The organism is Actinomyces faecalis, assembly GCF_013184985.2.
GTDB classification, from domain to species: domain Bacteria; phylum Actinomycetota; class Actinomycetes; order Actinomycetales; family Actinomycetaceae; genus Actinomyces; species Actinomyces faecalis.
Window position 1 is genome coordinate 576164 of the sequence record NZ_CP063418.1, and the last position, 57671, is coordinate 633834.

The window sequence follows — 57671 nt, forward strand, 5'->3', positions numbered from 1 at the left end:
GTGGTCTGAGCAGGCCAGTCGGGCACGCTCACGCGTCCTCCGGACACGAGCGCGGCAGCCAGGAAGGGGCCGGCGTTGGACAGGTCCGGCTCGATCGCCACCTCGCCCCCGCGGGGGCGGCCGGGCGCGACCAGCCAGCTCCGCTCGCCGTCGGGTGCCTGCGGCTCAGGCTCGACGACGCCGATGCCACGCTCACGCAGGCTGGCCACCGTCATGGCCACGTGCGGCAGCGAGGGCACGGGGCCGGTGGGGGTGACGCTCAGGCCACCGGGCAGGAGCGGGCCGACCAGGAGAAGGGCAGAGAGGAACTGGGAGGAGCCTGAGGCGTCCACGTCCACGTGCGTGGTGAGGACGCCTGGAACCGACTCCGCCGGTGCCTGCCCCACGGGTGCGGTTGCGGCCGCTGAGTGCGGGCGGACGGGGGCCGGGGTGACGACCACGGGCAGGTGCCCCTGCCGGCCGAGGTAGGTCAGGCCCGCACCGAGCTGGGTCAGTGAGTCCAGCAGCGGACCGAGCGGGCGCAGCCGGGCGCCGTCGTCGCCGTCGAAGAGGACCGGGGCGTCTGCCAGGGCTGCCAGTGGCGGGACGAAGCGCATGACGGTTCCTGCCAGGCCGCAGTCGATCCGAGCGGAAGGGATGGGGCGCCCCGGGACCGGGGACTGGCTAGCGGCACCAGGGCTGACAGAGGCCGCGGAGGCCGTGGTGCGCACGCGCAAGGGCACAGGGGCTGGGACGACGCGCACCGCGGTGGCGTCCTCACTGAGGGACTCGAAACGGGCGCCGAAGGTCTCCAGGGCGGCTCGCATGAGGTCGGTGTCGCGAGAGCGCAGCACGCCTGTCAGGGTCGTCGGCGAGTCGGCGAGGGCGGCCAGCAGGAGGGCACGAGCGGTCAGCGACTTCGAGCCGGGCAGGCGGACGACGGCGTCGAGCTCTCCGGCTGCGGCGGGGGCGAGCCAGGGCACGGGCGTGTCGACCCGGGTGGGCGAGGCCTCAACGGACGTGCTGACGGGGTCTTTCACAGGTGCATTGTCGCAGGCGACGAGGAAGGTTCTCTCCCTGGCACTGTGGCTGCCTCCTCGCGTTACTCACTCCTCTCCCCACGCAGCTGCGAGTGGCATCCGGTCAGGAGGGGAGGTGAAGGCGTCCGGAGGCGAGGCTCCGCAGTGCTCAGACAGCCTCGATCACGGCGTTGAACGTGGCGCTCGGACGCATGACGGCGTCGGTACGGGCCGGGTCAGGCCGGTAGTAGCCGCCGATCTCGGCCGGCTTGCCCTGCACGGCTACCAGCTCGGCCTGGATCTCCTCGATCGACTCCTCCAGCCGGGCGGCCACAGGGGCGAAGCGCTCGGCCAGGGCCTTGTCCGCTGACTGCGCCGCCAGCTCGGCGGCCCAGTACAGGGCCAGCCAGGCGTGCGAGCCGCGGTTGTCCACGCCCCCCAGACGGCGCGAGGGCGAGCGGTCCTCCTCCAGCAGGCGCGTCGTGGCGGCGTCCAGGGCGTCAGCGAGCACAGCGGCCTGGTTGTTGCCACTGACCTCAGCCACGTGGCGCAGTGCCTCGGCCAGGGCCAGGAACTCTCCCAGGGAGTCCCACCGCAGGTAGTTCTCCTCAAGCAGCTGCCGCACGTGCTTGGGGGCAGAGCCTCCGGCGCCGGTCTCGTACAGGCCTCCGCCGTTCATCAGGGGCACCACCGAGAGCATCTTGGCGCTCGTGCCTACCTCCAGGATGGGGAAGAGGTCGGTGTTGTAGTCACGCAGCACGTTCCCGGTCACGGAGATCGTGTCCTGCCCGTCACGAGCCCGCTCCAGCGAGAGCCTCGTCGCCGACACCGGGTCCATGACCCGCACGTCCAGGCCCTCGGTGTCCTCCTCGGCCAGGTAACGCTTGACCAGCGAGGCGATGACGCGGTCGTGGCCGCGCTCCGGGTCCAGCCAGAAGACGGCCGGGGCACCGGTGGCCCGGGCCCGGCGCACCGCCAGCGCCACCCAGTCGCGCACCGGGGCGTCCTGGGTCTGGCAGGCCCGCCAGATGTCACCGGCCTCGACGTCGTGGGACAGCAGCACCGTGCCGGCAGGCGAGCCGGCGCCCTCGGTGACGACCACCTCGACGCGCCCGGCGGTGGGGACGAGGAAGGTCTTGTCGTGCGAGCCGTACTCCTCAGCCTTGCGGGCCATGAGCCCGACGTTGGGGACCGAGCCCATCGTCGTGGGGTCCAGGGCCCCGTTGGCCTTGCAGTCCTCGATGACGGCCTGGTAGACGCCGGCGTAGGAGGAGTCGGGGACGACGGCGAGGGTGTCCTGGGTCTGGCCCTGGGCGTTCCACATCTTGCCCCCGGCGCGGATCATCGCCGGCATGGAGGCGTCGATGATGACGTCGCTGGGCACGTGGAGGTTGGTGACGCCTCGGTCCGAGTCCACCATCGCCAGGCCCGGACCAGCCTCCAGCTCCTCTCGGATCGCCTGACGGATCTCCTCGCCCTGGTCCAGCCGCTCAAGCCCGGCCAGGACCGAGGCCAGGCCGTCCTCGGCACGCAGGCCCGCCTGGGCCAGCACCTCCCCGTAGGTCGCGAAGACCCCGGGCAGGACGGCACGCACGGCGTGGCCGAAGATGAGCGGGTCGGAGACCTTCATCATCGTGGCCTTGAGGTGCACCGACAGCAGCACGTCCTGGCTCCTGGCCTCCTCCACCTGCTGGGCCAGGAAGGTGTCCAGCGCGGCGGCGGACATGAAGGTGGCGTCCACGACCTCCCCTGCCGTGACGGGAAGCGAGTCGCGCAGCGTGAGGGGGGCGGCGCCGTCAGCAGGAACGAGCCGGATCTGGAGGGTCCCGGCCTCAGGGACGACGACGGACCGCTCGTTGTGCCGGAAGTCACCGTGGTCCATGGTCGCCACCCGGGTGCCGGACGAGGCGCTCCACCCGCCCATCGAGTGCGGGTGCGAGCGGGCGTAGGCCTTGACCGCGGCCGGGGCACGGCGGTCGGAGTTTCCTTCGCGCAGGACGGGGTTGACAGCGGACCCCTTGACGGCGTCGTAGCGCTCACGTGCCTCGCGCTCGGCGGGCGTGGCGGGGGAGTCGGGGTAGTCAGGCAGGTCCACGCCCTGGGCCTGGAGCTCGGCGACGGCGGCCTTGAGCTGAGGCAGGGAGGCTGAGATGTTAGGCAGCTTGACGATCGTGGCCGACGGTGAGGTGGTCAGCGCCCCGAGCCTGGCCAGGGCGTCCTCGCCCAGGTCGAAGGCTGCCAGGACACGGCCGGCCAGGGAGATGTCGGCGGTGCTCACGCTCACGTCGGCGGCGCCGGCGAAGGCCCTGACGACGGGGAGGAAGGAGTGGGTCGCCAGCATCGGCGCCTCGTCGGTCAAGGTGTAGATGACGTCGGCCTCGGTACCGGGCAGCTCACTCATGGTCTCTCCTGACGGCTTGTTGACTGTGACGGACAGCCTATCGTGTGACCTCGGTCCTACCTGCCCATCTGCTCGTGACGCGAGACGCCGGGCTGAGACTGAGCGAGGGCCACCGGTCAGGACGAACCGGTGGCCCTCGTGGCGGACGACGGCTGGTACGAGGCTCAGGCCTCAGCGGCACTGAGGTACGCGGCCTCCATCGCCTCTCGCTGGGCGCGGGCGTTGGCGCGGCGCCAGGCCAGGGAGGGCTTGCCCTCACGGTCGACGGCGGCCAGCAGCAGGCCGGCTCCGACGGCGCCCCCGCGGGCCAGCCCGGAGAGGGTCTCCTTGCGCTGGGCCTTGTCCCGCACGGTCCACACCGGGTTGTTGACCAGGGTCAGGGGCAGGTTGAGGGTGGCGAGCACGACGGCGCACGAGCGAGGAGCCGTTCCTGTGGCAAGACCCAGGCCTGCTGCGACGCTCACGGCACCGCTGACGCGAGTCAGCATCGTCGCGTCCGAGGTGAGCATCGGTGGCAGGCCGGCCTTCTCCAGCGTCGGCATGACCTTCTCAAGCTTCTCGACGTGACGCTGCGGGCGCGCGATGGCGTCGACGCCGTCAATGACGAAGGAGGCGGCGAGCATAGGGCGGGCGAAGGCGCGCAGAAGATCCATGAGGTCATCCTCGCGCACCTGGGCCCCGTGTGCCAGCCCTTACGGGACTGAGGCTGACGGTCGTCAGCGGCGGGAACAAGATCCGGCGCGCCGTCGTTAGGGGTGTCGATGAGCAGGACAACCGTGACCGTACCCGCCGCGGCGCAGCCGGGCGCCCGCGAGGGCAGCGGGCTAGGCTCGTGGCTGATGAGGGATATCCAGACCACCGGGGCCGCTGGCCCGGATGACGCGCACGAGGCCCTGGGACGCCACGACCTGGCCGAGCTGATCGATCCTGACGGTGAGCCTGGCGAGCAGATCGACAGGGCCCCGAGCACGGAGACCGAGGCAGAGCGGGCCGCCCGCTTCGAGGCTGACGCGCTGCCCTACCTGGACCAGCTCTACGGCGCGGCCCTGCGGATGACTCGCAACGGGGCTGATGCCGAGGACCTGGTCCAGGACGCCTACGCCAAGGCCTTTGCCGCCTTTCACCAGTACCGTCCGGGCACCAACCTCAAGGCCTGGCTGTACCGGATCCTGACCAACACCTTCATCAACTCCTACCGCAGGAAGCAGCGTGAGCCGCTGCAGTCGGACGCCGACGCCGTGGAGGACTGGCAGCTGCACCGCGCTGCCTCGCACGACTCAGTAGGCCTGCCGAGCGCCGAGAACCTGGCTCTGGACGACCTGCCTGACGACGACATCAAGGCTGCGCTCCAGGAGCTGAGCGAGGACCGGCGGCTGGCCGTCTACCTCGCTGACGTGGAGGGCTTCTCGTACAAGGAGATCGCCGAGATCATGAACACCCCCATCGGAACCGTGATGTCCCGTCTGCACCGTGGTCGGCGCCAGCTGCGCGAGCTGCTGGCGGACCACGCGCGGGAGCTGGGCTACCTGCGAGACGGGGAGAGTGCGGACGAGAGAAAGGGTGAGCACTGATGGGGGACGCGATGCGGCCGGGTACAGGCGAGGGGGTACAGGACCCCGGGTGCTCCTGCAGCGAGGCTCGGGCCCATCTGGAGGCCTTTCTCGACCACGAGTGCGACGGGGACCTGAGCAGCCGGCTGGCTGAGCACGTGGCCAGGTGTGAGCACTGCTCGCGCCTGGCGGACGCAGAGGTGCACCTGCGCGAGATCCTGCGCTCGCGCTGCGCTGAGCAGGCGCCGCCCGAGCTGCGTGCGAGGGTGCTGGGGAGGCTGTCCGTCATGCGGAGCACGACGGTGAGCCAGGTCAGCGGCGGTGGTTGCACGGTGACCTCGTACAGTTCCACCGTGCGCTACAGCCAGGACTGAGGCTGGTGGGGCGTGACCGGGCTCATGGAGCCTGTGCTGGTCGCGGTGTCACGCCGTATGCGAGGATGGTCTGCGGTTAGTGCCCGGTTGGGCAGCCCACACTTGAGGAGGCCACTATGAGCAAGCGCGGTCGTAAGCGTCGTGCCCGTGCGAAGTCCAACGCGAACCACGGCAAGCGTCCCAACGCCTGAGCCGGGTCGCTGCGGCACCCAGGTCAACGACGGCGGCCGGTCACCTTCGGGAGGCCGGCCGCTTTGTCTTACCTCTGTTCTTTCTGAGAAGTCATTGTAGAGATGACACGCTCGGTGACGAGGTCGTGTGGCTCAGGGGCAACGGGGCTGTCGCCAAAGAGTCGGTCTTTACGGGCCTCAACCCAGTCCACGCTGTCAAGCCGAACCAGAACGTCCTGCAGACGGATGACGCCTGGGGCCTCGTCCCGGCTCCGTCGTTCCCGTGCGGGTGTGCAGGTACGCCGTTCAGTACGCAGGTCCGAGGTGCGCACTCACACCTGCACGCTCGCCAGGGAGGAGGGCCTAGGCGGTCGGCTCAGTCACGCCCATCCACTCGTACCACCCGCGGTGCAGCACCAGCCAGGCCATGAGGCCGTACCCTGCCTGCCCCGGGTGCGTACCTCCGGCGCTGGCGGTATCCGTCTCCCACTGGTCGTGGTTGCGCAGCGCGTTGAAGGTCTCGACGAAAGGAGTACCGCGCCGGCTGCAGACCTCGCTGACCGCGTGGGAGAGCCTGGCCGTAGCGTCGGGGTCGACGGCGGGGAGCGGAGGCGGCCCCACCACGAGGCACGGACGGTGCTCGCTAGCCGCGGCGTCCAGGATGTTGGCCAGTGCCAGGCGGCTGCGGGCCGGCGAGACCCCGGCGACGACGTCGGCCGTACCGACGCCGATGACGAGCCGGTTGACGCCGCCGTGGCTCGTACGCCTGACGACCTCCTCGTGCCAGCGCTGGGCGAGCTGCGCCGTGGTCTCTGACGGGACGGCGAGGGTGAAGGTGACGGCGTCGACTCCTCGGGTGCGAGCCATGACACGGCCGGTCCAGCCCAGAGCGCGGGCGTCGCCGTAGCCGGCCACGAGCTCGTCGCCGATGAAGTGGATCCGCGTCTGCTCCACGGGAGTCCTTTCTGATCGCCTGCCTGTGCGCCTGACGCTACCGCGCGCAGGTGCCCGGGCGCAGCAGCGACAGGGGTCCGTCCGCCCGATCACACGGCTGACTGGCCACAAGCGTGCGGACGACCGGGAGGACCGACGGCGCAGGCAGGTCAGTCAGCGTACTCGTGGCAGGAGAAGCCTCAGTCACGGGCGAAGGCCTGGGCCATGAGGTCGGCCTGGGTGCGCTTGTAGGCGCCGACCGTGCCGACCGCGGGAGCCGCGGCCTCGGGACGCGAGACGAGGCGGACCGGGCCGGAGGCCGTCATCGAGTCCGGCAGGTGCAGACCGAGGTAGGGCCAGACGCCCTGGTTGGCTGCCTCGTCCTGGACCCAGCAGACCTGCGCGCCGGCGAAGGGAGCCAGCGCCTGGGTGAGCTCGGCCTCGGGCAACGGGTAGAGCTGCTCCAGGCGCACGATCGCCACTGAGGTGTCACCTCGCTTGGAGCGCTCGGCCAGCAGGTCGTAGTAGACGCGGCCCGAGCACACGAGCACACGCGTCACCCCTGTGCCTGAGGCGATAGCGGGATCCACCTCGCCGATGACCGGTGTGAAGCAGCCGGACGTGAATTCCTCCACCGGGCTGGAGGCGGTCTTCAGCCGCAGCAGCTGCTTGGGGGTGAAGACCACCAGGGGGCGGCGTGGGCGACGGTAGGCCTGCTCGCGCAGCATGTGGAAGTGGTTGGCCGGGGTTGAGGGCATGACCACCCACATGTTGTCCTGGGCGCACATCTGCAGGTAGCGCTCGATGCGTGCTGAGGAGTGGTCCGGCCCCTGGCCCTCCTGGCCGTGGGGAAGCAGGAGGACGAGCCCTGAGCGCTGACCCCACTTCTGGGTGGCGGAGGTGATGTACTCGTCGATCACGGACTGGGCGCCGTTGGCGAAGTCCCCGAACTGGGCCTCCCACATGGTCAGTGCCTCTGGCCGCTCCACCGAGTAGCCGTACTCGAAGGCCATGGCCGCGTACTCGCTCAGCAGGGAGTCGTAGATCTCCAGCGGTGCCTGGTCCGGGGTGAGGAAGTCCAGCGGCGTCCACTCCTGGCCGTTGGCGTTGTCGTGCAGGACCGCATGACGCTGGGCGAAGGTTGCTCGACGTGCGTCCTCCCCGGCCAGGCGCACCGGCACGCCCTCCATGAGGAGGGACCCCAGGGCGATGAGCTCGCCCAGACCCCAGTCAATGCCGCCCTCGCGCGTGGCCTGCTGACGCTTGGCCAGCATCGCCGCGAGCTTGGGGTGGATCTTGAAGCCCTGGGGATAGGACACCTGAGAGTCGCCGACGCGCTCAACGACGTCGCGTCCCACCGCGCTGGTCCACCCGATCATCATGCCGGCGCCGGCCTCCTGGGAGGCGGGCACCTCCAGGCTCGTGCGTGCCTGGCCCACGGTTGTGGGGTCCGCCTGGGACTGTGCCTCGGCATCGTCCTGGGGGCGGGTGAGGGGGGCGTCGTCCCCGGCCTGGTGGGCGGCGCGCGTCTCGGTCAGGATCCGCTCCAGCTCACCGTGGAAGGCGTCCTCAATCGCCTTGGCGTCCTCCGTGGTGATGTCACCGCGGCCCACCAGGTCGCGGGTGTAGACCTCGCGGGTCGAGGGCAGGGAGTCGATGAGGTGGTACATGACCGGCTGCGTCATCGAGGGGTCGTCGCCCTCGTTGTGTCCGCGGCGGCGGTAGCAGATGAGGTCGATGATGACGTCCTTGTGGAAGGTTGCCCGGTACTCGTAGGCCCGGCGCGCTGCGCGGGCCACGGTCTCGGGATCGTCGGCGTTGACATGGAAGATCGGCACCTGCAGGCCCTTGGCCAGGTCCGTGGCGTAGGTGGTCGAGCGCGCGGAGGCCGCGCCGGTGGTAAAACCGATCTGGTTGTTGACGATGACGTGCACCGTGCCGCCCGTGCGGTAGGCCGGCAGCTGGCTCATGTTGAGCGTCTCGTAGACCACGCCCTGGCCGGCGAAGGCGGCGTCGCCGTGGACGAGCACGGGCATGACCGTGTAGCCCTTGTCTCCCAGGCCGATACGGTCCTGCTTGGCGCGCACGATGCCCTCGACGACGCCGTCGACCGTCTCCAGGTGAGAGGGGTTGGCCGCCAGGGACACCCGGGTGCTCACACCCTCGGTGCCGGTGTAGACGCCCTCGGTGCCTAGGTGGTACTTCACGTCCCCGGTTCCGGCGCCGGCGATAACGCCGTTGCCGTCAAACTCGTCGAAGACCTGACCGTAGGACTTGCCGGCGATATTGGTCAGCACATTGAGACGCCCGCGGTGGGCCATGCCGATGACGACCTCGTCCAGGCCGTCGTGGGCGGCCTCGTCCAGCAGACGGTCCAGCAGCACGATGAGGGACTCCCCGCCCTCCAGGCTAAAGCGCTTCTGCCCCACGTACTTGGTCTGCAAGAAGGTCTCGAAGGCCTCAGCCTGGGCGAGCTTGGTGAGGATACGACGGCGCTCCGCGGCGGTGGTGGCCTCCCACTCGGCTTCCAGGCGCTCCTGCCACCAGCGGCGCTGGGCCGGGTCCTGGATATGCATGTACTCCACACCCACGGTACGGCAGTAGGACTCGCGCAGGCGCTCCAGGATCTGGCGCAGCGTGGCGCGCTCGGTGCCGCCCAGGCCTCCGGTGGGGAAGGTACGGTCCAGGTCCCACAGGCTCAGGCCGTAAGAGGACAGGGACAGGTCGGGGTGGCGGCGCAGGCGGAAGGTCAGGGGATCGGTGTCCGCGGCCAGGTGCCCGCGCTGGCGGAAGGCGTGGATGAGCTCGGCCACGCGTGCGGGCTTGCCGGTCTCCAGCTGCGGGTCGTATGTGGTGTCCCGCTCCCAGCGGATGGGCTCGTGCGGCACGCGCATGGAGGAGAAGCAACGGTCCCAGAACCCGTCCAGCCCCAGCAGCTTGCGCTCGACCAGGCGCAGGAACTCTCCTGACAACGCGCCCTGGATGACGCGGTGGTCGTAGGTCGAGGTCAGGGTGAAGGTCTTGCCCACGCCCTGGCGTGCCAGGGTCTCCTCGCTGGCCCCGGCGAAGGCAGCGGGATAGGCCATCGAGCCCACGCCGATGATCGCGCCCTGGCCAGGCATGAGGCGGGGCACCGAGTGCAGGGTCCCGATCATGCCAGGGTTGGTGAGCGTCACGGTGGTGCCACGGAAGTCCTCGACCTCAAGCTGACCGTCACGGGCCTTGCGCACCAGGGTCTCGTAGGCGGTGATGAATCCGGCCAGGTCCAGCTCGTCGGCGCGCTTGATCGAGGGGACGAGCAGACGGCGCTCACCATTGGCGGCGGGGGCGTCCACTGCCAGGCCCAGGCCGACGTGGGCGCTTTCGCGCAGGGTCGGCTTGCCGGCGCTGTCTACCGCGTAGGCGACGTTCATTCCGGGCACCTCGGCCATGGCCTCGACCACGGCCCAGCCGATGAGGTGGGTGAAGGAGACCTTGCCGCCACGGGTGCGGGACAGGTGCTGGTTGATGATGGCGCGGTTCTCGATGAGGACCTTGGCAGGGACCGCCCGTGCGGAGGTCGCCGTCGGGATCGACAGGGACTCCTCCATGTTCCTGGCCGTGCGTGCGGCGGCACCTTTCATCCGGACCTCGGCGTCCTCCTCACGGACCTGGCCGGCCAGGTCGAGCGCGCGCAGCAGGGCGCGCTGGTGGGCATAGGGGGAGGTGGGCGGGGCGACGTCGGAGGCGGGAGCCGGTGGGAGGTCGGAGCGCGTGACGTCCTGGGCGGCAGAGGCCTGACGGTGCGGTGCGGCGCCGGCCCCGGGCAGGGCCTCCTCGGACTGCGAGGGCTGGGCGGACGTCGGCCGGGTCGAGAGGGCCGACGGCGTCGTCGCTGCGGCAGAGGCGCCGTCGTCGCCTGAGACTTTAGTCCCAGACGGGCTCGCTGCGGGCTGCTGCGGGGCTGGCGAGGAGCTCGTGGCAGAGGTGCTGCCGGACTCGAACAGGGACCGCCACTGGGGTGAGACCGAGGAGGGGTCCTGTGCCCAGGCGTCCCGCATCTCCTCCACCATCCACTCGTTGGCGCCGAAGTCAGGGGCGGTGTTGTTGTGGCTCGACACGGTGGCCTCTCCTCGTTGGTACCTCGTCGCAGCGCTGCGCAGGCGAGCCCGGGCTGGTGGGGCAGGTCTCGGCGCTGTGTCCTAGGCCATCCTAGGGTCGCTGGGTCGGCTCTGTGAGCAAAACGCGGGACCAAAGACACAGGACCGCTCCGGGGCTTGACCGTGGCCAGGACGGTCAGTGGTACCGTGCTGACCACTATGCGACGACACGCCCGCCGACCGCGTCAGCGCGGTGCCGGCCAGCCGGCCGAACCCGACCACCCGCACCCTCAGACCGCTGCGAGTCCTGGGCGACTGAGGCGCGGCAGGGGGGCGCGATGACCCACTGGCTCATGATCGCCCTGGGCGTGGTCCTGACCGCTGGCACGGCCGTCTTCGTGGCAGGCGAGTTCTCCCTGGTGGCGCTGGACCCCTCGACCGTGGAGACCCGGGCCGCAGAGGGGGACCGTCGCGCGGCAACCGTGCGCAAGGCCCTGGGGCGACTGTCCACGCTCCTGTCCGGGGCACAGGTGGGGATCACCCTGACCACGATCCTGCTGGGCTACACGATGCAGGACGCGCTGGCCTCGCTGCTGGAGGAGGTCATGGTCGGCTGGGTGGCGCAGTCCGTGGCCACCGGTGCGGCTACCGTGATCGCCCTGGTCTTCGTCAACGCGTTCTCGATGGTCGTGGGTGAGCTGATCCCCAAGAACGCCACCCTGGCGGACCCGCTGCGCGCCGCCGGGCTGGTGGCTCCGCTCCTCATGGCTTTTACGACGGTGCTCAAACCCGTCATCACCGTCCTCAACGACACCGCGAACCTGGTCCTCCACCGCCTGGGCATCGAGCCCGCCGAGGAGATCAGCGGGACGCGCTCCGCCGGCGAGCTGGCGGCCCTGGTGCGCCACAGCGCCGAGGAGGGGACGCTGGACGTCTCCACCGCCACCCTGCTCACCCGCTCGATCGGGGTGGGGAGCCTGACCGCCGTCGACGTCATGACCGACCGCGGCCGGCTCCACGCGCTGGAGGCGGAGGCGACGGCGGACGCCGTCGTCGACCTGGCGCGAGCCACCGGCCACTCTCGCTTTCCGGTCATCGGTGAGGACGTCGACGACGTGCTCGGCGTGGTCCACCTGCGCCGTGCCATCGCCGTGCCCTACGAGCGCCGCTCCTCGGTGTCCGTGGCCTCCTCCTCGCTCATGACCTCGGTGCCGCGGGTGCCGGAGACCATGCCGCTGGCCTCCCTGCTCGTTGAGCTGCGTGCCGCCGGCAGCCAGATGGCTCTCGTGGTCGATGAGTACGGCGGGACGGCCGGGGTCGTCACCCTGGAGGACGCGGTCGAGGAGATCGTCGGTGACGTCGCTGACGAGCACGACCGCCGCCGCAGCGGGGTCCACATGGACACCGACGGCAACTGGATCGTGCCCGGCTGGATACGACCGGACGAGCTGGCCGCGCGCGCTGACGTCCACGTCCCTGACGACGGCCCCTACGAGACCCTGGGCGGCCTGGTCATGGCCGAGCTCGGGCGCATCCCCCAGATCGGCGACGTCGTCACCACCGCACGTGCCTGCCTGACCGTCGAGGCGATGGAGGGACGCAGGGTCACGCGCCTGCGGGTCCGCGGCCTGGAGCCGGCGGACACGGACGGCAAGGAGGAGCGATGAGCACGCCTGCCGCCCTGACGGTCACCGTCCTGCTCCTGCTCGGCAACGCCTTCTTCGTCGGCGCCGAGTTCGCGGTCACCTCCTCACGCCGTTCCCAGCTGGAGCCGCTGGCGGAGGCGGGTGACTCCAAGGCCGCAACGGCGTTGTGGGCGCTCGAGCACGTCTCGCGCATGCTGGCTACCGCTCAGCTGGGCGTGACCCTGTGCTCCACCGGCCTGGGGGTCGTGGCGGAGCCGGCGATCGCCCACATGCTGACCCCGCTGCTGGAGAAGGTGGGGATCGGCTCCGCCGGGGCGCACGCGGTCGCCGTCGTCATCGCGCTGGTCATCGTGGTCTACTTCCACGTGGTCGCCGGCGAGATGGTGCCCAAGAACATCTCAGTCTCAGCGCCTGAGACCGCGGTGCGGTGGCTGGCGCCGCCGTTGGTGTGGGTCTCGCGCGTCTTCGGCCCGGTCATCACCGTGCTCAACGGCTTCGCCAACTGGGTCCTGCACCTGATGGGCATCGAGACCAAGGACGAGGTCTCAGCCACCTTCAACGCCGCCGAGGTCGCCTCGATCGTCGAGCGCTCGACCGCCGAGGGCGTCCTGGAGGACGACTCCGGCCTGCTGACCGGGGCACTGGAATTCTCCGAGGAGACGGCAGGCTCGGCCATGGTCGCGCTGGACGACCTCGTCACCCTGCCCGAGGGCTGCACGCCTGAGGACGTGGAGCGGGCGGTGACGGAGACCGGGTACTCGCGCTTCCCGGTCGTCCGCCTCGCGGATGACGGGGCAGTGACCGTCACCGGCTACCTCCACCTCAAGGACGTCCTGTACGCGGAGGACGACGAGCGGCAGCAGCCGGTACCTGCCTGGAGGGCCCGTGCCCTGGTCCCGGTGACGGCTGAGGCAGAGATCGAGGACGCGCTGGTCTCGATGCAGCGCACCGGCGCCCACCTGGGACGGGTCGAGGACGAGGCGGGCCGCATGCTCGGCGTCCTCTTCCTGGAGGACATCCTCGAGGAGCTTGTGGGCGAGGTGAACGACGCCATGCAGCGTGAGGACCACCAGCGGCGAGAGCGCTCCTGAGCGAGCCTGCGCGCCGTGGCACTGTCCACAGAACCACTCGTAGGCCTGGCGTGTTCGTCATGTGATCGTTATCGTCCCTTGTGGCGGTTCCTCTTGACGGACCGCCTTCCAACCGGGCGGCTGGTTCTGGCTGCTCGGCGACCACACAGCTCCTGGAGGCACCCGGCGTGAGTTCCCAGCCGATGACTCGCCGTCAACGGCGCGACGCCGAGCGTGCTGCGCTCGCGGCCGCGCAGGGTCCGCTCGCCCTGTCCCAGGATGATCTGGCCGATCCGGCCTCGGCTGACACCGAGGACATCCCGCCGGTCCCGCAGGCCGAGCCCGGAGAGGTCCCGCCGGCTGCGCTCGCCGAGCAGGTCGAGCGCGAGATGGCTGAGGAGCCGTGGCGACCTGCGGCGGTCTCACCCGCTGAGCTGCATGCCATTGAGCGTTCACACCATCGGCGTGGGGGCCGGCGTCGCGCGCCGGGGTCTGACGGTCCAGCCTGCCCCGGCTCGACCGCCACGGGCAACGGGCGGGCGTCGGCTGGGACCTGGCTGGGAATGGCTGGCCGTGCGGGGGTCCTGGTGGTTCTGGCCTCAGTCACCGTCCTGGCCCCGCTGGGCTCCCGGCTGAGCCTGTCCAGCGCCGCCAGCGCCTCCGTCGTCGCGGCCCAGGCCGTCGCTACCAGCACGGCCACGGCGGCCGCCTCCTCGGTCGCGGCCGCGGTGCTGGGGTCAGACGCCGACCTGGACGAGTCCACCGACGCCGCGCTGTCCAACGTCCCTGACGCCGCGACCCTGGCCCGGATCCGCGAGGCCTACGTCAACGCCCAGACCTGCACGGTCCAGCCTGTGGGCGCCTCAGGGGACACGGCCGCCTTCGCCCAGGCTCCTCAGGTCGTCAACCCGATGGTGGCCGGGACCTACACGGTCTCCTCAGACTACGGCTACCGCATCCACCCCACGCTCGGCTACCTCAAGCTGCACGCCGGCCAGGACTACGCGGCTGCCGTCGGTACCCCGATCTACGCCGCCGCGGCCGGTAAGGTCGTCACGGCGGGCATGTCCTCTGACGGGACCGGCACGGTCGTCATCGAGCACAAGCTCGACGGCGAGACCTGGTACACCAGCTACCTGCACATGTACGAGGACGGCATCTACGTCCACGTAGGCGACGAGGTCAGTGCCGGCCAGCTCATCGCGGGCGTCGGCTCGACCGGGCGCTCGACCGGCGCCCACCTGCACTTTGAGGTCCGCACCGCCAACGACAGCGCCGACGAGACCACCGTCAACCCCTCCGGCTGGCTGGCGGAGCACGGTGCGGCAGAGCTGACCTCCAGCTGCTTGTAAGCAGCGGAGGGAGCGCAGGTGCTGGGCGTCATGAGCTGGTGAGCTGCCATGGCAGGACGACGACGGTGCGAGGTCATCGCCCACCGCGGTGGGGCCGCTGAGGCCCCGGAGAACACCTGGGCAGGGGTCGAGCACACCGTGGGGCTTGGTCTGCCCTGGATGGAGACGGACCTGCGTCGCAGCGCTGACGGCGTCGTCGTGCTGTCCCATGACGAGGACCTGGCCCGTACTGCCGGCAGGCTTGAGCCCGTCGCCTCCCTGATGTGGGAGGAGCTGTCAGGTCTGGACGCCGGTGACGGGCGTCCTCCGGTGCGTCTGGACGACCTGCTGTACGCCTTTCCCGACCTGTGCCTCAACGTCGACCTGAAGGAGCCGGGCGTCGTCCAGGACGCGCTGCAGGTGGTGAGGATGGCCGGAGCCCTGGAACGGGTGCGTTTTGCCTCCTTCTCAGCCCGTCGGCTGGCTGTGCTGCGGCGGCAGGAGCCGCGGGCGCGTACGTCGCTGGGCACGGTGGACGTGGCTGGGCTCGTGCTGCGGGCGGAGGCGGCGGTCGCGCTACCTCACAGCCGCTGGGGCTGGCCGAACGGGAGGGTCGACGCGGTCCAGGTCCCGACGACCTTCCGTGGTGTGAACGTGGTCACCCCACGATTCGTGGCACAGGCGCACTCCTACGGCCTGGAGGTTCATGTGTGGACCGTCAACGAGCCGGCCGAGATGCGTCGGCTGGCGGCTCTCAACGTCGACGCGATCATCACTGACGTCCCGCAGCGCGCCCTGGAGGTCCTGGGCGGCTAGGTCGGGGCCTCGCGCCGAGACCTGAGCGCAACCGACGCATACTGACCGGTAGGGAAGTAAGGTGTTCGCGACGATCGCGTCCAGGTCAGAGAGGATCACCATGAGCGAGTCCATCCGGCAGCACGTCGCCTCGACGCCGATCGCGGTGCCGACCTCGGAGGAGGGACCGCGTGTCGAGACCGCCGCCGGGCCGGTGCGAGGCCTGTGGCGCCAGATCGTCTCCGCCCCTGACCGCCAGGGGCCGGCCCCGCTGTTCACTCGCTCGGCGGCCTTCTACGGCATCCCCTACGCCGAGGCGCCTTTCGGCGAGCGGCGTTTCATGGCGCCGGTACGCCGGGCGGGCTGGACGCAGGAGCTCGCGGCGCTCACGCCGTCGGCCACCCCGCAGCGCGGCTCGATCTTTGACGATCCCGCCATCCCCGAGCCCTCGGTGTCGGGGGAGGACTTCCTGACCGTCAACGTCTTCACCCCGGCCCCGGGGGACGAGGGGGCCAGGCTTCCGGTGCTCGTGTGGATCCATGGCGGCGGCTGGTCCTCCGGCTCGCACAACTCGCCGTGGTACGACGGCGCTGCCTTCAACCGCGACGGCGTCGTCACCGTCTCGGTGGCCTACCGGCTGGGCTACGACGGCTACGGCTGGGTGCCCGGCTCTGACGCGCCTGACAACCGCGCGGTCCTGGACCAGGTGATGGCGCTGGAGTGGGTGCGTGACAACATCGCGCGCTTCGGTGGGGACCCGGGGCAGGTGACCGTGGCCGGCCAGAGCGCCGGCGGGGGCAACTCGATGGTGCTCCTGGCGGTTCCGCGCGCCAAGGGCCTGTTCCATCGGATCATCAGCCAGTCTGGTGCCCTGCCTGAGCGCAGCGCGAGCACCACCCGGGCGATGAGCCGCACGCTGGCCCAGGTGCTGGGTGTAGAGCCGAGCCTGGAGGGGATGCGTTCGGCCACCTATGACGAGGTCTTCGAGGCCTCCCGCAAGGTCACCGTTCCTGACGGCCCAGGGCTGTCGGGCCTGGCGGACCCGGTGGAGGCGCTGCGCGGTGTGCTTGGCCACTCCGGATCGGATATCCCCTTCCTGCCTACCGTTGACGGCGAGGTCGTTGCCCTGGGGGAGGTCGAGGCGCTGCGCAGCGGCTGGGGCGCGAAGGTCCCGGTTCTGGCCGGCTCGACCACGCACGACTTCTCCTTCGCCGGCCTCGGGATGGCGGAGGCGATGGAGGGCAAGGACCTGCGTGGGGTACTGGTCGCCGGTGGGCTGAGCGACGAGCTCGCCCAGCGCGTCATCGAGGCGCATCCCGAGCACGCTGAGCTTCCGCATATGGTGGTCGGTGACGTGATCTCTGACGCCACCTTCCATAAGGTCATCGCCGAGTGGTTCCTGGCGCGCCAGGAGGCTGCTGCGGGGAAGGGGACGACGCCGGCCGGCTCCTACGCCTACGAGCTCGCATACTGCGCTGGGCCCCTGCACATGGCAACCCACTGCATGGACGTGCCCTTCACCTTCGACTGCCTGGCTGATCCCTACTGCGAGCACACGCTGGGCGGAGGGGCTCCGCAGGAGCTGGCGGACGCGATGCACGGCGCCTGGGTGCGTTTCATCCGTGAGGGCCAGCCGGGCTGGGAGCCGTGGACCGAGCGCAGCGTGGGACGACGTTTCGGGGACAACCGCTCGGGACGGATGACCTTGCAGGAGGACCGCGTGCTCTTCGACACTGACCGGGACCTCGTGACGGCGAGCAGGTAGTCCTGTTCGGAGCGGCGTCTGGGCGGACCAGACGCGGTGGGCCTGGCGGTGCACCGCCGTCGGGATGATTCAGGCGTGCCGTGGCCCATGCGACCGCACCAATGCGATGTACGGCAATGAGCGTAGGTGCGTCCAGGGTCCAAGGCGACGAAAAGAAATGTGCTCAAAATGTGTTCAAAGGCCGCCGAAGCCAGATAAGACGATCCCCCGGAATCATTGAGATTCCAGGGGAAGGTGCTGGTGCCCCGGACAGGATTCGAACCTGCGACCTTCTGCTCCGGAGGCAGACGCTCTATCCACTGAGCTACCGGGGCCCGCTGGCAGACTGTACCAGCGCTGCTGCCAGGTACGAAAACGAGGGGATCTGGTCGGTGCGTGGGCTCAGCCTTGGCCGCTCAGCGTGAGCCATAGCAGGGCGATGTTGAGCACGATGATGACGACAGCCACCACCCGGCTCACCCAGCGCAGAAGGACGCCGTCACGCCAGCTGCCCATGACCTGCTCCGAGCCGGTCAGGCGCATGAGCGGCACGATAGCGAAGGGGATGCCGAAGGAGAGCACCACCTGGCTCACCACCAGCGCCCAGGTCGGCTCCGACCCGAGAGCGATGATGACCAGCGCCGGGATCAGGGTGATGACACGCTGGAGGAGGATCGGGACCCGCACGTCCAGCAGCCCTTGCATGATCTCCGAGCCCGCGTAGGCCCCCACCGAGGTCGAGGCGAGTCCTGAGGCCAGGAGGCCGATCGCGAAGACGACCCCGACACCGCTGCCCAAGGAGGCCGTGATGGCGGCGTGCGCCCCCTCGATCGTGTCCGTCCCCTCGACCCCGGACAGCGCGGAGGCGGCCAGGAGAAGGAGTGCGATATTGACGCAGCCGGCCACGGCCAGTGCCCACACGACGTCCACTCGTGTGGCGTGGATGAGCCTGCCGGTGCGTGAGTCCTGCCCTCGTCGCGCTGACGACGCCGTTGCCGCGTCCGGGGTGCCAGCCTGCTGGCTGGTCTTCTCGGCTATCTCGTTGACGACGGCGCCGTGCAGCCCGGTGTCGTCCTGTCCGCCGGCGTCGCGGTGCGCCCGGCCCTCGCCGATCTCGTCGTGGTGGTCACGCACCAGTGAGGAGTGCAGGTAGATGGCGTGGGGCATGACGGTGGCGCCGAGCATCGAGGCGGCGACGAGGAGGGAGTCCGTGCCGTGCAGCCGCGGGACCAGGCCGGCTGCGGTCTGCCCCCAGTCGGGTGGGGAGACGAAGAGACCGCCTACGAAGCCGATGGTGATGATGACCAGCAGGCCGACGACGATTCCCTCGAAGGTGCGTTGGGACCGTCGCTCCTGGACGAGCAGCAGCCCGACGGAGACGACGCCGACGATGCAGCCCCCGGCCAGCAGCGGCAGGCCGAAGAGCAGGTGGAGGGCGATCGCGCCGCCGATGACCTCAGCGAGGTCGGTGGCGATCGCGACGAGCTCGGCCTGGAGGAAGAAGGCGATCCTGCCTGCTGGCCTCATCCGGGGCCGCAGGACCTGGGGCAGCGAGCGTCCGGTGACGATGCCGAGCTTGGCGCTCTGGTACTGGATGAGCACGGCCATGGTGTTGGCCAGGACAAGCACCCACACCAGCAGGTAGCCGTAGCGGGCGCCGGCGGTGACGTTAGCGGCGACGTTCCCAGGGTCCACGTAGGCCACGGCGGCGACGAAGGCCGGCCCGAGCAGCGCCAGCAGACGGTGCCGTGGCGGAGCGGGGGAGGGACGGGGACGGTGACGCTGCGCGATGGTCTCAACGTCGTCGGGCACGGCAGGCTCCTCAGAGAGATTTCGGCTAACCGAAATGTTAGCGTGCGCCGGTGGTTCTCGCCGTGCGGCCCGCCGTGACGTGAGGCGCAGCTGCACGTCGTGGCAGCCCTGACCTCCTCCGCTACCCTGGAGCCGTGACCCCAGAAGAGCTTGCTGAAGCGATCCGCACCGTCCTCCTCGCAGCCGTCACCGACGGCGACCTCAACCTCCCGCAGAAGGAGGTCCCGCTGCCCAAGGTCGAGCGTCCGCGAAGCCGCGAGCACGGCGACTGGGCCACGAACGTCGCTATGCAGCTGGCCAAGAAGGCGGGCACCAACCCGCGCGCGCTCGGCGAGCTGCTCGCCGCCCGCCTGGGTGAGGTTGACGGCATCGCCTCGGTCGAGGTCGCCGGCCCCGGCTTCCTCAACGTCCGCCTGGACGCCGCCAGCGCCGGAGAGCTGGCCCGCACGATCCTGACGGCCGGAGCCTCCTACGGGCGCAACGACTCCCTGGCCGGCACCCACGTCAACCTGGAGTACGTCTCGGCCAACCCCACCGGCCCGGTGCACCTGGGCGGCGCGCGCTGGGCCGCCGTCGGCGACTCGCTGGCCCGGGTCCTTGCCGCCTGCGGTGCGAAGGTGACGCGTGAGTACTACTTCAACGACCACGGCACCCAGATCGACCGCTTCGCCCGCTCCCTGCTCGCTGCCGCCCGCGGCCAGGAGACCCCTGAGGACGGCTACGGCGGTGCCTACATCGGCGAGATTGCTCAGACCGTCACCTCCGGCGAGCTGGAGGCCGGCCGCCCCGACCCGGCCACCCTGCCTGACGCCGAGGCGACCGAGGTCTTCCGCGCTCGCGGTGTGGACCTCATGTTCGACTCCATCAAGGCCGAGCTCCACGAGTTCCACTCCGACTTCGACGTCTTCTTCCACGAGGACTCCCTCCACGAGTCCGGCGCCGTGACGGCCGCCATCGAGCGGCTGCGTGAGCGAGGGGTCGTCGAGGAGCACGACGGCGCCACCTGGCTGCGTACCACCGACTTCGGTGACGACAAGGACCGCGTCCTCATCAAGTCCGACGGCGACGCGGCCTACTTCGCCGGCGACGTCGCCTACTACCTGGACAAGCGCCAGCGAGGCGCCGACTGCGCCATCTACCTGCTGGGTGCTGATCACCATGGCTACATCGGTCGCATGATGGCGATGTGCGCCGCCTTCGGTGACACCCCGGGCGTCAACATGCAGATCCTCATCGGCCAGCTGGTCAACCTGGTCAGGAACGGTCAGCCCGTGCGTATGTCCAAGCGCGCCGGCACGATCGTGACCCTGGAGGACCTGGTCTCGGCCGTGGGCGTGGACGCTGCGCGCTACGCGCTCACGCGCTCGTCCATAGACTCGATGATTGACATTGATCTGGACCTGCTGGCCTCCTCCTCCAACGACAACCCCGTCTACTACGTCCAGTACGCCCACGCCCGCACCCGCAACGTGGCCCGCAACGCCGCCGAGCACGGTGTGGAGCGCGAGGGTGCCATCGCCTTCGACCCTGCTGCCCTGGACGACGCCGCCGACTCGGCCCTGCTGGGTGTGCTCGCCCAGTACCCGGCCGTGGTGGCCCAGGCGGCTGCGCTGCGTGAGCAGCACCGCGTGGCCCGCTACCTGGAGGAGCTGGCCAGTGCCTACCACACCTGGTACGCCGCGACCCGGGTCACGCCGCGCGGTGAGGACCCGGTCGACGCCGGGCACGTGGCCCGCCTGTGGCTCAACGACGCCGTCTCCCAGGTCCTGGCCAACGGCCTGGACCTGCTGGGAGTCTCCGCTCCGGAGCGCATGTGAGTGCCGTCGTCGTCCCGGCCGGCGAGGCGCCGCTGGGCAGTCTGCGCGCCCCGGAGCCTCATGAGCGTCCGGACCTGTGGCCGACGACCGTGCGGCGCGGCCCGGACGGCGCCCTCACTGTCGGCGGGCGGTCCCTGGACCAGGTGCTCGCCCAGGCACCCACGCCGGTCTTCGTCCTGGACGAGGCGGACCTGCGTGGCCGCGCCGCCAGCTGGTCAGCGGCGATGGCCGAGGAGTTCTGGCCTCAGTACGGCATGAGCGGTGGCGACGCCTTCTACGCCGCGAAGGCCTTCCTGACCACTCGCGTCGGCCAGGTCGTCCTCGAGGAGGGCATGGGTGTCGACACCGCGAGCAGGGTCGAGCTCGCCGTCGGGCTGTCGGCGCTGCAGGAGGTCGACGGCGTCGAGTCTGTTAATCGCGCCGGTCGGCTCGGGCTGCACGGCAACGCCAAGACCGAGGCGGAGATTGCCTTCGCGCTGCGCCACAGGGTGGGGCACCTCGTGCTCGACTCCCTGGAGGAGGTCGGGCTGGCCGCCAGGGCGGTACGTTACCTGCGTGACAGCGGGGCCTACGGCGCTGACGAGACCGGTCAGGTCATGGTGCGCCTGACCACCGGGGTGCACGCCGGCGGGCACGAGTACATCGCCACCGCTCACGAGGACCAGAAGTTCGGGCTCTCCGTGGCGGCCGGCACGGCACGTGAGGCGATCAACGCGATCATTGCCGCGCCTGAGCTGAGTCTGCACGGCCTGCACTCCCACATCGGCTCCCAGATCATGGACCTTGCGGGCTTCCGCGAGGCAGCGCGCGTGGTCCTGAGCCTGCGGCACGAGGTCGCCCGTGACACCGGCGTCCTGGTCGAGGAGATCGACCTGGGTGGCGGCTATGGCATCGCCTACACCGGTGCCGACCCTGTCCCGCCCTCACCGGCGCAGGTGGCGCGCACGCTGGCGGAGACGGTCCGCTCCCTGTGCGCCGAGCTGGGCGACGCCGTTCCGCACGTGTCCGTCGAGCCCGGGCGCAGTGTCGTCGGGCCGTCCACCCTCACGCTCTACACGGTGACCGGTCTCAAGCACGTGGTGCTGGGAGAGGGTGCCAGCAGGCTGTACGTGAGCGTGGACGGCGGGATGAGCGACAACATCCGTCCCGCCCTCTACGACGCCGCCTACACGGCTCTCGTGGCGAATCGCTACCCTGACCCGCAGGCGGGTCTGGTGCGTGCTCGCGTGGTGGGAAAGCACTGCGAGTCCGGGGACGTCGTCGTGAGGGACGTGGACCTGCCCGCGGACCTGAGGGTCGGCGACGTCCTGGCGGTGCCGGCTACCGGTGCCTACGGACGCTCCATGGCCTCGAACTACAACCTCTTCGCCCGCCCGGGCGTGGCCTGGGTGCGTGAGGGGGAGCAGGGCTGGCTGCTGCGGCCCGAGACGGTCGAGGACCTCCTGCGCCTGGAGGGCTGAGCCTCGTCGCGGACCGGGGCGTGCGTTCCGCTGCCGGGGCCGCGCTGAGACCGCTCGGACCGTGTCGGTGGTGGCGCCTATGCTGTCCTCGTCCTGCACGACGTCGTCGCCCGCCTCAGTGAGGTGGCGCCGGCGGCGTGGTTCCGGCTCTCACGATTGGTGGCTCCCGTGACCCTCTCCTCCGCCCCGACCTCGGCCCTCGCGACGCCTGAGCGCCCTGCCTCGACGCCCCTGCGCGTGGGCGTGCTCGGTTGCGGGACCGTCGGCACGCAGGTGGTCCGCCTCCTCCTGGAGCAGGCGGAGGAGCTTGCAGCCCGCGCCGGAGCCCGGATGGAGGTCACGGGCGTGGCCGTGCGGGACGTCAGCGTGCCGCGGGACCCGGCGGTCCCGTGCGGCCTGCTGACCGATGACGCCACCCAGGTAGCGACCTCCAACGACCTCGTCATCGAGCTCATCGGGGGGATCGAGCCCGCCCGGACCCTCATCCTGGCGGCCTTCCGTGCTGGTGCGTCGGTGATCACCGGGAACAAGGCGCTCATTGCCGCCCACGGGCCAGAGCTCTACGCGGCTGCTGCCGCGGCGGACGTCGACTTCTACTACGAGGCTGCCGTGGCCGGCGCCATCCCTGTGGTCTACGCGCTGCGCGAGTCGATGGCGGGCGACGTCGTGACCAGCGTGCTCGGCATCGTCAACGGCACCACGAACTACATCCTGGACGAGATGAGCACCAAGGGGCTCAGCTTTGACCAGGCCCTGGCGACCGCCCAGGAGCTGGGCTACGCCGAGGCGGACCCGACGGCCGACGTCGACGGCCTGGACGCCGCCGCCAAGGCAGCCATCATCGCCTCGCTGGCCTTCCACACCCGGGTCGGTCTCGACGACGTCACGGTCGAGGGGATCCGCTCGGTCACGGCAGAGGACATCCGCGAGGCCCACGCCTCAGGCTGTGAGGTCAAGCTGCTGGCTATCGCCCAGCGTCGTGACGACGAGCACGCGCGGGGCGTGTCGGTGCGTGTCCACCCGGCCCTCGTGCCGGCTGACCACCCGCTGGCCAGCGTCCACGGTGCCTTCAACGCCGTGCTGGTCGAGGCGCAGTCCGCGGGGCGTCTCATGTTCTACGGTCAGGGCGCCGGGGGTGCTCCCACGGCCTCGGCGGTGCTGTCCGACGTCGTCGCGGCGGCCGCGCACCGCGTCTACGGCGGCCAGGCTCCACGTGAGTCCAGCTATGCCGACCTGCCGATCCTCGGGGCGGAGTCTGCCCTGACGCGCTACCAGGTCCAGCTACGAGTGGATGACCAGCCGGGGTCGCTGGCGATCGTGGCCGGTGTGTTCGCCGAGCACGAGGTCTCGATCGACTCGGTGCGCCAGAGCGCCTACGTCGGCGGGAACCAGGCGGTGGTCACGATCGTGACCCACCGTGCGCCGGTGGCTCACCTGGACGCAGCCGTGGACGGGCTGCGACGTGAGGCCCGCGTGCTCGACGTCGTCTCCGTCCAGCGTGTGGAGGGGGAGTGAGATGCGGTTGACGCACGAGTCCGCCTCGGTCCGGGTCCCTGCGACGACGGCGAACATGGGGCCGGGCTTCGACTCCTTCGGCATGGCCTTCCGCTACTACGACGAGGTCACGGTTCGTCCGGTTGCCGGGCCGACGCAGGTCGTGGTCGAGGGCGTGGGCGCAGGACGGGTCCCGACCGATGACGGCAACCTCGTGGTCCAGGCACTACGCGCCGGGTTGGAGGCGGTAGGCGCCCCGCAAGCAGGCTTCGAGATGCACTGTGTCAACCGCATCCCCCACGGAGGCGGTATGGGCTCCTCGGCCTCGGCGGCGGTGGCCGGCCTGGTCCTGGCCCGAGGCCTGATCTCCGATCCCGAGGCGCTGGGGGACGACCTCGTCTTCGACATCGCGACCCAGTTCGAGGGACACCCGGACAACGTCGCCCCGGCCGTCTTCGGTGGGGCGACGGTGGCCTGGACCGATCCTGACGGCACGCCGCACGCGGCGCCGATGCCGGTGGACTCCCGCCTGCCCGTCAGCCTCCTCGTACCGCCGGAGACCACGAGGCTGTCGACCTCGGAGGCTCGCAAGGTCCTGCCCGACTCGGTCCCGCGTGCCGACGCGTTGTTCAACACCTCGCGCGCCGCGGTGCTCATGCTGGCGCTGGCTGGGCGTGCGGACCTGCTCATGGCAGGTACTGAGGACCGGCTCCACCAGGAGTACCGTCGTCACGTTCTGCCCGAGTCCATGGCGGTGATGGACTCCCTGCGTGAGCAGGGGTACCCGGCAGTCATCTCCGGCGCGGGCCCTACGGTTCTGGTCCTGGCGGACCTTCCCCAGCAGACGCGTTTCACGCTGGAGCGCCACGGCTGGACGGTGCTACGCCCCGGCGTCGACATGAAGGGGGCCCGGCTGACCTCACAGGCCTGAGCGCTCCGTATACTCCGTGAGGTCCTCATCGAGCTCCACGACGTGCTGGCGCAGGGTCTCGGGCGATTCGACGACGGCGAGCGCCTGGCACCGTGCCGCGAGCTCGCTGAGCTCGGACAGGGCCTGAGCCGAGCTGTGGGTGGCTTGCGTGATCTCCTGGGACAGCTGCTGCGCGACTGGTGGCAGGCTCGGGTCTTGGGCGGCGGGGCTGGAGCTCCACATGAGCAGCAGCTGGCGGGGGATGGTCAGGACCCGTTGGGCCTGGGCAATCGCCTCGACCGTCTGCGCCGCCAAGCGCTGGTGCTGCGCGCTGTGGCGGGCGAGTTCAGCGATACCGTCGCCCAGCGCTTCGGTGAGCTGGCGGACGGCACCGTGGGACAGGCTCCCTGTGCCCGCAGCATCGGTGGCCTGGGAGTCGATGCGTTCAGCGATGAAGGAGGCGGTGATGCCGGCGTGCAGGCGTGCCAGAGCGATGCGTAGGCGCATCCGTCCAACGCTGCGCCCCATCTGGGTCAGGTCACGCACGAGCCTATCGACCTGTTGACTGACGATGCCCTGCATCTGGAGCCACAGTCGCAGCAGCTCGGTGAGCTGACTGACCCTGGCACCCTCCTGCTCCAACACAGCGACGGACTCGGGGGTGAGCCGGGCCGGAGCCAGGGCGTGGGACAGGCGGTGGCTGGATGTCCGGAGGCGGCCTGCGAGCTCGGCGAGCTCATCCTGCCGCCGCGTCCATGCGCTGAGGTCCTCGTTGAGATCGGTGATAGTGCGCAGCATTGTCCCCAGTGGCCCAGAGGCGAAGGGGCGCTCAGGCCAGGTAGCACCGAGCTCCTCGCGCCGGGCAACCTCGGCTGGCAGGGCGGTGTTCTGGAAGGCCTCGTAGTCCTCCATGCCCAGGCTCTTGACGGTACGGACGATGTGGGCAGCCCCGTGCTCAGCTGCCTCACGCCGCGTCGCTCCCTCGGCCAGGACCCGGTCTTCGACCTTGCGGGCGCCGACGTAGACGGACAAGGCGGTGGAGAAGAGGTCCTCACACACGGGACGGGTGCGCACTGACAGGTAGCTGCCGTCCCTCAGCGGGGTGACGGTGGCGAAGACGTCGTACTCCGAGCCATCGGCCGCGAGGTTGCGCACGTAGCAGGCGAAGACCTGCCCTGAGGAGATGGTGTCCCACATCGCACGGAAGGCGCCGCCCGGCATCGCGGGGTGGCGGATGATGTTGTGGGGCGCGTGGAGCAGCTCCTCCTGGCCAAAGCGTGAGAGGCGGACAAAGACCTCGTTGGCGCTCGTGATCACCCCCTTGGCGTCAGTGGTGGAGAAGAACATGTCATCGAGGCCGACTTCGTGGACGGCGCCGGTGGGGCAGGTGGGCATGGGGAGGTTCCTGTGCAGGCAGGGCGAGGATGTCGCCGCGTCGGTTGAGGTAAAAACAGCGTAGAGGACGCCGGGCCTGTGTGCGGCCGCATGGGACATAAGACCTGTTACTACCTCATGCAGGGGTGATGAAGTGCCGGCCCGGCCGCACCTGACTCCGGAGCGCCGCAGACATCAACGGCCACCAACAGCCACTGCCACACCGACGGCCTCAGTCACAGCATCACTCGGGTGCGCAGTGACCTCAGGCCCTGCTATATTGGCTGGTGACGGCCCTGCGGATTGCACCGCCGTCGCGCACCAGTTGGGACTCCCGCCTCCAGGACTGCCTGGGCGCCGAGGTCCCGCGGTGCACGACTCATCCTGTGACTGAATCCAGGACAGTCCCGCACCTGCCGCACCTCCGCCACCAGGCGACCGGCGGCGCCCACACCTTAAGGACACTCGTGACCGAGACTTCCAGCTCTCAGCCCTCGTTGGCGACCATGCGTCTGGCCGAGCTCCAGCAGCTCGCCTCCTCCATGGGCCTCAAGGGCACCTCCCGCCTGCGTAAGAGCGAGCTCATCGCTGCTATCCGTGATGCCGGCACCCCGGCCCCCTCCGGCTCCGCCCCCTCCAGGGCGGTAGGCAAGGGGAAGCCGGCTGCTGAGGCTCCTGCCGGGCCAGAGCCCTCGGCCTCCGCGGAGCAGGGCGAGGACGAGGGTGGCCAGGCCCGTCCGCGACGTCGTCGCGTCACCGCGGCCAGTACCGCCCCCAAGCGCGAGGGCCTTGCCTCGCTCGAGCTCGACCTGCCGGTGCGCTCTGACGGCGAGGCTGCGCGCCGTGGGCGTGCTGAGCGAGTAGTCCACGACGAGGTCGTCTCCGGCTCTGAGGTCCGGGAGGCTGGCCGTGAGGGCTCGCGCCGCTCACGTCGTCGTGCCCAGGCTGCGGCTGGTGCTCCGGAGCGTCCACAGCGAGGCGCTCGGAACGACTCGGCTGAGGACCACCTCGACGCTAAGGCCGCCCTCATGCGGGACCTGGCGGACGCCACCGGCACGGCTGCCGTCGAGCCGGCTGAGCGCCGTCGTCGTGAGACTGACAACGACTCCCGGGGAAACCAGGGATGGGACGAGGACGAGGGACGCGGCGGGCGCCGTCGTCGTGGCCGCAAGCGTCGTGAGCGCGAGGGCTCGCAGAACGAGGGACGCCAGGGCGGGCAGAACGAGCGTGCACCGCGTGAGGACGAGGTCCTCCTGCCTGTGGCGGGCATCCTGGACGTAGCGGACGCCAACCACGCCTACCTGCGCACCTCCGGCTACCTGCCCGGGGCCAAGGACGTCTACGTCTCAGGCCAGCATATCAAGGACAACGGCCTGCGGGCCGGAGACGCCGTGACGGGATGGGTCCGCGAGGGTGGCGAGACCGCCAACCCCGGTGGTGGCGGGCGTAACAACCGTCGCAACAACCGCGCCAACCGGCAGAAGTACAACCCGCTGGTCAGTGTCGAGACCGTCAACGGCATGGACCCCGAGCGCGCCAAGCGCCGTCCGGAGTTCACCAAGCTGGTCCCGCTCTACCCGCAGGAGCAGCTGCGTCTGGAGACCACGCCCAAGGCGCTCACCCCGCGCGTGATCGACCTGGTCTCGCCGATCGGCAAGGGACAGCGCGGGCTCATCGTCTCCCCGCCCAAGGCCGGTAAGACGATTGTGCTCCAGCAGATCGCCAACGCGATCGCCGTCAACAACCCCGAGGCCCACCTCATGGTCGTGCTCGTCGACGAGCGTCCCGAGGAGGTGACGGACATGCAGCGCACGGTCAAGGGCGAGGTCATCGCCTCCACCTTCGACCGCCCCGCCTCGGACCACACGACCGTGGCCGAGCTCGCCATCGAGCGTGCCAAGCGTCTGGTGGAGCTGGGGCAGGACGTGGTGGTGCTGCTGGACTCCATCACCCGCCTGGGCCGCGCCTACAACCTGGCAGCCCCGGCCTCCGGGCGCATCCTGTCCGGTGGTGTGGACGCCTCGGCCCTCTACCCGCCTAAGCGCTTCTTCGGAGCCGCTCGCAACATCGAGAACGGTGGGTCGCTGACCATCCTGGCCACCGCGCTGGTGGAGACCGGCTCGAAGATGGACGAGGTCATCTTCGAGGAGTTCAAGGGCACCGGAAACATGGAGCTGCGGCTGTCCCGCCAGCTGGCGGAGAAGCGCATCTTCCCGGCCGTGGACGTCCAGGCCTCCTCCACTCGCCGTGAGGAGCTGCTCATTGACCCGGCCCAGCTGAAGATCATGTGGCGCCTGCGCCGTCTGTTCTCCGGCCTGGAGCAGCAGCAGGCCCTGGAGCTCGTGCTGGGCAAGCTCAAGGAGACCCAGTCCAACGCCGAGTTCCTCATGGTTATCTCCAAGACCACGCCGCAGGGAACGTCGTTGGCTGATGCGGACGAGGAAAGCAAGATGGCCTGACGCTCTGCGCCGTCGGATGACGCCTGTGACTGGCCGCCCAGTGTGCTGGGCGGCCAGTCGCGTATCTGAGAGGTGAGAGCCTGCTCGGATGCCGGCGTGTCACGATCGATGCCAATTGATGCTGGGCCAGCACATGGATGTGTGTGCCGTCCTGCGCTAGCAACGAAAAGTCTGCTGGCTACGTGTGGGTCTGGAATATTGGCATCATTCGTGACACGCGGCGGTGTCCACAATCACGCCCGGCTGCGTTTGCGGGGCGTTGTGCCTGCCTTGACCCTCCCGATATCATTTCCCACTGGTTTCCGGTTCACCTGCGTGGTCCGCACGTGGGACCCGGGGCCCTCTGAATGCTAGGAGACACCATGAAGCAGGGGATCCACCCCGACTACGTGACCACCACAGTCACGTGCACCTGCGGCAACACCTTTGAGACCCGCTCGACCGTCACCTCCGGTGAGATCCGCGTTGACGTGTGCTCGGCCTGCCACCCGTTCTACACGGGCAAGCAGAAGATCCTTGACACCGGTGGCCGCGTGGCCCGCTTCGAGGCTCGCTACGGCAAGCGCACCAAGTAGGCAGCCTGCACGACGCCGGCGGACCGACCCTCGTGGTCGCCGTCGGCGTCGTCGCGTCTGAGGCGGGCCTGCCGGAGGTGCCGACCGGTCCCCGGGCCTCGACGCGTCGACCTACGACGTCCCAGGAGGAGAGCATGAGTCAGGACCAGCACGAGGACTTCTCGGCGGCGTTGCCGCTGCTGGAGGAGTATGCCGGCATCGAGCGTGACATGGCTGATCCTGCTGTCAGCTCTGACCCGGGAGCCATGCGTCGCCTCGGTCGCCGATACGCCGAGCTCGGGCGGGTCGTGGCAGCCTACCGCGCCTGGCAGGCCGCCAGGGCCGACTATGACGACGCCGTCGAGCTGGCTGAGGCGGACCCGGACTTCGCCGCTGAGGTCCCTGGCCTCCAGGCGGCTGCTGAGGCCGCGACCGAGCACCTGCGCGAGGTCCTCGTCCCGCGTGACCCCGACGACGCCCGCGACGTCATCATTGAGGTCAAGGCCGGCGAGGGCGGCGAGGAGTCGGCCCTGTTCGCCTCTGACCTGGCGCGCATGTACACCCGCTACGCCGAGCGCATGGGCTGGGGCGTCGAGGTGCTGGACGCCACCGACTCCGACCTGGGGGGCTACAAGGACATCCGCCTGGCCATCAAGGCCCGCTCAGCGGTTGAGCCCCAGGACGGGGTGTGGGCGCACCTGAAGTACGAGGGCGGGGTCCACCGGGTCCAGCGTGTCCCGGTCACCGAGAGCCAAGGACGCATCCACACCTCCGCCGCAGGCGTCCTCGTCATGCCCGAGGTGGATGACCCCGGTGAGCTGGAGATTGATCCGGGCGACCTGCGCATTGACGTCTTCCGCTCCTCCGGGCCCGGCGGGCAGTCCGTCAACACCACCGACTCTGCCGTGCGCATCACCCACCTGCCCACCGGGATCGTGGTGTCGATGCAGAACGAGAAGTCCCAGTTGCAGAACAAAGAGGCGGCCCTGCGCGTACTGCGGGCGCGTCTGCTAGCCGAGCGCGCGGCCCAGGCGGCTGCCGAGGAGGCGCAGGCCCGCCGGTCCCAGGTGCGCACTGTGGACCGCTCTGAACGGATCCGCACCTACAACTTCCCGGAGAACCGGATCGCTGACCACCGTACCGGCTACAAGGCCTACAACCTCTCCACGGTGCTCGACGGCGACCTCGGTCCGGTCATCGACTCCGCCATCGCTATGGATGAGGCCGAGCGCATGGCGGCGGTCGGGCAGAAGTGACTGCCTCAGAGCCCTCACGGGACGGCCTGGACCGATACGCGCTGCGTCGCGAGGTGCGTGCGGCGGGGATGGAGCTGGCGGGTGCGGGAGTCGCCTCGCCGTTGGTGGACGCGCGAGTGCTGGCTGAGCACTTGCTCGGGCGCCAGGTCCTGCTTGCCGACGGCGCCGGCGCCGACTTCCTGCCCGCCTACCGGGCGTTGGTGGCGCGTCGGGCGGCGCGTGAGCCGCTCCAGCACCTGACGGGGCGGATGTGGTTTCGAGGGCTGGAGCTGGTGGCTCGGCCTGGCGTCTTCATTGTGCGCCCAGAGACCGAGGTCGTGGCTGGAGCGGCGATCGAGGAAGCGCAGCAGGTGGTCCTCCTCCAGGGGCGGGCGCCGGTCGTCGTCGACCTGTGCACTGGCTCTGGGGCGATTGCCATCGCCGTGGCCGCAGAGGTTCCGGCGGCGCAGGTGGTTGCTGTTGAGCTGGCTGACGGGCCGTTCGCCGCGGCCGGGGAGAACTGTGAGCGTCTCGTACCAGGACGTGTGCGACTCATCCAGGCCGACGCCATAGCGGACGGGACGCTGAGCGAGCTGGATGGGAGCGTGGACGTCGTCGTCTCTAATCCTCCCTATGTGCCGGCCGAAGTCGTGGAGGACCCTGAGACGGCGCTGCACGATCCGGTGCTGGCCCTGTACGGCGGGGGAGAGGAGGGGCTTGAGATCCCGCGCGCGGTGGTCGCCAGGGCTTCCCGGATGCTGCGGCCCGGAGGTGTGCTGGTTATGGAGCATGACGCCGGACAGGGTGCAGCGTTGCGGGAGACGGCGCGTGCTGTGGGAATGGAGCAGGTACGCACGGGACAGGACCTGACCGGCCGGGACCGCTACCTGCTGGCGATGCAACCCTTCCTGTGAGCGGCCCACCCTTTCTACCCACGGACAACCTTTTCGTCATCCGGACAACCAAAATCCCAGGGTTTACCTTGTCCGGATAACGAAAAGGTTGTCTGCGGGGGGCGGAGGGCAGGAAAGGCCGAGAGGTGAGCCGTCGGCTCTCAGGCGGGTATCTCAATGACCCTGTCCGCGATCTGGGTGACCAGCGGGTCGTGGGAGGCCAGAAGGATGGCGCAGCCGTGGTGGGCCTGGTCGTGTACGAGCTCTAGGACCAGCTGCGTGGAGGCTGAGTCCAGGGCGGAGGTTGGCTCGTCCAGGCACAGCAGGCGCGGGTCGGCCAGCACTGCCCGTGCCAGGCTCACCCGCTGACGTTCCCCTCCGGACATGCGTCACATCCTGGATCCCTCCTGCACGCTGTGCCATATGACTGGAGTTGTCCAGAGCCGGGAGGAATTGCTCATGCGGGTGCGTGAGGAAGACGTGCGGTATTTCTCATCCACTGAGGAAAGCGTCAGCTGCGACATCGATGGGGATACCGCCGTGATGACGGGACGCAGTGCGGTGGATGCGCGGATCTATGGAACTCGAGCGAGCTGGCCATTACAGCTTGTCTTCCAGGCAGGCCGTCGTCCCCATGGATGGGTGCTCACCAGCGCACAGGCTTCAACCTACTGACCTGCGATGAGCCTGGGTGGGATGAGAGATCCCGGACCTGGGAGAGTGTCAGTGGGCTGGCCTAGTCTTGTCCTCAGTATGAACGCGATGAATTCACTCTTCGGTGCCCTCCCCATGCCCGGCAGCACGAGTGCTCCGGCTGAGACTGCCTTGCCTTCGCTGACTCCTGCGGCCTCGAGCTGGGACGACGGCTGGGCGGACTCACTGGCTCACGGTGAGGCGCCGGCTGAGGAATGGGCAAACGAGCCCGACGACGCTGCCGCACCCAGTACGGAAGACCTCGCCGCCGTCGCACCGTCCTGGGAGGAGCGACAGGCTGAGACCGCCGCTCTCGTGGCACGTGCCCAGGCCAACGCCGCCGCGGCGCGTGCCAGGGCCGCCGGCCAGGGCGAGGGCGGAGACCTGGGCGCCGGGCGGGGCAGCGGGACGCCGGGCTACGCCTGGGGCGTGACGGTCGCGGACCCGACAGAGCTGGTCAAGGGACTCAACCCCGCCCAGGAGCAGGCCGTGACCCACTCCGGCGCACCCCTGCTCATCATCGCCGGTGCTGGCTCGGGCAAGACCCGGGTGCTCACCCACCGCATCGCCTACCTGCTGGCCACGGGACGGGCCCGCCCTGGTGAGATCCTGGCGATCACCTTTACCAACAAGGCGGCTGCGGAGATGCGTGAGCGCGTGGCCGGCCTGGTGGGCCCGGCCGGCGAGCGGATGTGGGTGTCCACCTTCCACTCCGCCTGCGTGCGCATCCTGCGCCGTGAGCACGAGGCGGCCGGGCTGCGCTCAACCTTCTCTATCTACGACTCCGCCGACTCCCAGCGCCTCATCACGCTGATCGTCAAGGAGCTGGGGATCGACTCCAAGCGCTTCACCCCCAAGACCTTCGCGAACCGGATCTCGGACCTGAAGAACGAGCTCATCACCCCGACCCAGTACGCCGAGCGAGCCGTCACGTCCAACCCTCTGGAACGGCACCTGGTGGAGGTCTACCGCGCCTACGCCGCGCGGCTGGTGGCGGCCAACGCCCTGGACTTTGACGACCTCATCATGCGCACCGTCCAGCTCCTCCAGACCAAGCCGGCGGTCGCTGAGATGTACCGGCGGCGCTTCCGTCACATCCTGGTCGACGAGTACCAGGACACCAACCACGCCCAGTACGTGCTCGTGCGCGAGCTCACTGGCGGTCCCGGGACCTCGGGGGAGGGCAGTGCGCTGCCTGCGGCCGAGCTGACGGTGGTGGGGGACTCCGACCAGTCCATCTACGCCTTCCGCGGTGCCACGATCCGCAACATCGAGGAGTTCGAGCAGGACTACCCGGCCGCCCGCACGATCCTGCTGGAGCAGAACTACCGCTCCACCCAGAACATCCTCGACGCCGCTAACGCCGTCATCTCCCGCAACTCCGGGCGGCGCAAGAAGAACCTGTTCACCGACTCCGGTGCCGGGGCCCCGGTGACCGGCTACGTCGCTGACTCCGAGCACGACGAGGCGCGCTGGATCAGCTCCGAGATCGACCACCTGGCCGACGAGGAGGGCGTGCGTCCGCGCGACGTCGCCGTCTTCTATCGCACCAACGCCCAGTCCCGCGCCCTGGAGGAGGCGTTCCTGCGCTCAGGCCAGCCCTACAAGGTAGTGGGCGGCACCCGCTTCTACGAGCGCCGCGAGATCAAGGACGCCATCGCCTACCTGCGTGCCATCGACAACCCGGACGACGACGTCAACATCCGCCGCATCCTCAACGTGCCCAAGCGAGGGCTGGGGGACAAGGCAGAGGCGGTGCTTGCCGAGCACGCTGCACGCTACGAGGTGTCCTTCGGTACGGCGGTGGCTGACGCCGCGGGCGCGCTACGTCCCCTGGAGGAGGGGGAGGGGGCCGGTGACCTGGACGCCGGGGGGACTGAGGCTCCACTGGTTGAGGGCCTGGCCACCCGTGCGCGCACGCAGGTGACGAAGTTCTACGAGCTGCTCACCGGACTGCGCCACCAGCTGGCAGCAGGTGACGGCGTGGCGGACCTGCTGGACTCGGTCCTGGACGCCTCAGGGTACCTGGCTGAGCTGCGCGCCAGTGATGATCCCCAGGACGCCACCCGTGTGGAGAACCTGGCCGAGCTGCACTCGGTGGCCGCCGACTTCCAGGCCGCCAACCCTGACGCCGCGCTTGCGGACTTCCTCGAGCGCGTCAGTCTGGTGGCGGACGCCGACCAGCTGCCGGACTCGGCCGACCTTGAGGACGAGGCTGCCCGCAAGGCCGCCGAGGACGGCCAGGTCACCCTCATGACCGTCCACACGGCCAAGGGCCTGGAGTTCCCGGTCGTCTTCGTCACCGGCATGGAGGACGGCACCTTCCCGCACTCACGCTCCCTGGCCGACGACGCCGAGCTGGCCGAGGAGCGTCGGCTCGCCTATGTGGCGCTCACCCGGGCGCGCAAGCGCCTCTACGTCACCAGGGCGGCGGTGCGCTCAGCCTGGGGAAGCGCCCAGGCCATGCCCGCCTCACGCTTCCTGGACGACATCCCAGCCCAGACCATGGAGTGGAAGCGTCTGGCCTCCTCGATGGACGCCCTGCGCGGTGGCGGGACCGGCTGGGGGAGCAGCTGGGGCGAGGGCGGCTTCGGATCCGGCCGTGGCTTCGGCTCAGGCAGCTCACGTGGGTACGGTTCGCAGTCCTACTCGGACGACGACGACTTCGCCCCCGCTATTGGCTCCGGCCGGCGCACAGGCAAGCTCGGGAGAGTCGAGACCCCCAAGGACCGTTTCGAGGCGCGGCGCGCTGAACACGCAGCCAAGCGGGGCAAGCCCACCCGTCTGGACGGGTCGTCCGCGGCCAGCGGGGCGGCGGACGCGTCGGAGCTGCCGGCAGCGGTTCAGGGGCTGAAGGTGGGGAACCAGGTCCGTCACGACTCCTACGGCCTGGGCGAGGTGACGGCGATCGAGGGCTCGGGTCGCTCCACCGTGGCTCATGTCGCCTTCACTATTGATGGTGCACGCACCACCAAGCGCCTCATGCTGCGACTAGCGCCGCTGGCGAGGCTCTGAGCGCCGCGCCTCAGGCTTCGCCAGCCGGCATACGCCTCAGCCCTTGACCGCGCCGTCGGTCATCCCGGAGATGAACTGGCGCTGGAGGAAGAGATAGAGCACCACCATCGGCGCGGCTACCAGCACAGCGCCTGCGGCAAGCAGGGTGGAACCCTGGGTGTACTGGCCCTGGAAGAACGCCAGGCCGAGCGGCGCGGTACGCATCGTGCCCGAGGGGGACATGACCAAGGGAATGAGGAAGTCATTCCACGTCCACATAAAGGTCAGCACCACCTGGGTGACCACCGCAGGACGCGCGATCGGTAGTAAGACCGAGCGCAAGATCCGCAGGTCGCCGGCGCCGTCGATGCGTGCGGCCTCAAGAATGGCCGGGTCCACGCCGCGGAAGAACGCGCGCATCCAGAAGGTTCCGAAGGCAAGCGACTGGGCGGTCTGGGGCAGTGCCACCGCCCAGATCGTGTCGGTCAGTCCCAGGGTGCGCATATCGAAGAACAACGGCAGGACGATCGCCTCGCTAGGAACCATGATTCCCAGGAGGAAGAGATAGAAGATCACCGTGCCACCGCGAGGCTTGAGCACCCCCAGGACGTATCCGCTCATCAGGGACAGCACCAACGCGAGGCAGACCACCAGCACTGCGATGAGGACAGAGTTGCGCATGTAGTCTGAGAAGTGCCCCTGTTCCCAGGCAGTGGCGTAGTTCTCGACGTGTCCCCATGAGGAGTCGCCGATGGACTCAGACTTGAGAGACAGGAAGACGACGTACAGGACCGGGAGCAGGGCCTGCGCGGCGAACAGAGCCAGGATGACGTAGCTGAGCAGCCGCTCGGTTTTGGAGATTCTCACTTGTCCTTCTCCCCGAGCAGGTTGATGGTCAGGTTGATCGCGAAGATCACCAGCGTGAGGACCACGGCCAAGGAGGAGGCGGTACCCACGCTGCCCAGACGGAACGCCTGGTTGTAGACCTCGTAGCTGGGCACGGTGGTACTTGTTCCAGGCCCGCCAGAGGTAGTGACGTAGACCAGGTCAAAGGTCTTGAGGGCCGCGATCACCGTCAGCGTGAGGCTCACCAGAATCTCAGCCCGTACGCCTGGGACAGTGATGTGCCGGAAACGCTGCCACCAGCCAGCGCCGTCGAGCATCGCGGCCTCGTAGTAGGAACGGGGGATGCCGGCGATGCCACTCATGAGGAGCACGGTCACCAAGCCGGTGCACACCCACGTGCCGATGAGACCGACGGCGGGCAGCGCGGTAGCGAAGTCGCCCAGCCACGCCCGCGTGAGACTGTTAAGGCCGACGGCGCGCAGCGCAGAGTTCATCAAGCCGTCCGGTGCGTAGATGCGACGCCAAGCGATAGCGAGAACCACCATGGCGATGACCTGGGGAAGGAAGACCACGGTGCGGAAGAAGCCGATCCCCTTGACCTCAGAGCGCGTCAGCAAGGTAGCCAGGACAAGGCCGATCGCTAGAGGGAAGACCGCGTAGAAGATGATGAGGATGAGGGCATGGAGGAAGGAGCCTGCGAGCCGTGGGTCGGTAAACGTGGCGACGTAGTTACTCAGTCCAGCCCAGCTTCCCGTACCCAGACCATCCCACTCGTAGAAGGACAGCATGACGACGCGTCCGAGCGGATACAACATGAAGGCGCCGTAGACGAGGAGCGGGGGAGTGAGCAGGCCGATGATGACAGCCTTGCGGCCGCTGGTCTTGGACCGAGGCCGACGCCGTGTCGATGCGGGGGCGAGGTCGGAGGCGGTGGTCATCAGAGTCCTTCCACCAGGTGAGGCAGGTGTCGGTTGAGATTGGTGCCGGAAGTAGCCGGGGTGGGGTATGCCGCCCCGGCTGCTTCTGGACCTGTGAGTGGTCGTCAGGAGTGACGACGGAGGTACCTGGCGAGTCGTGCCAGACTCACGAAGCAGTGAACTCGGTGTAGGCAGCCTCGAGGGTGTCGAGGAACGCCTCCGGCTCAGTCTGGCCGTCGAGCAGCTGCTGGAGGGCATCGCCCAGGACCTGGTCGAAGGTCGGAGTGGCGTAGTCCAGGTACGGCAGCACCTCGCCGGAGGTTGTCAGGTCCTGGAAGGCAGTCATCACTTCGCCGACGACGCCGCCGGCATCAGCAGCGAAGCTGGCGGTATCGTTGATCGGGACGTTGCCGGTGTCAGCGAGCACCTTCATGGCGTCAGCGTTCGTAATGAAATCGATGTAGGCAGCTGCCACATTCGGGTTCCTCGCCGCAGAGGTGATAGCGAAGGGCAGGCCCGTGCCTCCGGTCGTTGCCGGCTTGCCGATGGCCTTGGAGGCAGGCGGAAGCATGAAAGCGACGTCGTCGCCTAGGACCGCCTTCAGGTCGGGGGCTAGCCACGAACCGGCGATGAGGTAGGTGCCTGTGCCAGTCGAGAAGTCCTGCCACACGGTGTCGTAGTCGACGCCGTTGAAGCCCTCATTGAAGTATCCCTTGGCTGCCCACTCCTGGACCTGGGTTGCCGCCGCGAGGTTCTCCTCGGTCTTCCAGCTGGCTCCCGCGTTGCCGAAGCCGAGGGAACGGACGTCGTCCGCCGGTACGTGGGCGCCCTGAACCGGGCCGAAGACGTGCAGAGCGGGCCACTTCTCGACGTTACCGAGCATCAGCGGCACCTTGCCGGCAGCCTTGATGGTAGCGAGCTGCTCCGTCAGCTCCTCCCAGCTGCTCGGCGGCTCTAGACCCAGCTCGGCCAGGCGCGAAGGAACGTAGTAGATACCGACTGCCTCGCCTACCTGGGGCAGGCCCCATAGGGAGCCAGAGCCGAAGGTCTTACCGTCTGCGGAGTAGGAGGAGTAGGACAGGATGGACGCGGAGTAGCTCTTGTCCCAGCCGTAGGCAGAGATCCACGGGTCGAGGGAGATGAGCTGCCCGGCTGCGACGAAGGCGCCCATGGTCGAACGTGAGTTATTGGCTTCGACGACGTCAGGCGCATCGTCGCCAGACAGGGCGAGGCGCAGAGTGGTCTGTAGGTCATCGAAGGACTGAGAGACCCGCTTGATGGTGACGTTGGGGTACGTGTCCATGAAGGCCTTGTTGAGCCGTTCCATCTGCTCGTTCTGGCCGCCACGGACTTCCTGGTCCCACACGGTCAGCGTGACGTCCCCGACGCCGGAGATGTCAGTGCTGACATCGACGGGCGCTGCGGAGGACGAGGACGAGCTCCCCGACGGGGTGCATGCAGCAAGCAGCCCCATGGCTGCCAGGGCTGACGAGCCCATGAGGAGACGACGCCGTGAGAAGGAGCCTGGAATGAGTGAGCTTGAGGAGGTGGTGGGGTGTGACATGGTTTCTCCTTGGTTGTGTGCTGTCTTACTCGACACTGAGTAAAGGCAGAGTGAGGGCTGCTCCTAGGACGAGATGAGATCGAGGAAGCTCAGGTCGTAGCCGTCTGGTAGCTCGAGGCTGCGTGCGAGCTGAGCGACGTGTGGCAGACGTGGGGCATTTGCTGATCCGCCCGGTGCTCGCAGGGTGCACGCGGCGGTAAGCGAAGCGAAGGACAGAGCACCTCGCAGGCTGAGCCGGTGTGCCAGTCCCCACAACAGACCTGCGCTAAAGGAGTCTCCCGCTCCTGTGGGGTCAAGAGGCGTCACCGGAGCAGCGGGCAGGCTGATCTCCTGCCCCTCGCTGACGGCGACGACGCCCTGCGGCCCGCAGGTGACAACGGCGAGGGGTACGCGCTCGGCCAGTGCGCGGGCGGCGTCGTGAGGGCTACGTGTACGTGTGTAACGCTGAGCCTCGACCTCGTTGGGGACGAACACGTGCACCAGGTCGAGGGGGTCGAGATCAGCGGGGTCCCATCGCTCGGTGTCGTCCCAGCCGACGTCTCCCAGGACTACGGGCGGATGAGCCTGTGTCGACCAGTGCTCTAACGCGGCGCGGCCGGTCTCGACCGCGCGCAAGTCGGCGACCACGGCGGACGGAGTGGTCTGCACGCCGTCTAACGCGGGGGACTCGTCGCTGCCTGCCGTCGTCATCGCACGGTCACCGTCGAAGGACAGGGAGACAGTGACGCTCTGTGTGGGGACCTCTGGGCAGGAGCCGAGGTCAATGTCTTCCGCTTCGAGATGCGTGCGGACGAGGCGACCAGCCTGGTCAGTGCCCAGGTATGAGCGCAGTGTGACGGGAAGATCCAGGCGTGCGAGTGCTACTGCCTGATTGGCGCAGCCGCCAGCCATGATGGCGCACTGGTCGACCCACTGCTCTTCTCCTGGCCGCGGGGCGTGGCGTAGTCCCGTCATGACGACGTCGAGGAAGAGCGGTCCGATCACGCAGACCGGGTGGTCGCTGCCTGGCGCCGGACGCACTGCGGAGGTCAGGGTGTCTTGCGTGTCTGACACTCTGGCGTGGGGCGGTGGAGTCGTCATCCTGTCCTCCTTGTCAGGGATTTGGCTCACGTTTCTCATGACACTCTACGCCGAAAAGGTCACGAGTGCGCAATATCGCTCAAAATTGATCACGAGTGCGGTATGATGCAGCTATGTTGGCTCAGCAGCGACGCTCCCGGATTGTCGAGATTGTCTCGGCCGCTGGCGGTGTGTCCGTGACGGATCTGGCTGCCCGGCTTGATGTCTCAGCGTCAACCATTAGGCGCGACCTCAATACCTTGGATCGGCAGGGCGTCCTGCAACGCGTGCGTGGCGGCGGGGCGGTCGAGGTTGAGGACATGCCTTTCCATCATGTCGCCCAGCGGTCCTCCAGCGAGAAGGAACGGATCGGGGCTGCGGCCGCTGAGCTGGTCAACGACCGTGATGTGGTGGTCATTGATATTGGCACCACCTGTGCGGCGGTCGCGCGTCACTTGCGTGGCAGGAGAGTCACTGTTGTCACGGCCTCGCTGGCGGTCGTCGACGAGCTGCGCGAGGACCGCTGCGTTGAAGTGATTGTCCTCGGTGGCCTGCTGCGTTCGTCGTATCTGTCGATGGTGGGCACGCTGACGGAGAACGCCTTGCGCGACCTGAGCGCCGACATCGCCTTCATAGGCACCTCTGGTGTCCGTGATGACGGCGTCGTCATGGACTCCACTGGCACGGAGGTGCCGGTGAAGCATGCCATCCGCAGTGCCGCGGAACGGCGTTGCCTGCTCGCCACAAGTGACAAGTTTCCTGGCTCCGGCCTGCTGCCGGTTTGTCGGCTTGATGAGCTGGAAACGGTTGTGACAACCGCAGAATCTACCCACGCCCCCCTGACCGATCTGGAGGGCTCTGACACGGAGGTGTTATTCGCATGAAGCTGCTGATTGTCGGAGGCGGAGGCTTCCGTGTCCCGCAAGTGATTGAGGTACTTGCGGCCGCACGCGCCGGATCGGGGCTCTATCCCGGCCTGGTTGTTGATGAGGTCTGTCTGTACGACGTCGACCAGATGCGGCTGGACGCGATGGCGGCAGTCATCGCCTCTCTTGACTACCCTCAGGCGCCGCGCATTGCGGCCTCGACTGATCTGCGTGAGGCTGCGTGCGGAGCAGACTTTGTCTTCTCTGCCATGCGTCAGGGCGGAACCTGCGGCCGTGTCACCGATGAGCTGGTGGCGCTTGATGAAGGCGTTCTGGGGCAGGAGACGGTTGGCGCGGGTGGCTACGCCTATGCCTTCCGCACGGTTCCCGTCGCCATGGAATTAGCACGCGTCTTGCGTGAGGTCGCTCCTGAGGCCTGGGTCATCAACTTCACCAACCCTGCCGGCATCATCACCCAGGCGATGCGTCAGGTCCTTGGTGAGCGCGTCGTCGGTATCTGCGACACCCCGATTGGTCTGGTGCGTCGAGCGACGACGGCGGTTGGCGGAGATGCAGCACGCGTCTCACAGGTGGGTGAAGGCACCGGCGTCGACTTTGACTATGTCGGCCTCAACCACCTGGGTTGGCTCCGCAGCCTGGAGGTTGGCGGAGCTGACCGGCTTCCCGCGCTCCTGGCCGACGACGCCGCTCTGGACCATATGGAAGAGACGCGCACCATCGGCGCCGACTGGATCCGAGCCCTGGGCATGCTGCCCAATGAGTACCTCTTCTACTACTACCTCAACCGCGAGTCGGTCGCGCGAATCCGTAGCGAGGCGCAGACTCGTGGCCAGTTCCTGCACCAGCAGCAGGCTGATTTCTATCAGCAGGTCACCGATCACCCTGACCAGGCCGGTCAGCTGTGGACCCAGGCGCACGACGAGCGTGAGGCGACGTATATGGCTGAGTCCCGCGAGGCCTCGGAGCGGGCTGGACGTCGTGCTGAGGACATCGCTGGTGGCGGCTACCAGCAGGTCGCGCTGGATCTCATGACCGCGATCGCCACCGGTACTCCTGCCCGAATGATCCTGGATGTGGGCAACAGCGACGCTCACCGTCGTGATGGCCGGGGCCTGCTCCTCCCGCAGCTGCGTGAGGACGCCGTCGTCGAGCTGCCGTGCGTGGTTGACGCCGACGGCGTTCACCCCCAACGCGTAGCCCCGCTGACCGGAGCCGAGGCTGGCCTGGTCACCATGGTCAAGGGGTGCGAGGAGCTGGTGATCGAGGCTGCGCTCCACGGCGACGAGACCTTGGCGTGGCGGGCTTTGGCATCGCACCCGTTGGTGGACTCAGTCAATGTCGCCCGCCGCGTTCTCGACGGCTACATCGAACGCAACCCGCTGGTCGCCAAGACCTTCGGGCACTGATCTCTCACGGTTCTCCCTGTCCTCGTGCGGCCCCGGCCTGGTGTGCCGGGGCCGCACGTGCTCCCGGGCCCGGGGCCGTGGTCAGGAACGCTCGACGATATCCATCATGAGCTCGCAGGCCATCGAGTTCGACCACGAGAACCAAGCACGAGTGAACTGGGTGGGATCATCGGGATGGAAGCTCTCGTGCGTCATCCCCGTGCCGGCATCGGTCGCCAGGATCATGGCCAAGCACTCACGGGCCTCCTCCAGATCGCCGGTGAGTCCCTGCACAGCGAGGGCAATGTGCCAGACATAGCCGTCAGGCGTGTGCGGGGAACCGATACCTCGAGCACAGGTGCCCTGGTAGAAGAAGGGGTTGTCTTCACTCAGCACCCACTGACGTGTGGCTCGATATGACGGGTCGTCCACGCTGATATCCGAGGTGAGAGGGAGTGACAACAGCGACGGCATATTGGCGTCATCCATGGCGAGCTTGCCGCCGAGACCGTCGACCTCATAGAGATACCGTTCTCCAGCCCTCCCGTAGCTCTCCACACCGTCAGCAATCTCCTGCGCCACCCTTGCGGCCTGCTGTGCCAGCGCATCGTCATGCCACAGCTCGGTAGCGAAGCGGGATACCGCGCGTAGCGCTGAGACAGCCATGAGCTGAGCAGGAATGTTGTAGCCGTATGTGGAGGCGTCGTCGGAAGGACGGAAACCACTCCAGGTCATGCCGGTGACCGCTACGGGTGCGCCTCGGCCCTCACGGGGCAAGGTGTCAATCGGCTCACTGGGGCGGATATGACGATAGGTGGAGCGGGAGTGGTCTTGTTCGAGCTCCCACTGGTCAACGATCCGCTGACACGCCTGGTGAGCAGTGGCATCCAGGTGGGAGGAGTCAGCAGTGGCACGCCAGAGATGATCGGCCAGCCTGATCGGGAAGGCCAGCGAGTCGATCTCATACTTTCGCTCCCATAAATCAGGGCTGAGATCAACATCCTCGCTGTCGAAGTGCGCTCCAGTGGGACCGGCATTGAAGGCATTTGCGTACGGATCCACGCTGATGCACCGCCATTGCTCGGCGACCAGGCCGCGCACGGTGCGCTCGACCTCGGGTAGGTCCAGCAGCCGCATAAACGGAAGAACCTGGGCTGAGGAGTCACGTAGCCACATCGCTGGGATGTCGCCCGTGATGACGAAGACTCGATCGCCATGCCACGTCATCGTGGTCTCCCAGGTGTCCAGCATGAGCTGAGTAAAGCGTTGGGCCGCGTCATCACCACACTGTGTGGCGATACGTCGGGCCCATGACTCCAAGGCCTCGCGCAGCGCTGGCCCCGCTGGATTGGTCCGTTGCCTCTGAACGCTCATCATTGTGCTCCTGTCAGCCTGCATATGCGGCAGTCGCGGTTTCGCCGCTCGTCGTGCGAGCACGCTCCTGATCGGGGTGAGCGGCGAGGACTTCTTCCTCACGGCACCAGGCGACCTCGCAGGCGGTGAGCCGTTCGAGATGGCAGCCCAGCTCGGCATAGCTGGCGGCACCTGCGGAGCTTCCGCTCCACAGCTGCTGGGCGATGGAGGCCCCGCGCGGCCACAAGAGGTTCTCCGCGCGCGACCAGGTACGCACGTACTCCGTCCACAGCTGGAACTGCCCGCCGAGCAGGTGACCGGTCCCGGTGCCTGCGCAGCGCCGGAGGAATGTGCTCAACCCGGCGGTCCTCTCCAGTGGCAGGGCCTGGCCGATCGACACCGGACGGTGGGGGCCGGTCACCTGGTCATAGTCGAAGTAGGTCAGTGAGGCGGGAGCGGCGATGAGGTCATGTCCGCGGGTGAGAGCTGTGTCGGCGAAGCTCCCCCAGTCCCGCCACAACATGATCGTCACCGCTGGGTCGATCTCGCCCTCGACCACCTCGTCCCAGGCCACGACCCGTCGCCCGGCACTGAGTACGTGGGAGCACACCTCGGCCTCGAACCACGCCTGTGCCTGGGCCCGGGTGCTGGCCCCGATCCGTGCCATGGTCTCGCGCGTGCGCGGGTCGATGAGCATCTCCTCCCCAGGGCACTCGTCCCCGCCAACGTGGATGGGGGAGCCTGGGAACAGGTCCATGGCCGTGTCCAGGACGGTGCGGCAGAAGTCGAGGGTTGTACGGGTCAGGGACAGGACGTGCCAGGAGATGCCCCAGCAGGTGCGCGGGTGGCGCGGGTGGCCGCACCCCAGCTCGGGATAGGCGGCGATCGCCGCCTCCATGTGCCCGGGCATGTCCACCTCGGGCATGATCGTGATCCCCAGCTGACGTGCTCGCGCCACCAGGTGGCGGATCTCAGCCACGGTGTAGAAGCCTCCGTGGCGCACGCCGTCGTGGTGGGCCACGTCATCACAGTCATTGGTGTCCGGCGCAGGCTGGTGGCCGGGGACGTCACCGGGGCGCCAGGCGCCGACGTCGGTGAGCAGGGGGTAGTCCTCCACGGGCAGGCGCCAGCCCTGGTCGTCAGTGAGGTGAAGATGGAGGACGTTGAGCTTGTGCAGCGCCATCATCTCCAGATGGCGCTCGAGCCCCTGGAGAGGCAGGAAGTGGCGTGCCACGTCCAGGTGCGAGCCGCGCCAGGAGTGGGCAGGGGCGTCCTCGATGCGCACTGCCGGCAGCACGAGGCTGGCGGGGTCAATCGGCCCGGGGCCGAGGACCCGCGCCGGCAGGAGCTGGAGGATCGTCTGTACTCCCCACCCGAAGCCGGCGGGCGTGCGGGCGGCCAGGGTGATCTTTCCGTCCTGCGCGAGGAGCCTGTAGCCCTCCTCAGGTACGCAGGGATCGTGGGTCAGACGCAGCTCGGTCGCCTCCGGGGCGTCAGTGCGGCCGGTGCCGGCAGAGCGGGTGAGACGCTCGATGAGGACGGCCACCGCATCGGGTGCCAGCTCACCGCCGCTGACGTGCACGCCGCCGGCCAGGCTCACGCTGCCGGGCAGCCATGACAGGACCTGGGGACTGGGAACGAGGTGGGGGCGTGGGGCGGTGGTGAGGCTGGGGGAATCAATCATGACAGCGGCTCCGGGTTCCAGGAGGTGATGAGTGGGTCGAGGAGGTCGGGGACGACGGCGTCGCCCGTGGTGGTGCGGCCGAGCGTGACGACGAAGGCTCCTGTGGCCAGGGCGGCCTGGGCGCCCATCGGGGAGTCCTCGAAGATGAGGCAGTGCTTGGGCTCGGCGCCACAGCGACGGGCAGCCTCCTGGTAGAGGTCTGGGGCGGGCTTGGAGCGGGCGACGTCGTCAGTACCCAGCATGGCACGGAAGCGGCTGTCCCAGCCCAGCGCGGTGATGGTACGGCGCACGACGGCGGAGGGGGAGTTGGACGCTACGGCGATCGGGATCGCCGGGTTGATCCGGCCCACCAGCTCCGCCGCGCCGGGCATGGGGCTCACGTGGTCTCCCAGCTCCTCGTCGAGCAGGATCAGTAGGCGGGCCGTGGTGGCCTGCAGGTCTGCCCCGGGCAGCTCGTCCTGGTAGGCCTTGGCCAGGTCCTCAATCGTGCCTCCGGGGATGACCGGGGCGGGCCAGGTGGCTCCGCCCTCGGTCCACAGACGGTTCGCGGCGGCGACCCAGGCGCGTTCAGAGTCGACGAGAGTGTCATCCATGTCGAACAAGATGGCCTGGACCTGGGAGGGCAGCGATCCCCCCGCGGGGGTGGGGCCGGTGTGGCAGCCGTGTTCAGTGCTCATGCAAGACGCTCCTGACGATAGAAGAGGGATAATACGTGTTGCTCATGTATCAAGGTGTGATGACATCTTTCATCATGCGCTGTGGTATTGAGAGTGAGTAAAGGATGATGGCAAGCGTAGAGTGGGATAACGACACCTCATCCCGCCTTCCTGGGAAGGAGCCAGTAGACATGGCACGTTTTGCCTTCCTCGTCATTGGAGACACGCAGTACCTCTTCGACGGTGAGCGTGAGCGCCCGGACCTCCTGGAACGCACCTTCTCCCAGGCACGTGAGATCGCCCGCTCCTGCCAGACCGGGCCGGTCGCGCACGTCATCCACGTGGGGGACGTCACCGAGCATGGGTGGGCGCAGGAGTGTGAGTCGGCCGCCACCGTCCTGGCGCAGGGATGCCGCAGCCTGGGCGCGGGGATGAGCGTGGTAGCCGGCAATCATGACATCGACCAGACCACAGACGACTCCCGCGGGACCACTCCCTTCCTCCGGGCCTTTGGTCCGCACGGTGACCTCGTTCAGGCGCTGTCGGAGGCGGGCCTGAGCCAGACGCCGGTGGTGACTGGGCCAGGCGGGTACTCCACCTGGAAGGTCCTGCCGGTGGGCGGGGACGAGGCCCTCCGGGTCGCGGTGCTCACCCTGGACTGGCGGCCGACTCAGCAGACCTACCGATGGGCCCAGGAGCTGCTGGCCGCGCACCCGCAGCTGCCGACCGTCCTCGTGACTCATGACGTCGCCCTCCACCATCGCGATAGCGACGGCGTCCCCACCGGTCCCGGCGAGCTGACCGAGCACGGCGAGCGCCTGATCCAGGTGCTGGCCGGGCATGAGCAGGTCTTCCTCGTCCTGGGCGGGCACGAGTGGCCCTCGACCCGCCTGCGTTACCAGGGGCGCGAGATCCACGCCGTCAACTACCAGGAGCTTCCTTACGGTGGCGGCGGGGCGGCCCGCTTGTACTGCTTTGACACGGACCGGGGCCAGTGCGAGGTCGTGTCGTTCAGCCCCGGTGCCAGTGACGGCACAGTCATGGCCTCGGTCGCGGCCCGCCGCGCCCTGGCCCTGGCGCGCCCGCAGGACCAGTTCCGTTTCCCGCTCCCTGCGTCCCTGGGTGGCCAGAAGCGGCCTTGGCAGGCCGATGGCCTGGAGCTGTTGATGGAGGAGTCCGACCCGCAGGTCCTGGCCTCGAGTGAGCTCACGCTTGAGCTTGGTGGCCGCCATGTCATGGAACTGGAGATCAGTCTGCCCCGCACAATGCCTGACTCCTGGCAGGTCATCATGTGCCGGTTGACATCGGGACTGAGCGCACCGGATGGCTCGCCTGAGCCGCTGGCGGCACTGAGCCTGTCGACCGAGAACTTCCTTGGCTGGCAGGCTTACCTTGCTGGCGCGCAGGGAGGCACAGGGCCTGGGCAGCGCCCGTGGGCTGAGACCTGGCAGACCTCCCACGAGCTCGAGGTGGGTGCGCAGGTCACGGTGGTCATCAGTGGCGGCTGGAGCCAGGCTGGAGATGGTGCGCCGCAGGACGCGGCGGCGCGTGCCTGTGGTCTGTGGGTCGACGGCGACCGGGTCGGACGCGATGACGGCCACAGCCGGCTGCCTCTCCTGGCCGGTCCATGGCGCTGGCGCGTGGGTGCAGGTGAGTACGGAGGGCAGGAGGCTGATCCGTTCCAGGGACGTCTCACACGCCTGCGCGTGTGGGGCAGTGGCGGGACCGTCTCCTCGCCCCACTGAGCTGCTCGGAGCCCGGCAGGATCCCAGGGGCCAGCAGGCGCCTGGGACGGGGGCGGGCGAGGGGGTCACCACTCGAAACGCGGGTCCCGCGTGGGGCCGGTCGCAGTGATGTCGCGCAGGACGCCCAGGTCGGGGGCCTGCCATGACCCCTGCTGCGCACCGACACACTCCAGCAGCAGGTTCATCACCTGCTCAGGGCGCAGTACCGAGGGCCTGGTGGCGGCAGCGGGCAGCGGGCCCCCCACTCGGTGGACGATCAGGAAGGAACGGCGGACCTCGACCTCATCCTCACCATGACCGCCTTCAGGCTTGTGTCCGTGGTCGGTGGTGACCGCAATGAGCCAGTCCTCACCCAGCTGCTCATGACGCTCGGACACAGCCTTGACGAGATGACGCGTGGCCTCATCCACCCGTGAGACCGCCTCACGGTACCTGGCGGAATCGGCGCCATAGGCATGGCCGGTCGCGTCGACCCCCTCAAGGTAGACCACGGCCCCGTCCGGTCCCTCGTGCAACAGCTTCCATGAGGCCCAGGTGCGCACCGCGTCATCTGAGGCGAGCAAGGACTCCAAGGAACCATCATGGCCCGGGTGGAAGAGCTGGTGCTGACCAGTGCGCTGCTGGTCTACGCGCGAGTGGATGATCGGGCCAGGGCCACTGGCCTGAGTGAAGGCGTCCCAGGTGGCCGCGGCGATGGTACGCGCAGCCGGGTTGGCGAAGAACAGCCGTGAGAGGATGTCCGGGCGCCTGGCCAGGTCATGGCCCACGAACTCATTCCACCACACGTTGCACTGCTCGTGGGTGGAGCCGGTCAGTAGCGAGGCCCAGCCCGGTCCGGAGTCGGTGGGCGGAGTCATCCACACAGGGATCAGCCGTCCCTGGCTGGTCTCGTCCCCACGCGCCAGCCTGGTCAGTGTAGGGGCCAGGCACCCGGGTACCTCATCGAGACTGAGGGTGTGGTCTGGCACCGTGCCGCCACTGGCAACCTGCTCGCACACGAAGCGTGGGTCAGATGGGTGGTCAGGGGAGGCGAAAGCCGGATCCGCCGCCACCAGGGAGGGCATGGCCAGGTCGGCACGCAGGCCGTCGAGGCAGATGAGAAGAAGCTTCATGCGAGGGCCACCTTGAGGGTGAGGATCTGGAAGGGGTGGAGGGACAGGCGTACAGGCGCGCCAGCGGCGAGGGCGCCGTCAGGCAGCTCCTGGGTGGGGTGGTCCACCGGATCCTCCAGCAGGTCCACCTCCCCGATACCGGCTGCGTCAATGGCCAGTGTGAGGTCGATGATGCTGTGGGCGCCGGCATCCTCATGCAGCCGCAGCACGAGATCACCGCTGCGATCGAAGGCGGTCTTGACGGTGTCGACCACCGCGGCCGAGGCCGGAGTCAGGCCATCTACCCTCGCTAGCGGCGGCAGATGCAGGGCCCCGGGCATCAGCCTGACGGGCTCATTGGCACGTTCACCGGCCTGGCGCGCACTGGCCAGGTCGGCGCCAGCAACCAGGGCGTAGCGGATCGAGTGGTGACCACGGTCAGCCTCCGGGTCAGGAGCCTGGGGTGAGCGCAGCAGGGTCAGGCGTGCCGTGACACCGCTGGTGGGCGCCGTCGCGCTGCCCCCGGCAGGCAGGACGTCGTGACCGTAGGTCGACTCGTTGGCCAGGGCCACCCCGTAGCCGGGCTCGGACAGCAGCAGCCAGCGGTGGGCGCTGGTCTCAAAGCGAGCCTCGTCCCATGAGGTGTTGGGGGCGATGGGACGCTCGATGGAACCGAACTGGATCTCCCCGACCGAGTGGGTGGCCCGCACCGCCAGCGGGAAGTCGACCTTGAGCACGCGGGCCCGCTCCTGCCAGTCGATGTCCAGCCCCAGGTCGAGGCAACGGGAGTCCGCGTCCAGTGTGATCGTCTGGACGGCTGTGGAGGAGCCAAAGGAGCGGCGCACCCTGACCTGGGCGCGCAGCTCGGTGTCGACCGTGACGTCGATGGCGTCAACGGCGTTGATCTCCGTGCGCCCATGACGGTAGTGGTGCTGCAGCTCCCAGGCGTCGAAGCAGCTGGGGTGGTCAGGGTGGAGGACGAGTCTGTTGCCCGCCGTCCCCGGTAGCAGCAGCTCGCGACCACTCGCCAGGTCTGTCACCGAGCTCAGGTTGCCGTCAGGGCCGATCACGGCCTGCACGAGTCCGTTGTCGAGCACGAGCTGGGTGTCGCGGCGAGTCAGGCTCACCTGGTGACGTGGTTCGACGGTGGCCTGGGCGAGCGGGAGAGCACACCGACCGCCCAGCTCGACCAGCGCCAGCCGGGGGGTGCGGTCGCCGCTGGCCGGCTGACCACCCGGAGCAGCGGACAGGTCCACCACCTCGCGCCTCGCCTGGGGCGCAGGGTTGAGTACCGTCATCTCAGGCAGGTCATGGAGCCAGGAGGTGGCCTGGCCAGCGGTGCTCACGGCGTCGTCCTGGGCCTGGGCGGTCAGCGCCGCCCAGGCGCGCCCGGTCAGGGCCTCGATCTCAGCGGCTAGGCGCGAGTACTCCTCACGGGCCTCACGATTGACCCAGGCGATGGACGAACCAGGCAGGATGTCATGGAACTGGAGCAGCTCCATGCGCTGCCACAGGGACTCCAGCTCCTCGTGCGGATAGGGGGCGCCGACCCGCCCGGCCATGGCGGCCAGCCACTCCAGCGCGCTCAGGGCGGCCTCAGTGCGTCGGTTGCCCTGCTTGAGCGCGTGGTTGGAGGTGTAGACGCCACGGTGGAACTCCAGGTACATCTCCCCTCGCCACACCGGGGCCTGGTCCTCGTGCTCGATCGCAGCACGGTAGAAGCTGTCAGGGGAGCCCAGCTCGATCCGTGGAGCGTCTTCCAGATCGGCGAAGCGCCGGGCGCGCTCAACCATCTCACGCACCGGACCGCCTCCGCCGTCGCCGTAGCCGAAGGGCAGCAGGGAGAAAGGTGTGCGGCCCTTCTCCTTGAAATTCCGCTCGGCCTTGGTCACCTCCTCAGGGCTGATGATGGAGTCGTAGCAGTCCACGGGCGGGAAGTGGGTCCAGATGCGAGTGCCGTCAATCCCCTCCCACCAGAAGGAGTGGTGGGGCAGGGTGTTGGTCTGGTTCCAGGACATCTTCTGGGTGAAGAACCACTTCATTCCTGCCAGCCGTGCGATCTGCGGCATGGCTCCGGTGTAGCCGAAGGAGTCGGGAAGCCACAGGCAGTCCGGGCGCACGCCCAGCTCACGCTGCATCCACCTCAGGCCGCTAGTCAGCTGGCGCACGAGGGACTCACCACTGGGCAGGTTCGTGTCCGACTCGACCCACATTCCTCCTACGACGTCCCACTGGCCGGCGTCGATAAGCTCCTTGACCCGGGAGAAGACCTCGGCCGAGCCCTCCTTGAGCCACTGGTAGTGCTGGGCTGAGGTGCAGGCGAAGTGGAGGTCGGGGTACTCCTCGGCCAGAGCGACGACGTTGGAGTAGGTCCGTACCACCTTGCGGCGGGTCTCGCGCAGTGGCCACAGCCAGGCGGAGTCGATGTGGGCATGGCCTACGGCAGTGAAGTGCTGGGCCGAGGCGTTGGCCCCCGAGGCGATGAGCGGGGCCAGGATCTTGCGTGCAGCGGCGGCGCCCGCGACGATCCCGGCCGAGTCGACGGCGTCAGTGGCCTTCTCCAGGCCACGCAGCAGGACGGCCCGGTGGGTGGAGTCCTCAGGGAGGCGTCGCATGAGGCCGTCAAGCACCTCAACGTCCAGGTTGAGGTGCCACACCTCGTCGTCTCGGCACACCAGCTCCGCCCCGCGGAACTGCCACAGCGGGTCGGGGCTGCGCGTGGGCAGATCGCCGTTGGGGCTCGGCTTGTTCATGTAGTCGCCCATATTGGGGTTGGCGGCGGCCTCGATATACAGGCTGACGCCGCCGTCGGCGCCGATGATGGGGGTGCCGGCCTGCCGGAGCCGTTCTGCCGTGGTCCCGCGGGCCAGGCGCACAGTGCGGTTCATGGGATTGACGCCCTTGAGCGGGTGCCCCTCGATGGTGAAGACCGTGCCCTCGGACTGATTACCTGCCCAGTCCCCCTCGAAGCCCAGGTCGATGCGCATCTCCAGACGCTCGCGATCCTCCTGGGGGAGGCCGGTGGGCAGCGTGCCGTCAACGCGGATCCACCAGGTGCTCCAGGCCGGTCCCCACCAGCTGCCCACGGGCAGCGCGGTGAAGCTGCCGCCCAGGTCGTGGGCGCGTGCCTGCTCAAAGGGGACCGGCTCGCCAGGAACCTTCCATGCTGTGGCGGACAACGGGGCGATGACCCGGTACAGGTGGGGGGCCAGGCGCCAGCGCAGCTCCTCGATGCGCTCCTCGACCAGTGTGCGGTCCTTGTGCACGGGGCCTCCTATCAAGACGTCGGTGTGTTGTGGCGGGGCACTGGGGGTGGGGCCGTGCCGATGGGTGGATGCTCGGTCGCGGCAGCTGGCCGGGGTGGCAGGGGCCGCGTCATGGTCAGGCTGTGATGACGGATGAGGACGAGTCCTGGCAGATCCGTGCCAGGGGCTCGGGAAGAGACGCATCGGTGATGATGCCATCGACTGCGGTGACATCGAAGGGCGAGGAGTCACCCTGCCCGACGAGCTTGTCGGCGTCGAAGAGCAGGTAGCTGGAGCTGGCTGCCTGGAGAATCGCCCTCTTGATGGCTGCCTGGGAGTGGGAGGTGTCTCTGACCCGCCCTGTCTCAGACAGCCCTGAGCACCCCAGGAAGGCCAGGTCAGCCTGCTGGCGGGCCAGGGCGTCAACCACAGGCAGGCCGTCGAAGCACTGATAGGCCTCTGACCAGTGCCCGCCCAGGAGCGTGAGCCGGATATTGGGCCGGCCCCGTAGGTGCTCGAACACCGGGATGGAGGCGGTCACGACGGTGATGCGGCGGGAGGCCAGGGCCATGGCCGCGTACAGGAGGGTCGTTCCGATATCAAGGATGACGGTGTCCCCATCCTTGACCAGGGACGCGGCGGCGGCGCCAATGCGCTGCTTCGCGGAGCCGTTGCGGCCGACCTCCTCCTGGAAGGGGTCATCGATGTCGGTGGGGATCTGTGCCCCTCCCCAGGTCCGGGTGAGTAGGCCCTTCTTCTCCAGGGACATGATGTCGCGCCGCGTCGTTGCAGGGCTGACGCCCAGAGCATCAGCGATCTCGGTGATACTGGCGCTCCCTCGCGCTTGCAGGAGGGCGAGAACGGACTCCTGCCGAACGGACTTCAGCATGGCAGGAGCGTAGCTGAGGGAGAGAAAAAATGTGCACAATCGATCAAGGACGTCAGGATGTGTCATGAGTCGCCACGAGATGCTACGCTACGGTGCGTCGGGATCGCCCGATGGGAATTGAAGAACCATGTCTATCGGCCTGTTCGCAGAGTTAACTAGCAGTTCACCAAGGGAGGCGAAACTGTGACAGCCTCTTCGTTCCCCCGCGCACCCAGGGAGTGAGTCTCTCCTGGTATCACGGCGCGGTGCGACGGTTCCCGGGTGGCATGACAAAATTTGATCAACGTCCACCCCGATGGCCGGGGTGGACGTGGCGGGGTCACGCAGCGGTCCCGCCCAAGCAGACAAGGAGACTGCGATGCAGCTGTCGCGACGCACGTTGATGCGCACCGGCGCCCTCGGCCTGGGCGTGCTCGGTGCGGGGGCCATGGCGGGGTGCTCGACCTCAACCTCCCCCTCCAAGAGCAGCGGCTCGGGTAGTGACGAGATGGTCCTGTGGACCTGGCCCGAGGGCTTTGGGAAGGACGTCTTGGACGCTGTGGCCGCGCAGTTCCCGGACCATCCTGTGCGCCAGGACGTTATCGGTGGCGACTTCAAGCAGAAGCTCACCACCACATTTACCGCAGGCAGCGGCCTGCCGGACATCGCCGGCGTCAAGGGTGAGGACATCGCGTTCTTCCGTCAGCACGCCGACTACTTCGTGGACCTCAACACCCTGGGGGCCGAGGACCTCAAGTCCACGTACCTGGAGTGGAAGTGGGCTCAGGCCACGACCACGGACGGCAAGCAGCTGGGTGTTCCGATCGACATCGGCCCGACCGCCCTGTTCTACCGCTTTGACGTCTTTGAGGAAGCGGGCTTGCCCTCTGACCCTGATGAGCTTGCTGCGGCGATCCGCACCTGGGACGAGTTCATTGAGCTGGGCAAGAAGCTTCTGGACGCCAAGCCGGATACCTTCCTGGTCCGTAACACCTCCGGCATCTTCGACACGGTCTGGCCCCAGTCAGGCAAGGGATACATCGATGAGTCGGGCACGTACATCGGCGATGGCGACCACATCCGCGAGGCGTGGGACACGGCGATGAAGGCCCTTGACGCTGGCATCGTAGCCAAGATCGAGTCCAACACCGCTGATACCGCCGCGGCAGTCAATGAGGGCCGCCTGCCCGCGGACTTCGGCGCCTCCTGGCACCTGGCTGACCTCATGGTTGACGCTCCGGAGACGGCAGGGAAGTGGCACGTGTGTGCCCACCCAGGCCCCGCCACCAACAACGGCGGCTCCTTCCTCACGATCCCGGCGGGAGTGGCTGACCCCGAGACCTCCTTCGAGCTCATCAAGTTCATTCTCAGCCCGGCCAACCAGGTCCTGGAATACGTGGACAAGGGCAACTTCCCGTCCACTCCTGAGGCTTTTTCCGACCCGCAGGTCGCGGGACCGGTGGACTTCCTGGGTGGGCAGAAGGCCGCCGAGGTCTTCGGTGCCGTCGCTGAGACGATCGAGGTCCTCTACGAGGACCCCAACCACTCCGCCGTCCAGGCTCCCTTCATCGCCCAGATCGATCTGGTCGAGTCCTCAGGCAAGGACCCCGAGGCTGCGTGGAAGGACGCCGTGGAGGAGTCCAAGCGCATCGCCAAGCAGATCGGCCTGACGGTCTGAGGCACGATGGTGGCTCATCCTTCCCTCCGAACGACCTCGGCTGCTGCCGCCCACAGGGCGGGCGGCAGCAGCCGAGGCGGTCGGCGCCGTCAACGCGGTTCGTGGTCCCCCTACCTGGCGATCTCACCCTATTTTCTCTTCTTCCTCGCCTTCGGGGCGATGCCCATGGTCTTCACCATGCTGCTCGCCTTCACCAACTGGTCAGGACTGGGGGACATCCACTTCATCGGGCTAGAGAACTTCCAGTACCTCATCACAGACAGGCTGTTCTACAAGTCCCTGAGCAATACCCTCATCTTGTGGGTGATGTGCACGGTCCCAACCCTGACCCTGGCGACCATCGTCGCCCTCATGCTGAATTCGACCCTGCGTCTGTCCACGACCTATCGGGTGATCTACCTGGTCCCCAATGTCACCTCGATGGTGGCTATGGGTATCCTCTTCTCTTCGATCTTCTCCTCACGCTTTGGCCTGGCCAACGCCCTGGTGAGCCTGTTCGGTGGGGACCCGATTCCCTGGCTGCAGAGCGAGTGGGGTATCAAGATCGCAATCGCCTGCCTGACGACGTGGAGCTTCGTGGGTTACAACGCCCTGCTCATTCTGGCCGGGCTCCAGGCCATCGACAAGACGCAGTACGAGGCCGCTGCCATTGACGGCGCCAACTCCTGGCAGATCTTCTTCAAGATCACCTTGCCTCAGCTCCGGCCGATCGTCCTGTTCGTCACGCTCATGTCCACGATCGGCTCGCTGCAGTCCTTCACTGAGTCTCAGGTGCTGACCTCCTCCAACTCCTCGGGAGCGGCATCGGCCGGTGGCGTGGGCAACTCGGGTCTGACGATGGTCATGTACTTCTACTCTGTCGCCTTCCAGGAGAACCGCTACGGCTATGGTGCGGCGATTGCCTGGGGTGTGTTCGTCGTCGTCATGTTCTTCTCAGCCATCAACTGGTTGGTGACCAAGGAGCAGAAGGGGAGGCGCTCATGAGCCTGTCCGTCAAGACCGTCTCCCCAGCTCTGTCCGGGCCGTCGATCAGCTCCCGTCCAGCGCGTCGTCCACGACTGACCTACCGGAGCAAGTGGGCGATTGCTCGTCACGTGGCACTGACGGCCGGCGCCCTGCTGGCGATCTTTCCCTTCTACTGGATGGTTGTCCTGGCGACGCACAGCTCGGAGGTCATCTATCAGTTCCCGCCGGTGCTGACCCCGGGAGACAAGCTGGGGGAGAACCTGGCCTCTATCTTCTCCCGGATCAATATCTGGGCGGCGATGTCCAATACGGCCGTCGTTGCCTTCAGTGTCACCTTCCTGGTCCTGCTCATCTCCTCGCTGGCGGCCTTCGCCTTTGCCAAGTATGAGTTCGCGGGCAAGAAGGCGTTCTTTGGCGTGGTGATGGCTACCTTCCTGCTGCCTGCGCAGCTGGCCACCATCCCGCAGTTCCTGGTGATGAGCAAGCTGGGCTGGGTGGGGGACCTCAAGGCCCTCATCTTCCCGTCGCTGGCCAGTGCCTTCGGTGTGTTCTGGCTGCGTCAGTATGCGGCGAGCTCTATCCCCAGCGAGCTGCTAGAGGCGGCCAGGATCGATGGCTGCGGCTTCTGGCGCCAGTACGTCCACGTGTGCCTGCCCATGATCCGCCCGGCGCTGGGCTTCCTGGGGATGTTCACCTTCATTGGCTCGTGGAATGACTTCATGTGGCCACTCATCGTGCTCAACGATCCCTCCAGGCTCACCCTGCAGGTGGCTCTGAGTCAGCTCAAGACCGCGCACGGCACCGACTACGGCATGCTCATGTCCTCCGCGCTGATCTCCGTGGTGCCGTTGCTCCTCATCTTCTTCGTGGGGGCCAAGCAGTTCATCGCTGGTATCACCGATGGTGCACTCAAGAGTTAACGGGATGACCTGACACTCCTGTCGCCGAGACGGCACGTGGCCGACGGCGGGGAAGGACCGGGTGGTCGCCATGGGCGGCCACCCGGTCCTTTGTGATCCCGGGACCTTGGACGCCAGTAAGTAAGCGTTGAGATGCGATATCGCCGAGCGTGCAGCGCCCTCGGTGATCTCAATGGAGAGGAATACTCATGACCGCCGCGCACGGTCGCACCCTTCGTGTCCGGAACGGAGATGATGTCCTCTGGTCTCGTTGACGCCGTCATCATCGCTGTGCCTGACCCCTTCCATGCTGAGCTCGTCCACGCCTGCCTCGACGCCGGCCTGCCGGTCCTGTGTGAGGAGCCGCTGACGCTCACCGTGGAAGAAGCCGGGGAGATCATCCGCAAGCACGACGCGCTGGAGCGTCCTTTGCTCACAGTGGGGTTCATGCGCCGCTTCGACCCCAGCTACCGTGCGATGAAAGCACGCCTAGCCTCCGGCAGCGAGGGGGCGCTCCTCATGACCCACTCCTGCCACCGCAACGTCGAGGCCTACCCAGGTCAGGACTCTTCCGCCACGATCACCAACTCTGCTGTCCATGAGATTGATGTCCTTCCGTGGCTCGCGGGCAGCATCGAGATGCCTTCGGTTCCTTCTCTGGCTGAAGCAGATGAGTACGTCGTATCCACCGGTGTGACCCGCCAGGCTGCCTATCCCGCAGACTGGCGCCCGCGATTCCCTGAGCACCACGATCGTCGCTGACGCCTTGGTGCGCTCGATGAATGAGGGCGGGGCACGGATCAGTGTCCCGTCCCCCGCGTCGGTTCTCGACACCGCCGCGCAGCTTGGCATCAGCGCCGTCAAGCTTCCTACCGGTGGCTGGTCATCGGCTCCACACTGCGACGTGCGCGGCCTGCTGGCTGATGACCGCGCGCGAGCGTGGCGAGAGCACAGTCGTGCTCATGTCCGGTCTGCCAGGTGGAGCCGCTGGAGATCAGGCTCCAAGCTGGGTGACGACCTCCTGGCCGCCGGAGACCCAGACGATTCTGGACGACCAGTGGAATGAGGTCGCCATTCCTTATCGGAAAGCCCTGGCCGCATACGGCCATGTCCTCAGGCACACGGATGCCGCGCCGTGTCGGCTCACGTATCACCGAGCTCGGTGATCGCGGCTCGCACGCGCTTACTGCCCGCTTGCCTGATGGAACGTAGCTGACAGTCGCCGTCGAGACGCCAGCAGCGCAGCGACCTCTGTCAGGCCAGGGCTGCGTGACGGCGTACGTGTCATAGCCGGAGCCTCACGGGCCTCGCTTTGACGAGGCTCCTCCTGAGGATCTCCACTGACGTACCAGTCTCCAACGAGCGTGTACTCGCGGGTTGGAACGAGAGCACCCGCAGAGGAAGACGGCCTGTGGGAAGGGGCGGCTGTCAGCTCTGCTTGCGGGCTTCTTCGTCAGCGACTTGTTCCAGACCGGTCTTGACCGACAGTGGGATGGGGCGGAAGGCCAGGGCGACGAGGGCGGCGACGACGAGCACGGGTGCTAGCCCGAGAAGCACGGGGCCGAGAGCATCCTGGTAGGCAGCAGAAATGTGGGCCTGTGTGCTGGGATCCATTGAGGCGATCGCTGCCGGAGTGAGCGACGTGGCGTCCTGGCTGCTCAGTCCTACTGCTAACAGGCTGCCAGTCAGACGCGAGGTAAAGAGAACTCCGACCACGGTGTTGCCCACGCTGACACCGATCTCGCGGAAGAAGTTGTTGGTCGAGGTGGCCGTGCCCAGTACCCTGGCGGGTAGGGCGTTCTGGATGATGAGGACGGACAGCTGCAGGAACATACCCACGCCCAGCTGCAGGATGAACACTCCCACGCCAAACCACCACACGGGGGCGTCAGAGGGGATGAGCCCGAGCACGGCCATGCCGCAGGCTGCCAGGAGCGAGCCCAGGACCGGATAGATCTTGTACCGGCCGGTGCGCGAGACCAGCCAGCCGGAGGTCACGGACCCCAGGAACATGGCGATCGCGCCGGGAACGAGCACGAGCC

General features: G+C 68.2%; 44 protein-coding genes and 1 tRNA gene (2 of these 45 running past the window's edge). 25 read left to right on the forward strand and 20 right to left on the reverse strand.

Annotation, left to right across the window (positions count from 1 at the left end):
- The 3 genes from HRL51_RS02335 to HRL51_RS02345 form a co-directional block, all read right to left on the reverse strand.
- Window positions 1-1019 carry the 5' portion of a 3-phosphoshikimate 1-carboxyvinyltransferase gene (locus tag HRL51_RS02335; RefSeq protein ID WP_244960221.1) on the reverse strand. The gene continues 601 nt to the left of window position 1, outside the view, so only the first 1019 of its 1620 coding nucleotides appear in the window; its start codon is at window positions 1017-1019; its stop codon lies beyond the left edge, outside the window.
- A gap of 148 nt (window positions 1020-1167) precedes the next feature.
- Window positions 1168-3399, reverse strand: a complete 2232-nt coding sequence (locus tag HRL51_RS02340; RefSeq protein WP_172192330.1) for an NADP-dependent isocitrate dehydrogenase — start codon at window positions 3397-3399, stop codon at window positions 1168-1170.
- 164 nt (window positions 3400-3563) lie between these two features.
- On the reverse strand, window positions 3564-4052 hold the full coding sequence (locus tag HRL51_RS02345) for a DoxX family membrane protein (RefSeq protein ID WP_172119700.1): 489 nt from the start codon (window positions 4050-4052) through the stop codon (window positions 3564-3566).
- 186 nt (window positions 4053-4238) lie between these two features.
- Here HRL51_RS02345 and HRL51_RS02350 point away from each other — a divergent pair, with 186 nt between their 5' ends.
- The 3 genes from HRL51_RS02350 to HRL51_RS11980 all read left to right on the forward strand — a co-directional run bounded on the left by HRL51_RS02350 (window position 4239) and on the right by HRL51_RS11980 (window position 5514).
- Entirely contained in the window at window positions 4239-4970 is a 732-nt protein-coding gene (locus HRL51_RS02350; protein ID WP_244960262.1) for a sigma-70 family RNA polymerase sigma factor, read from the forward strand.
- Window positions 4970-5323, forward strand: coding sequence for a mycothiol system anti-sigma-R factor (gene rsrA / locus HRL51_RS02355; protein ID WP_172192332.1), 354 nt, complete (start codon window positions 4970-4972; stop codon window positions 5321-5323). The genes HRL51_RS02350 and rsrA overlap by 1 nt, the downstream gene beginning before the upstream one ends.
- 116 nt (window positions 5324-5439) lie before the next feature.
- Window positions 5440-5514, forward strand: a complete 75-nt coding sequence (locus HRL51_RS11980; RefSeq protein WP_413228066.1) for a 50S ribosomal protein bL37 — start codon at window positions 5440-5442, stop codon at window positions 5512-5514.
- A 342-nt stretch (window positions 5515-5856) separates the two neighbouring features.
- Here HRL51_RS11980 and HRL51_RS02360 read toward each other — a convergent pair whose 3' ends face one another.
- Together HRL51_RS02360 and HRL51_RS02365 are read right to left on the reverse strand one after the other, a co-directional pair.
- The gene (locus tag HRL51_RS02360; protein ID WP_172119698.1) at window positions 5857-6447 is read right to left on the reverse strand and encodes a GDSL-type esterase/lipase family protein; all 591 of its coding nucleotides are present in this window, start codon (window positions 6445-6447) and stop codon (window positions 5857-5859) included.
- A gap of 179 nt (window positions 6448-6626) precedes the next feature.
- The gene (locus tag HRL51_RS02365; protein ID WP_425321749.1) at window positions 6627-10478 is read right to left on the reverse strand and encodes a multifunctional oxoglutarate decarboxylase/oxoglutarate dehydrogenase thiamine pyrophosphate-binding subunit/dihydrolipoyllysine-residue succinyltransferase subunit; all 3852 of its coding nucleotides are present in this window, start codon (window positions 10476-10478) and stop codon (window positions 6627-6629) included.
- Between the two features lie 365 nt (window positions 10479-10843).
- Here HRL51_RS02365 and HRL51_RS02370 point away from each other — a divergent pair, with 365 nt between their 5' ends.
- From HRL51_RS02370 to HRL51_RS02390, 5 genes are all read left to right on the forward strand, one after another.
- Window positions 10844-12172, forward strand: coding sequence for a hemolysin family protein (locus tag HRL51_RS02370; RefSeq protein WP_172119696.1), 1329 nt, complete (start codon window positions 10844-10846; stop codon window positions 12170-12172).
- Window positions 12169-13242 carry a hemolysin family protein gene (locus tag HRL51_RS02375; protein ID WP_172119695.1) on the forward strand — a complete coding sequence of 358 codons (1074 nt, stop codon included), beginning with the start codon at window positions 12169-12171 and terminating at the stop codon, window positions 13240-13242. The genes HRL51_RS02370 and HRL51_RS02375 overlap by 4 nt, the downstream gene beginning before the upstream one ends.
- A 167-nt stretch (window positions 13243-13409) precedes the next feature.
- Window positions 13410-14573, forward strand: a complete 1164-nt coding sequence (locus HRL51_RS02380) for a M23 family metallopeptidase (RefSeq protein ID WP_244960222.1) — start codon at window positions 13410-13412, stop codon at window positions 14571-14573.
- Window positions 14574-14621: 48 nt separating this feature from the next.
- Entirely contained in the window at window positions 14622-15368 is a 747-nt protein-coding gene (locus HRL51_RS02385; RefSeq protein ID WP_172192336.1) for a glycerophosphodiester phosphodiesterase family protein, read from the forward strand.
- 100 nt (window positions 15369-15468) lie between these two features.
- Complete coding sequence (locus HRL51_RS02390) at window positions 15469-17112, forward strand: carboxylesterase/lipase family protein (RefSeq protein ID WP_172192338.1); 1644 nt, start codon at window positions 15469-15471, stop codon at window positions 17110-17112.
- 238 nt (window positions 17113-17350) lie between these two features.
- On the opposite strand, the gene HRL51_RS02395 is transcribed toward HRL51_RS02390, so the two are convergent.
- Window positions 17351-17426 (reverse strand) — tRNA-Arg (locus HRL51_RS02395).
- A gap of 67 nt (window positions 17427-17493) precedes the next feature.
- Window positions 17494-18882, reverse strand: a complete 1389-nt coding sequence (locus tag HRL51_RS02400) for an Nramp family divalent metal transporter (protein WP_172192502.1) — start codon at window positions 18880-18882, stop codon at window positions 17494-17496.
- Window positions 18883-19037: 155 nt separating this feature from the next.
- Here HRL51_RS02400 and argS point away from each other — a divergent pair, with 155 nt between their 5' ends.
- The 4 genes from argS to thrB all read left to right on the forward strand — a co-directional run bounded on the left by argS (window position 19038) and on the right by thrB (window position 24605).
- Window positions 19038-20720 (forward strand): arginine--tRNA ligase, encoded by a 1683-nt coding sequence (gene argS, locus HRL51_RS02405; RefSeq protein WP_172119685.1) that lies wholly within the window; start codon window positions 19038-19040, stop codon window positions 20718-20720.
- On the forward strand, window positions 20717-22180 hold the full coding sequence (lysA, locus tag HRL51_RS02410) for a diaminopimelate decarboxylase (RefSeq protein WP_172192340.1): 1464 nt from the start codon (window positions 20717-20719) through the stop codon (window positions 22178-22180). The genes argS and lysA overlap by 4 nt, the downstream gene beginning before the upstream one ends.
- Window positions 22181-22411: 231 nt before the next feature.
- The gene (locus tag HRL51_RS02415) at window positions 22412-23695 is read left to right on the forward strand and encodes a homoserine dehydrogenase (RefSeq protein ID WP_172119814.1); all 1284 of its coding nucleotides are present in this window, start codon (window positions 22412-22414) and stop codon (window positions 23693-23695) included.
- A 1-nt stretch (window position 23696) separates the two neighbouring features.
- A complete protein-coding gene (gene thrB, locus HRL51_RS02420; protein ID WP_172119683.1) occupies window positions 23697-24605 on the forward strand; it encodes a homoserine kinase in 909 nt (302 codons plus the stop codon).
- Here the strand turns inward: thrB and HRL51_RS02425 are convergent.
- Window positions 24594-25979 carry a PAS domain-containing protein gene (locus HRL51_RS02425; RefSeq protein ID WP_172119682.1) on the reverse strand — a complete coding sequence of 462 codons (1386 nt, stop codon included), beginning with the start codon at window positions 25977-25979 and terminating at the stop codon, window positions 24594-24596. The genes thrB and HRL51_RS02425 overlap by 12 nt on opposite strands.
- 446 nt (window positions 25980-26425) lie before the next feature.
- On the opposite strand from HRL51_RS02425, the gene rho reads away from it, so the two are divergent.
- The 4 genes from rho (at window position 26426) to prmC (ending at window position 31120) form a co-directional block, all read left to right on the forward strand.
- Window positions 26426-28417 carry a transcription termination factor Rho gene (gene rho, locus HRL51_RS02430; RefSeq protein WP_172119681.1) on the forward strand — a complete coding sequence of 664 codons (1992 nt, stop codon included), beginning with the start codon at window positions 26426-26428 and terminating at the stop codon, window positions 28415-28417.
- Window positions 28418-28779: 362 nt separating this feature from the next.
- Window positions 28780-28992, forward strand: a complete 213-nt coding sequence (rpmE, locus tag HRL51_RS02435; protein ID WP_172119680.1) for a 50S ribosomal protein L31 — start codon at window positions 28780-28782, stop codon at window positions 28990-28992.
- Window positions 28993-29126: 134 nt separating this feature from the next.
- The gene (gene prfA / locus HRL51_RS02440; protein WP_172119679.1) at window positions 29127-30227 is read left to right on the forward strand and encodes a peptide chain release factor 1; all 1101 of its coding nucleotides are present in this window, start codon (window positions 29127-29129) and stop codon (window positions 30225-30227) included.
- A gap of 68 nt (window positions 30228-30295) precedes the next feature.
- Window positions 30296-31120 carry a peptide chain release factor N(5)-glutamine methyltransferase gene (gene prmC / locus HRL51_RS02445; protein WP_172119813.1) on the forward strand — a complete coding sequence of 275 codons (825 nt, stop codon included), beginning with the start codon at window positions 30296-30298 and terminating at the stop codon, window positions 31118-31120.
- A gap of 140 nt (window positions 31121-31260) precedes the next feature.
- Here prmC and HRL51_RS02450 read toward each other — a convergent pair whose 3' ends face one another.
- The gene (locus tag HRL51_RS02450; protein ID WP_172119678.1) at window positions 31261-31485 is read right to left on the reverse strand and encodes an ATP-binding cassette domain-containing protein; all 225 of its coding nucleotides are present in this window, start codon (window positions 31483-31485) and stop codon (window positions 31261-31263) included.
- A 37-nt stretch (window positions 31486-31522) separates the two neighbouring features.
- Between HRL51_RS02450 and HRL51_RS02455 the strand changes: the two genes are divergently transcribed.
- Both HRL51_RS02455 and HRL51_RS02460 read left to right on the forward strand, forming a co-directional pair.
- Window positions 31523-31774, forward strand: a complete 252-nt coding sequence (locus HRL51_RS02455) for a nuclear transport factor 2 family protein (RefSeq protein WP_172192342.1) — start codon at window positions 31523-31525, stop codon at window positions 31772-31774.
- A gap of 78 nt (window positions 31775-31852) precedes the next feature.
- Window positions 31853-34807: a UvrD-helicase domain-containing protein gene (locus HRL51_RS02460; protein ID WP_172192344.1), complete on the forward strand. Its 2955-nt coding sequence runs from the start codon at window positions 31853-31855 to the stop codon at window positions 34805-34807.
- Window positions 34808-34843: 36 nt separating this feature from the next.
- On the opposite strand, the gene HRL51_RS02465 is transcribed toward HRL51_RS02460, so the two are convergent.
- The 4 genes from HRL51_RS02465 to HRL51_RS02480 form a co-directional block, all read right to left on the reverse strand.
- On the reverse strand, window positions 34844-35653 hold the full coding sequence (locus HRL51_RS02465; protein WP_172119675.1) for a carbohydrate ABC transporter permease: 810 nt from the start codon (window positions 35651-35653) through the stop codon (window positions 34844-34846).
- Window positions 35650-36570 (reverse strand): carbohydrate ABC transporter permease, encoded by a 921-nt coding sequence (locus tag HRL51_RS02470; protein ID WP_172192346.1) that lies wholly within the window; start codon window positions 36568-36570, stop codon window positions 35650-35652. Before HRL51_RS02470 ends, HRL51_RS02465 begins: the two co-directional genes overlap by 4 nt.
- 145 nt (window positions 36571-36715) lie before the next feature.
- Window positions 36716-38113: an ABC transporter substrate-binding protein gene (locus tag HRL51_RS02475; protein ID WP_172192348.1), complete on the reverse strand. Its 1398-nt coding sequence runs from the start codon at window positions 38111-38113 to the stop codon at window positions 36716-36718.
- Between the two features lie 63 nt (window positions 38114-38176).
- Entirely contained in the window at window positions 38177-39193 is a 1017-nt protein-coding gene (locus tag HRL51_RS02480; RefSeq protein ID WP_172192350.1) for a carbohydrate kinase family protein, read from the reverse strand.
- A 113-nt stretch (window positions 39194-39306) separates the two neighbouring features.
- Between HRL51_RS02480 and HRL51_RS02485 the strand changes: the two genes are divergently transcribed.
- Together HRL51_RS02485 and HRL51_RS02490 are read left to right on the forward strand one after the other, a co-directional pair.
- Complete coding sequence (locus tag HRL51_RS02485) at window positions 39307-40056, forward strand: DeoR/GlpR family DNA-binding transcription regulator (RefSeq protein ID WP_172119671.1); 750 nt, start codon at window positions 39307-39309, stop codon at window positions 40054-40056.
- Window positions 40053-41465 (forward strand): family 4 glycosyl hydrolase, encoded by a 1413-nt coding sequence (locus HRL51_RS02490; RefSeq protein ID WP_172192352.1) that lies wholly within the window; start codon window positions 40053-40055, stop codon window positions 41463-41465. Before HRL51_RS02485 ends, HRL51_RS02490 begins: the two co-directional genes overlap by 4 nt.
- An 81-nt stretch (window positions 41466-41546) precedes the next feature.
- Here HRL51_RS02490 and HRL51_RS02495 read toward each other — a convergent pair whose 3' ends face one another.
- The 3 genes from HRL51_RS02495 to HRL51_RS02505 are packed head-to-tail and all read right to left on the reverse strand — an operon-like array spanning window position 41547 to window position 45158.
- The gene (locus HRL51_RS02495) at window positions 41547-42842 is read right to left on the reverse strand and encodes a glycoside hydrolase family 125 protein (RefSeq protein WP_342355662.1); all 1296 of its coding nucleotides are present in this window, start codon (window positions 42840-42842) and stop codon (window positions 41547-41549) included.
- A complete protein-coding gene (locus HRL51_RS02500; protein ID WP_244960224.1) occupies window positions 42832-44481 on the reverse strand; it encodes a beta-N-acetylhexosaminidase in 1650 nt (549 codons plus the stop codon). Before HRL51_RS02500 ends, HRL51_RS02495 begins: the two co-directional genes overlap by 11 nt.
- On the reverse strand, window positions 44478-45158 hold the full coding sequence (locus HRL51_RS02505; protein ID WP_172192356.1) for an HAD family hydrolase: 681 nt from the start codon (window positions 45156-45158) through the stop codon (window positions 44478-44480). The genes HRL51_RS02500 and HRL51_RS02505 overlap by 4 nt, the downstream gene beginning before the upstream one ends.
- A gap of 170 nt (window positions 45159-45328) precedes the next feature.
- Between HRL51_RS02505 and HRL51_RS02510 the strand changes: the two genes are divergently transcribed.
- A complete protein-coding gene (locus HRL51_RS02510; RefSeq protein WP_172192358.1) occupies window positions 45329-46882 on the forward strand; it encodes a metallophosphoesterase in 1554 nt (517 codons plus the stop codon).
- 65 nt (window positions 46883-46947) lie between these two features.
- Here the strand turns inward: HRL51_RS02510 and HRL51_RS02515 are convergent, their stop codons facing one another.
- From HRL51_RS02515 to HRL51_RS02525, 3 genes are all read right to left on the reverse strand, one after another.
- Window positions 46948-47994 carry an alkaline phosphatase family protein gene (locus HRL51_RS02515; RefSeq protein ID WP_172192360.1) on the reverse strand — a complete coding sequence of 349 codons (1047 nt, stop codon included), beginning with the start codon at window positions 47992-47994 and terminating at the stop codon, window positions 46948-46950.
- Window positions 47991-51239 (reverse strand): alpha-mannosidase, encoded by a 3249-nt coding sequence (locus tag HRL51_RS02520; RefSeq protein WP_218957644.1) that lies wholly within the window; start codon window positions 51237-51239, stop codon window positions 47991-47993. Before HRL51_RS02520 ends, HRL51_RS02515 begins: the two co-directional genes overlap by 4 nt.
- A gap of 115 nt (window positions 51240-51354) precedes the next feature.
- The gene (locus tag HRL51_RS02525; RefSeq protein WP_172192364.1) at window positions 51355-52107 is read right to left on the reverse strand and encodes a DeoR/GlpR family DNA-binding transcription regulator; all 753 of its coding nucleotides are present in this window, start codon (window positions 52105-52107) and stop codon (window positions 51355-51357) included.
- Between the two features lie 358 nt (window positions 52108-52465).
- Here HRL51_RS02525 and HRL51_RS02530 point away from each other — a divergent pair, with 358 nt between their 5' ends.
- The 4 genes from HRL51_RS02530 to HRL51_RS02545 all read left to right on the forward strand — a co-directional run bounded on the left by HRL51_RS02530 (window position 52466) and on the right by HRL51_RS02545 (window position 56391).
- A complete protein-coding gene (locus HRL51_RS02530) occupies window positions 52466-53764 on the forward strand; it encodes an ABC transporter substrate-binding protein (RefSeq protein WP_172119663.1) in 1299 nt (432 codons plus the stop codon).
- Between the two features lie 9 nt (window positions 53765-53773).
- On the forward strand, window positions 53774-54748 hold the full coding sequence (locus HRL51_RS02535; protein ID WP_216666157.1) for a carbohydrate ABC transporter permease: 975 nt from the start codon (window positions 53774-53776) through the stop codon (window positions 54746-54748).
- Complete coding sequence (locus HRL51_RS02540; protein ID WP_172119661.1) at window positions 54745-55650, forward strand: carbohydrate ABC transporter permease; 906 nt, start codon at window positions 54745-54747, stop codon at window positions 55648-55650. Before HRL51_RS02535 ends, HRL51_RS02540 begins: the two co-directional genes overlap by 4 nt.
- A 216-nt stretch (window positions 55651-55866) precedes the next feature.
- The gene (locus tag HRL51_RS02545) at window positions 55867-56391 is read left to right on the forward strand and encodes a Gfo/Idh/MocA family protein (protein WP_342355654.1); all 525 of its coding nucleotides are present in this window, start codon (window positions 55867-55869) and stop codon (window positions 56389-56391) included.
- Window positions 56392-57057: 666 nt separating this feature from the next.
- On the opposite strand, the gene HRL51_RS02550 is transcribed toward HRL51_RS02545, so the two are convergent.
- Window positions 57058-57671: the end of an MDR family MFS transporter gene (locus HRL51_RS02550; RefSeq protein ID WP_172119659.1), read on the reverse strand. 958 nt of this gene lie beyond the right edge of the window; only the last 614 of its 1572 coding nucleotides appear in the window; the start codon falls outside the window, past its right edge; its stop codon occupies window positions 57058-57060.

What these genes read in the sequence shown, in the direction of transcription:
- HRL51_RS02470 (WP_172192346.1), bottom strand. Translation starts at nt 36,570, where the DNA reads ATGACCACCGCCTCCGACCTCGCCCCCGCATCGACACGGCGTCGGCCT.
- HRL51_RS02370 (WP_172119696.1), top strand. Translation starts at nt 10,844, where the DNA reads ATGACCCACTGGCTCATGATCGCCCTGGGCGTGGTCCTGACCGCTGGC.
- HRL51_RS02490 (WP_172192352.1), top strand. Translation starts at nt 40,053, where the DNA reads ATGAAGCTGCTGATTGTCGGAGGCGGAGGCTTCCGTGTCCCGCAAGTG.
- HRL51_RS02485 (WP_172119671.1), top strand. Translation starts at nt 39,307, where the DNA reads ATGTTGGCTCAGCAGCGACGCTCCCGGATTGTCGAGATTGTCTCGGCC.
- HRL51_RS02530 (WP_172119663.1), top strand. Translation starts at nt 52,466, where the DNA reads ATGCAGCTGTCGCGACGCACGTTGATGCGCACCGGCGCCCTCGGCCTG.
- HRL51_RS02455 (WP_172192342.1), top strand. Translation starts at nt 31,523, where the DNA reads ATGACTGGAGTTGTCCAGAGCCGGGAGGAATTGCTCATGCGGGTGCGT.
- prmC (WP_172119813.1), top strand. Translation starts at nt 30,296, where the DNA reads ATGGAGCTGGCGGGTGCGGGAGTCGCCTCGCCGTTGGTGGACGCGCGA.
- HRL51_RS02460 (WP_172192344.1), top strand. Translation starts at nt 31,853, where the DNA reads ATGAACGCGATGAATTCACTCTTCGGTGCCCTCCCCATGCCCGGCAGC.
- rpmE (WP_172119680.1), top strand. Translation starts at nt 28,780, where the DNA reads ATGAAGCAGGGGATCCACCCCGACTACGTGACCACCACAGTCACGTGC.
- HRL51_RS02525 (WP_172192364.1), bottom strand. Translation starts at nt 52,107, where the DNA reads ATGCTGAAGTCCGTTCGGCAGGAGTCCGTTCTCGCCCTCCTGCAAGCG.
- HRL51_RS02540 (WP_172119661.1), top strand. Translation starts at nt 54,745, where the DNA reads ATGAGCCTGTCCGTCAAGACCGTCTCCCCAGCTCTGTCCGGGCCGTCG.
- HRL51_RS02385 (WP_172192336.1), top strand. Translation starts at nt 14,622, where the DNA reads ATGGCAGGACGACGACGGTGCGAGGTCATCGCCCACCGCGGTGGGGCC.
- HRL51_RS02390 (WP_172192338.1), top strand. Translation starts at nt 15,469, where the DNA reads ATGAGCGAGTCCATCCGGCAGCACGTCGCCTCGACGCCGATCGCGGTG.
- HRL51_RS02425 (WP_172119682.1), bottom strand. Translation starts at nt 25,979, where the DNA reads ATGCCCACCTGCCCCACCGGCGCCGTCCACGAAGTCGGCCTCGATGAC.
- HRL51_RS02495 (WP_342355662.1), bottom strand. Translation starts at nt 42,842, where the DNA reads ATGCAGGCTGACAGGAGCACAATGATGAGCGTTCAGAGGCAACGGACC.
- HRL51_RS02450 (WP_172119678.1), bottom strand. Translation starts at nt 31,485, where the DNA reads ATGTCCGGAGGGGAACGTCAGCGGGTGAGCCTGGCACGGGCAGTGCTG.
- HRL51_RS02480 (WP_172192350.1), bottom strand. Translation starts at nt 39,193, where the DNA reads ATGACGACTCCACCGCCCCACGCCAGAGTGTCAGACACGCAAGACACC.
- HRL51_RS02505 (WP_172192356.1), bottom strand. Translation starts at nt 45,158, where the DNA reads ATGAGCACTGAACACGGCTGCCACACCGGCCCCACCCCCGCGGGGGGA.
- HRL51_RS02500 (WP_244960224.1), bottom strand. Translation starts at nt 44,481, where the DNA reads ATGATTGATTCCCCCAGCCTCACCACCGCCCCACGCCCCCACCTCGTT.
- prfA (WP_172119679.1), top strand. Translation starts at nt 29,127, where the DNA reads ATGAGTCAGGACCAGCACGAGGACTTCTCGGCGGCGTTGCCGCTGCTG.
- HRL51_RS02345 (WP_172119700.1), bottom strand. Translation starts at nt 4,052, where the DNA reads ATGGATCTTCTGCGCGCCTTCGCCCGCCCTATGCTCGCCGCCTCCTTC.
- HRL51_RS02475 (WP_172192348.1), bottom strand. Translation starts at nt 38,113, where the DNA reads ATGTCACACCCCACCACCTCCTCAAGCTCACTCATTCCAGGCTCCTTC.
- HRL51_RS02515 (WP_172192360.1), bottom strand. Translation starts at nt 47,994, where the DNA reads ATGAAGCTTCTTCTCATCTGCCTCGACGGCCTGCGTGCCGACCTGGCC.
- HRL51_RS02510 (WP_172192358.1), top strand. Translation starts at nt 45,329, where the DNA reads ATGGCACGTTTTGCCTTCCTCGTCATTGGAGACACGCAGTACCTCTTC.
- HRL51_RS02375 (WP_172119695.1), top strand. Translation starts at nt 12,169, where the DNA reads ATGAGCACGCCTGCCGCCCTGACGGTCACCGTCCTGCTCCTGCTCGGC.
- HRL51_RS02350 (WP_244960262.1), top strand. Translation starts at nt 4,239, where the DNA reads ATGAGGGATATCCAGACCACCGGGGCCGCTGGCCCGGATGACGCGCAC.
- HRL51_RS02365 (WP_425321749.1), bottom strand. Translation starts at nt 10,478, where the DNA reads ATGGTGGAGGAGATGCGGGACGCCTGGGCACAGGACCCCTCCTCGGTC.
- thrB (WP_172119683.1), top strand. Translation starts at nt 23,697, where the DNA reads ATGCGGTTGACGCACGAGTCCGCCTCGGTCCGGGTCCCTGCGACGACG.
- rsrA (WP_172192332.1), top strand. Translation starts at nt 4,970, where the DNA reads ATGGGGGACGCGATGCGGCCGGGTACAGGCGAGGGGGTACAGGACCCC.
- HRL51_RS02340 (WP_172192330.1), bottom strand. Translation starts at nt 3,399, where the DNA reads ATGAGTGAGCTGCCCGGTACCGAGGCCGACGTCATCTACACCTTGACC.